This window comes from Shewanella sp. MBTL60-112-B2, assembly GCF_019655055.1.
Taxonomy (GTDB): domain Bacteria; phylum Pseudomonadota; class Gammaproteobacteria; order Enterobacterales; family Shewanellaceae; genus Shewanella.
On the sequence record NZ_BPFA01000011.1, the window covers coordinates 115343 to 161938 of the forward strand.

A 46596-nucleotide genomic window follows, 5' to 3' on the forward strand; every position below is an offset into this window, starting at 1 on the left:
ATGTGCAATTGTTGCATTAAACTTAAATTACCCACGCTGTATTGCTGACCATTCACTTGCCCAGTTATGCCCATGCCTTGATGATTAGTAAACTGCTCTGGTTCAACTAGCTGCAAACCGTCATTTTTAGCTTTGGCAATAATCGCGCTAGCAAGTGGATGTTCTGAGTGCTGCTCTAGAGAAGCTACATTTTTCAGTAACTCGTTTTTAAGTAATTCATTCTTAGCCGACTCATTGTTTAACATGAGTATATCGGTTAGCTCTGGCGCGCCTTGGGTCACGGTGCCGGTTTTATCCAGCACTACAGTAGTGACTTTACTGGCAGTTTGTAGCGCTTCGCCATTACGAACTAACACGCCCATCTGCGCTGCGCGGCCAACCGACACCATAATCGACATAGGCGTCGCTAAACCAAGCGCACAAGGGCATGCAATAATAAGGACACTGGTCAGTACTACTAAGGCATGAGAAAGCGCTGGCTGTGGGCCAAGGCTATACCAGATAAGTGCACTAATAATCGCAATAACGACCACAGCAGGAACAAAATAGGCTGAAATTTTATCGGTTAAACGGCCTATCGGCATCTTAGAAGTCTGAGCCTGTTGAACTAACTCTATGATCTTCGACAACTTAGTATCTTTAGCCGATGCTGTAACGCTATAGATAAGCGATCCATTACCATTGACCGTACCAGCACTAATGCTATCACCCACGACCTTATGGACAGGAATGGGCTCACCGGTCAACATCGACTCATTGATTAAAGTCTCCCCAGTTAAAACCTCACCATCGAGTGCGACCCTATCACCAGGTCTGAGTCGTAATCTGTCGCCCACTTGCAACAGGTTGATCTTAACCTCTTCATCACCATCGTCAGTCAGCCGTATCGCTGTCGTTACCTGTAAACCCAGAAGGCGCTGCACCGCTTCACTGGTCTTGCCTCGAGCGCGCAGCTCTAATGCGTGACCAAGGTTAATTAAACCTAAAATCATCACACTGGCCTCGAAATACACATGCCGCGTATCGGCTGGAAACCACTCGGGGGCAATCACCACCATCATTGAATAGATCCACGCCGCACTGGTACCTAACGCGATAAGGGTGTCCATGTTGGCGCTTTTAGCCTTAATGGCGCGCCACATGCCCTGATAGAAGTGCCGGCCGGTAAATAGCATCACCAAAAAAGTGATTACACCCACTCCCCCCCAAGCCTGTTGCTGCTGAACATTGCTCACCATCATTTCGCCACCGAGCAAGCCCCAAAGCATTAAAGGCACACCCAGACCCAAGCCAATTGAAGCCTGTATTAACCTAAGTCGATACTCTTTACGCTCATCGATGCCTTTTTGCTCTGCGGCTGTGCGTGCATCGATGATGGCTTCACTGTCATAGCCTACACTTGCGATTATCTGTATGGCATCTTCGGCTGAGATAGCTCCCGACACCTGTACCAGTTTATCGGCCAGATTCACCCTTGCGGCAATATCACCTTGGCCATTACGGCTGGCATTTGCAAAGGCTGTTTCAATCTTGGCTACGCAACTTGCGCAGCTCATCTTAGGTACATATAAACTTATGTTAGCCATCAGAACACTTCCTAATTTGTTTCTTTATAGAATGAAGCGTAATGTCTCCCATAAGGGGAGAGTCAAACATCTATGAAGATTAATTTTAGGAGATAAGATGAAAATAGGGGAAGTTGCAAAATTAACTGGGTTATCGGTCAAGAGTATCCGTTATTACCACGATATTGGACTGGTGCTTGGCCAACGAGGCGACAACGGTTACCGTGAGTACAACCAAGACTCGATTGAAGCGCTGCAATTTATTCAACATTGCCGTGCATTAGGCTTTGCCTTGGAAGATTGTAAGGCGCTGCTCGAACTCCAAAATAACCACAGTCGCAATGCTGCTGATGTGAAAGCCGTTGCGACTCACCACCTGCAAGATATTGAAAACCGAATAAGCCAACTGGGTATATTAAGAGATCAATTAGCCCAGCTCATTCACGACTGCCAAGGTGGTGAACAGCCTAACTGCGCCATACTCACAGGCTTAAAACAACCCTGTTCTGCTAAGTGAAAAAGCTAGCGACGGCGTAGGTTATCGATATTTTCGATGGCCAAAGCTGGAATGCTGCCCGCTGGAGTAAAACCAAAGATCTGACCATAGAAAGAGAGCTCGGCCTCTAAAGCCTGCTTCTTACTCTCAGGTGGTACTCGGTTAGCTGCATCGTCATTGAACTCTAGGTACACCACCGGAATGCCTTTACTCTTTACTGCCTCATACATAATCAATGATTGCTTGGCCGGTATAAGAGAGTCATTCACTCCCTGAATAAGTAATAACGGCTCATTCACCCCTTTAAGGTTATACATGGCAGAGCGCTGCTTATAATTATCTAAATCACCCAGTAAGCGCAATAAGTAACGCGATTCAAACTTATGTGCAGTGCGCTTAAACTCCTCCATATCACTGATCCCTGAGTAACTCACGCCCGCACCAAAAGTGCTGTAATAGGCTACAGCCGATAATGCGGTAAAACCACCAGCACGATTGCCACGTATGGCGAGTTTACGTCCATCGACATCACCACGATTTACCAAGAAACCTGCGGCTCGAACGGCATCCTCTACATCTGACTTCCCCCAATTGCCATATAAGCTATTACGGTAGTCTCGTCCAAAACCGGTACTGCCACGATAGTTGACATCAAAAACGGCAAAACCTCGGCTAGTCCAATACTGGATATCCCGCCTAAAGGCGCGGCTTGCCTTAGCAGTTGGCCCTTGATGCAACATCATCACTAGCGGCGGCTCGTGGTTTTGAGGCCCAGCAAAGTTAGGGTTTTTGGGGTGGTATAGGTAACCATGAGCGGACTGGCCACCACCGGTTTTGAAACTCAAACTCTCAGCCCTTGAGATAAAGTTGGGATCCATTACTGGTAGTTCTGGGGAATAAACTAGCTGCGCCGAGCGTCCCTGGATTTTGTAGATCCCCTTCTCTGGCGTCTCTTTTTCACCAACAAACAACACTTCATTGCCATTTTGGGTCACATAGGCGATTTCGGCAAAGTTAGCAGCTATGGTCTCAACGGCGCCACTAACGGTGTCTATGCGGATCAACTCGGCTTTACCGTCATGATTATAACTAGCCACGAGTCTATGCTCATTTTCAAAAGCGTAGCTATGCTTACCCACTTGCCAGTCGGCAACAGCAAATTCAGCTTGTTTCTCTAGCACAATTTCAGGCTCAAGTGCTTCATTTAGGCGGTAGATATTCCACCAATTATTAAAGTCGGCTACAAAGTAGAGCTGACCTGTGGGACTAAATAAGGGCTGTGTGATAGAGCCTTGTTGTTCGGTCTTTATCTGCCTTGGGTTTTGAATCGCACCTTTAGCGTCAAGATCGGCAATCCATAGTTGAGTCTCATCCCAGGGCATATTCGGATGTTGCCACGACACCCAAGCCAATTGAGTCTGGTCAGGAGAAAGCGTAGGAGCAGAGTAAAAATCGGCGCCTGAAATTAATGTTTCGCCCTCATCGGCATAACTTAAATTAATACCAACCAAGCTATTAACAGGCTCGCCTTTAACACGATGATCTTCACGGATACAGATCAGTCGTGATCCCTTAGGGTTAGAGATACACCCAGCATGGCGAGTGCCATTGGGAGTCAGTGGAAATGGCGCTTGATTAGGAGCAATGCGATATAAAATTTGGTCGGCAAATTTAGTAGCAAACAGGCTATTACCAATAGCAGCAAAAGGCGCGCCGCCGTATTCGTGCACTCGGCTGCGGATATCGAAGTTTGATGAAACTTGCTTAGTCACAGAGCCATCGGCCTCTATGCGATAGACAGCTTTCTTTCCGCCATTGTTCGCGTTAGATTGAACAAAATAAATGCCTTGGGATGTGGCGCGGACATCGCTAATATCGTCGGCAAGATCGTACACATCTTCTGGAGTAACAGGCGAGGCCCAGCTACCATATTGGGCAATGCTGACCCCTTCAATTGCAGATTGAGCCATAACGGCTTCGTTCCGTTTAGGATCACTATCACAACCTGTTAGCGTAAACAGACCCGCAAAGGCCAATAATGCTGTTTTAAGTGCTCTCATTTTATACCTAAAATTTGTGTCCCTAAAAACCATCTTAATTTTATCGGTAAAAATCGATTACCAATACAGGTAGATACAGATAGCTAAATTTGCAGCTGGTTACTTTCGAGTCCACTTGCGAACAAACCATCTAATCACCCCCAACTGCTTGCGCTGGTTTAAGCCAAAAAAGATACAAACCCAAGGCGACAGTAGGATATACCAAGGAATAGCCGCCGTACTTTTGCCAGTAAAAAGCAGATAGAAAAATCCCAAATAGATCACCAGAAGACCGACGCAACCTACAACTAACATCAACCACTTTGTCGCTCTTTCTAGCTTATCCATTCGGCTGCCATGCTCCTTTTGTTATTTCATTATTATGACCCATAGCTAAGTGATTGTTCAAATACCATATTCATTGCATAAAAAAACGGGCCTGGGCCCGTTTTTATCTTTTACATTAAACTGAGGTTACAGACGAATACCGCCGTCAATTTCAAATACTCGGCCGTTTACCCAGCCGTTATATCGTCATTTTCAATAATGAAACCTACTGTAGATGCAATCTCTTCAACTTGGCCTAAACGTCCTCATTGATTGACACCATTTTCTGCATTCGCTGTAGATTTACAGACGAATACCGCCGTCAATTTCAAATACACGGCCGTTTACATAATCATTTTCAATAATGAAACGTACTGTAGAAGCAATCTCTTCAGCTTGACCTAAACGTCCAACTGGAACCATTTTCTCTAAGCGTTCTAACGCTTCAGGCTTCATGGCTGCAGTCATCTCAGTTTCAATCACACCCGGTGCTACCGCAGCACTACGAATATTGTAACGAGCAAGCTCTTTAGCCCAACCCACGCTCATTGCCGCAACGCCTGCTTTTGATGCTGCGTAATTTGTTTGACCTACGTTACCCGCCTTAGCAAGGCTAGAGATGTTGATAATCACGCCTTCTTGCCCAGTCTCAATCATCGCTGCCGCTGCTTCACGGCCACATAGAAATGATCCAGTTAGGTTGACGTTAATCACCGACTGGAATTGGTCAAACGACATACGCTCAAATACTTGGCCTTCTTTGGCTTTAAGCAGTAAACCATCGCGTAAAATGCCGGCGTTATTAACCAACACATTTACTTGACCAAAGTCTTCTTTAATAAATTGGAACGTGGCAAACACATCTTCCTCATCGGTGATATCTACGGCGTAACCTTGAACTTCTGTGGTTGCCCCTATGTTTGCACAGGCTTTTTCCAACTTCTCTTGGTCAACGTCGATAAGTGCTAACTTAGCGCCTGCAGCCGCTAAATTCTCCGCCATCGCGTAACCTAGTCCGCCTGCACCACCAGTAATAACAACAACCTTATCTTTTAAATCCATTGGAACACCTTTTATTTTTTTATCTGTTTTGAATGAGCAAACTGCTCAAAAATACTCGAAAAATCGCGCTTACCGTTACCTTGCTTAGCATGGTTTACATACAGGCTACGCGCTAATGCGCCCATGGGCGTACTTGAATTTGATAACAGCGCCGCCTCTTGCGAAAGCCCTAAATCTTTCACCATCAAGTCAACCATAAAGCCGCCTTGATAATCGTTTGATGACGGCACTGACTCCATCACATCTGGACACGGATTATATTTATCTAATGTCCAATTGCCACCACTACTGACTTTCATAATATTGGAAAGCACTTTTGGATCTAGGCCATGATCTATCCCCATTTGCAGAGACTCAGATGTGGCAACCATTAATACCGACAGCAGCATATTATTACATATTTTAGCGACTTGCCCAGCACCTGGGCCACCAGCATGGAAGATATTCGCCCCCATGGCATTAAGTGCACTTTGTGCCTGTTCAAAAGCCTTATCACTGCCGCCACAAATAAAGGTTAATGTACCAGCTGCCGCTCCTGCAGTGCCGCCCGATACTGGCGCATCAATAAATTCTAAGCCTTTATCGGCTGCATGCTTTGCGACAAACCGCGCACTGTCGGCGTCAATCGTTGAGCAATCAATTAGCAAGGTGCCCGGTGCAACCACATCAATTAAGCCTTTGCTGGTTTCATCAGTGACATACAGGTCGCGCACATGCTTACCGGCAGGCAACATAGTCACCACAATGTCAGCCCCAGCCGCCGCGCCGCAAGCACTTGTTGCTGTAAGCGCGCCTAGCTCGGCCAGTGACTGCATTGCCGCAGGCACTAAATCAAATACTTTTACGGTAAAACCCGCTTTAATCAGGTTGACCGCCATCGGTCCGCCCATGTTTCCTAAACCAATAAATGCAACTGTACTCATGCTTCACTCCGGTTCTCGTTGGTGAGTGTTTGAACCCTATTCAGTTCTATAATCGCGGCCAATACCACTCACCGCAGCTTTTACTTTGGTGGTGAGCTTAAAAGCTCACCAGATAATCATTTAATGCAAATCCTTAAGTGGATGTACATCATCAGCCCAAGGCGATTGCATTAGCGATTGCGCAAAGCCTTCAGGAATGGACGCGACATCGCCAAATTGCCACTGAGGGTTGCGGTCTTTGTCGATAAGTAAGGCTCGCACGCCCTCGCTAAAGTCCGCTTTAGCGCAGCAGTTAACGCTTAGCCCCAGCTCTAACTTAAAGCACTCAGCTAAGCTCAGATCGCGGCTCAGCACTTCACTTAATCGTGATTGTAAATGTACCAAGTTCAAGCTAATTGGGCTGCCCGCGAGCATGCTCTTAACCGCTCTCGATAACCAAGGGTTGCCCTCTAACGTGCTCACATCAATTTGACTCACCTTAGTTAAGATTTCATCGATTGAGCCTGCCATCAGCTCATCGATCAATAACTGGTTTTGCTTAAGTACACTGTTAGCGATTGGCGCTTTATATGCCGCGCTCATAGCGCTTAGCGCATCATCCAACAACTGATGATTGAAAGCTGCGTTATCACCCCATGACAATGTCGCCAACTTATCCAGCAGCGCCGCCTTGTCATCACTATTTAAGTAGTGATTGCCAATTCCCACATATAAGGCATCGCTGCCATTCATGTTATAGGCAGTCATACCTAAAAATAGCCCGCTTTTACCCGGCATACGATTTAAGAAATAACTGCCGCCCACATCAGGATATAAACCGATAGTCACTTCAGGCATGGCGATACGCGAGCGCTCAGTGACTATCCGGTGGCTGGCACCAATCATTAGGCCTAAACCGCCGCCCATAACAATGCCATCGCCCCAGACCATAACGGGTTTACCGAAGGTATGTAGTAAATAATCTAACTGGTACTCTTGCTTAAAAAACTCGGTCGCAGCTTCGGTGATCTCACCCGGCGTTGTAATTGATGCCTGATAAATCGCGCGTACATCACCACCGGCACAAAAGGCTTTTTCACCTGCGCCATCGAGTATAATAGCGGCAATATTGCTATCACTTTGCCAAACAGTTAACTGCTCAGTTAATGCCTGCACCATATTAAGGTTTAGAGCATTAAGGGCTTTTTCAATATTCAGTGTCGCGACGCCAACTTGCATCCCTGAATCTGTGGTTAACGTGCTAAACAACACTTGTTCACTGCTTGTTTGCATATTTAGCTCACTCATTAGCCGTTCTTCCAATTCGCTTTGCGTTTGTTCAAAAAGGCATTAACCCCTTCGGCTTGATCTTCTGTATCAAACAGCTCAACAAACAATTGGCGCTCTAATGGCAACGCATCGGCTCTTGGCATGGTGCGACCAGCCTGCACTAATGTTTTACAAGCTTTAATGCTGCTTGGGCTTTGATTTGCTACTTTTTCGGCCAATGCCATTGCAGTATTAAAGGCATTGCCTTTTACAACAACTTCTTCAACTAGGCCTATCTTCTCAGCTTTTTCTGCGGTGATGCGCTCGCCGCATAAAATCATACGTTTCGCCCAGCCCTCGCCCACCAACGCAGTTAAGTTTTGCGTGCCGCCAGCACAAGGCAGCAAGCCCACAGTGGCTTCAGGCAATGCTAGCTGCGCCTGCTCCTCGCAAATGCGTAAATCACACGCAAGTGCTACTTCGAGACCGCCGCCCATGGCGTAACCATTGATTGCGGCAATCGACACGCCGCGAAAGGCACTTAATGCTTCAAAGGCTTCACCAAAATAACGCGCCATATCGGCTGCATTTTGCTTATCGCCATCGGCAAAGAGTTTGAGATCCGCGCCAGCAGAGAAGAACTTATCGCCCTCGCCGGTGATCACCAAAGCGTAAACATCTTTATTTTCATTCAGTGCTAATACTTTATGTTTTAGCTCTTGTAAGCTGTCGGCCGTCCAGGTATTGGCTGGCGGATTGTTCATGCTGATCACTGCGGTGTGGCCAACAATTTGTTCTTTCAATAGGCTGTTGTCTGTTGCTAACGTCATGAAAACTCCTTTTACTAAACTGAAATCAATTGAATCGGATACCAATAGCTCTATAAAATCGCGCCAGCGTTGTCGTCCAATAAGCGGCGAGAGATAATCAATCGCATGATTTCGTTGGTTCCTTCTAAAATTTGGTGTACTCGCACATCGCGTAAATGACGCTCTAGCGGGTACTCTCGAATGTAGCCATAGCCACCATGAATTTGCAGCGCGGCGTCACACACCTGAAAACCGATATCGGTAGCAAAACGCTTCGCCATGGCGCAATAAGCGGTAGCTTCAGGATCTTGTTCATCTAGCTTAAAGGCTGCCAGACGCACTAGTTGGCGTGCAGCAACAAGTTCAGTTGCCATATCAGCAAGCTTAAACTGCAGCGCCTGAAAGGCAGCTAAAGGCTTGCCAAATTGTTCGCGCTCATTCATATATTGAGTCGCACGTTCAAGCGCCGCTTGCGCGGTACCGATTGAACATGTGGCGATATTGATGCGGCCGCCATCTAGCCCCTTCATGGCAAACGTAAAGCCCTGACCTTCTTCACCTAATAGATAAGCTGCAGGAACACGTACATTTTCGAAGGTGATTTGACGCGTAGGCTGAGCATTCCAGCCCATCTTATCTTCCGCTTTACCGTAGATAACGCCTTCGGCATCAGCAGGAACTACAATCGCCGATATGCCTTTAGGGCCCGCTTCACCAGTACGGCACATAACCACTAATAACTCGGTCGCACCTGCGCCTGATATAAACACTTTAGAGCCTGAGATCACATACTCGTCACCTTCGCGCACCGCTTTAGTTTGCAGTGATGCTGCGTCGCTACCTGCACCCGGCTCAGTTAAGCAATAAGATGCCAGTTTTTCACCTGTGGTGAGTGATTCAGACCACTCCTGGCGCAGTGATTCAGAGCCAAAACTGGTGACCATCCACGTTGCCATATTATGAATGGTTAGCATTGCTGTAGTTGCTGTGCAGCCCATTGATAGCTGCTCAAAAATAATCGACGAATCTAAACGTGACAGTCCCATACCGCCCTCAGATTCTGGTGAATACAAAGAGCAAAAACCAAGCTCACCGGCTTTTTGAATCACATCTTTAGGGAAGTGGTGTTCTTCATCCCACTTAGCAGCGAAGGGAGCAAGCTCCTCTCTTGCAAATTGCTGCGCGAGATCGGCAAACTGGCGTTGGTCTTCATTGAGGTTAAAATCCATCTGAGTGCTCCTGTTGTACTGTCAATTGCCTATTAAATTCACCCGTCGGTGATTCAGGCTTTGGGTCTTTGCTAACGGCTGCTCTTGCGAGTGGCTTACGTTGCAGACCTCTATTCGTTATTATTGGTTTAGTCGATGTCGCTTGTTCTGTTCTATTAGCTAATACTCTAGTTAGCGTTATTTCATTTAAGGCTAAAACGAAAATCAGCTTCAGCCCCAAATAAATTTGCCATCGCTAATGGACGGCTGTAGACAGTATTACTTAAGCTCAATCGTCATATTTGGTGCCGATGCTACCGCGATATCAGACTCGAACCAGCGTGCGGTAATAGTTTTGGTTTCGGTATAGAATCGCACAGCTTGCTTACCGTAAGCATGCTGATCGCCATAGAAACTGCCTTTCCAACCGGTAAACGAGAAGAAAGGTAATGGCACAGGAATTGGCACATTAATGCCCACTTGGCCCACTTCAATCTCATGCTGGTATTTACGCGCTGCCGCGCCACTAGCAGTAAAGATCGAGGTACCGTTGCCGTATGGGCTGTCGTTTACAATCGCAATCGCCTCTTCTAAGGTTTCAGCATTCATGCAACAAAGCACAGGACCAAAAATTTCTTCCTTATAAATACTCATATCCGTTGTGACTTTGTCGAACATGGTTGGGCCAACCCAGTTGCCTGACTCATAACCAGCAACGGTAAAATCAGTGCCATCGAGTAAGCAATCAGCGCCTTCTTCAATGCCTTTCGCAATCAAGCTAACAACTCGCTGTTTAGCGGCAGGGCTAATCACCGGGCCATAAGCGGCGTCTTTATCGTCCCAGAGGCCTGGCTTAACATTGGCAATTGCTTCTTTAAGCTCTGGGATCCACTCTTTAGCCGCGCCAACAAATACCGCAACAGACAATGCCATACAGCGCTGACCCGCCGCGCCTACCGATGCGCCAACCAAGTTATTTATTACTTGCTGCTTGTTCGCATCAGGAATGATCACGCAGTGGTTTTTAGCGCCTGCAAAAGCTTGCACACGTTTTAAGTTATCGGTGCCGGTCTTGTAGATGTATTGGCCAACATTAACCGAACCGACAAATGAGATGGCTTTAATATCTGGATGGGTCAGTAAAATATCCACTGCGGTTTTATCACCATGAACCAACTGCACCACGCCTTTTGGCGCGCCCGCTTGTTCAAAAAGTTCAATTAGGCGCTGTGGCGTCATTGGATCTTGCTCTGATGGCTTAAGAACGAATGTGTTACCGCAAGCAATCGCCAAAGGGAACATCCACAGTGGGATCATCGCAGGGAAGTTAAATGGCGTGATACCAGCACATACGCCAAGTGGTTGGGTATAGCTGTAGGTGTCGATTGAGCGCGCTACGTTTTCAACGGTTTCACCCATCATCATAGAAGCGATATTACATGCGTGTTCAGCAACCTCAATACCGCGCCAAACATCACCTTTTGCATCATCAAATGTTTTACCCGTTTCTTGGGCAAGAATGGTGGCTATCTCGTCGTGATGCTCTTTTAACAGGTGCTGATACTTAAGCATGACACGCGCACGCTCTGAAACGGGTACTTCTTTCCAGCTTTGAAACGCCGTTTTAGCACTGGCGATGGCACTGAGTACTTCAGCATCGTTCGCTGCATTAACAACGGCAATGGTTTCGTTATTCGCTGGGTTGGTCACGGCTATTTGCTTTTCGCCTTGGCCTAATACCCATTCACCGTTGATGTAATGCTTTACTTGAGTTGTCATATCGCTTCCTACTTTGGCAATGTCATTGCTGACGTTTGCAAAATGATGAACCCGCTTGGCCTATTATTATGTGGCTATACTTGCCTTGGCTCTATACGGGTCCGGTCTTGTTGATTGTGTTGATTGAGGTCTTACTAACGCTCGCTTTAGCGCTATTTAAACCTCAATCGCCATTGCTGTTGCTTCGCCGCCACCAATACACAGTGATGCCACGCCGCGCTTAAGCCCACGTGCTTTCAGGGCGTAAATTAGCGTCACTAATAAACGCGCGCCCGAGCAGCCAATTGGATGACCTAAGGCACAAGCGCCGCCGTTAACATTGACCTTATTGGCGTCGAGTCCAAGCTCTGAAATCGCGAGCATTGTCACCATGGCAAAAGCTTCGTTGATCTCATATAGATCCACATCTTCTTTAGTCCAGCTCACTTTATCGAGAAGTTTGTTCATGGCACCGACTGGTGCTGTGGTAAACATTGATGGCTCTTGCGCGTGTGTGGTGTGACCTTTAATGGTTGCTAGTACTTCAATACCTAAATCGTTAGCCTGACCACGAGTCATTAGCATTAATGCGGCTGCGCCATCTGAAATTGAGCTTGAATTGGCTGCTGTAATTGTGCCGTCTTTAGCGAATGCAGGGCGCAGTGTTGGGATTTTATCGGGGCGAGCATTACCTGGCTGCTCGTCGGTATCAACCACAACGTCACCACGACGATTAGCCACTGTGACGGACGTGATTTCATCGCTAAATGCGCCGCTATTAATGGCGTTATTGGCTTTTTCTAATGAGCTTAATGCAAAGTTATCCATCTGCTCGCGAGTGAGGTTAAAGTCATCGGCGGTATTTTGCGCAAATGTACCCATTGCGCCGCCAGTGTAAGCATCTTCAAGGCCGTCGAGGAACATATGATCGAGCACTTTACCGTGACCCATACGCATGCCGCCACGCGCTTTATCGAGTAAATACGGTGCTTGGCTCATGCTTTCCATACCACCAGCAACAACAACGTTTGCGCTACCCGCTTTAATCAAGTCATGGGCTAACATGACGGTTTTCATGCCTGAACCACAGACCTTGTTAACTGTGGTGGCGCCAACAGATAGAGGTAGCTCTGCACCTAATGTCGCTTGACGTGCTGGCGCTTGACCAAGACCTGCAGGGAGCACGCAGCCCATCAATACTTCATCGACCTGCTCACCGGCTAGACCACTTTGCTGCATCAAGCCTTTAATTGCTGTCGCGGCAAGTTTCGGTGATGCAACACTTGATAGCCCACCTTGGAAACCGCCCATAGGTGTGCGCTTTGCTGCAACAATAACAATATCTTGATCTAACTGAACTGAACTCATAATGACTCCGCTAATACGCTAGTTAACCTTTATTTAAACTGCTTTAAAGCCTTATGTCCCGTAGAGTTCGGGGCTTTGGTTGTAAGCTGTTCTGAGGTTATTCTCTAGCTAATATAAATGTGATCTTGCTCAATATTTACCACTCTGACGTTTACGCGAACGTAAAGCAAGCGCTCATTGGTCAAATATCTACCAAAGTATGAGGCGGAGTTGTCACATAGAATTTACACAAGGATGAGCGTTATGGGATAAGCGGGCAGCTATCGCTACAGCAGTAAATAAAGCTAATAGCTACAGCTTGAATATTACCGTTGAAAATGAAAGAAATAACAAAAGTGACTGAAACTAAAAAGCCGATATGCTATTGCACTATCGGCTTATTAAACTAAATTAAGGCCTGCTAGTCCTTCGACTCCCACGGCGTTATGCCGCTCATGTCATCAAGATTATATGGCGTTAACTGGTAAACATAATAATTGAGCCAATTACTCACTAATAAACTGCCATGACTGTGCCAACGCGCAATTGGTGATTTTTCCGGATCGTTATCGGTAAAGTAATTTTGCGGAATATCCGGATTAAGCCCTTGGTCTAGATCTCGCAAGTACTCATCTTTTAGCGTCGACTTTTGATATTCAGGATGACCCATCACAAACAAATTACGGTTACTTTTACTTAGCACCATGTAGGCACCAGCAGTGTCTGATTCAGTAAGCACTTGAAGATCAGGGTGAGCTCGTAACAGTTCTACATCCATTTCGGCAAAACGTGAATGTGGTGCAAAAAACTCATCATCAAATCCACGCAGCAAGGGGTAATGTTCTGTGGTACGTTTATGATTAAATACGCCTGAACGCTTATTTGAAAGTAACTTGCGATTTAAACCATAAAGATGGAACAAAGCTGCGTGGGCAGCCCAACACAAGAAAAGCACCGAAGTAACATGCTGTTGTGACCAGTCTATAATCTCGCGAATATGATCCCAATAAGACACATCGTCGAACTCGACTTGGCCAAGAGGTGCGCCAGTGATAATCAAACCATCGTAATTTTTCTGCCGAACTTGCTCAAAATCACGATAGAAATTGTTCATATGGTCGATAGAGACATGCTTAGATTCTTTGTCGTGAATACGCAATAAATCAACATCGACCTGTAATGGCGTATTACCTAAAAGGCGCAGCAGCTGGGTTTCGGTTTCAATCTTATTCGGCATTAAATTAAGAATTAATACCTTCATTGGACGAATATCTTGATTTGCAGCCCGAGTCTCAGACATAACGAAGATATTCTCTGACTCCAAAATCTCTGCCGCGGGCAGATCATCGGGGATTTTAACCGGCATAGCGCGCCTCTTTTTTCTAATTTAAGTAACCAATCAGAAAGAGACGCGCCGGCTAAACTAACTCAATGCAAGTCTATTTAGCGTGCCACCTTCTGTACTAATACTGACATTGGCTCACTTGAATCCAGATCGATTCGGTAAGCCTGGGTATTAATAAACATCAACTTATCATTCAATGTGATACGCGCACCTACATTATAGGTGTGACCATCTTCAAATTGATCTCTATTAATTAAAAACTGAAATGGTACAGGGGTACTAACGTCATTGCGCTCAAACTCAGCTATCACCTCGGCAGGGGCATCCATTAAAGACACGTCCTGAACCTGCACGGTAATTACCGCATCTTCAGGCAACGCCATACGCTCCTTGTACCAAACCTCACCATGGATCTCCACCACAGCATTAGATGTTGCACAACCCGTCAACATACTTGCTGCTACCGCTAGAGGTAATAAAGGTTTAAACCACTGTTTCATATTTATGCTCCTAATAATACATTAAGACTTCTGGAAGTCTATATGTCCGAACTTGAATTTTATATCAGTTAATTTTTCAGCTAAGTAAGCTTATAGATTCAAATCTGATTTACTGCTCTATCTAGCCGCTCAAACAAGAGAACACATTCTCACTATCCGTATCACAGCAACAGACAATTAATCTTGTTCTAATACACTTATCTTTCTATGATAGGTTACCTATTCGAAGTCGAATACCCATATGACACAAGCAACTGCAATAATTGTGGGCGCTAGCTCATTACTTAGCCGTGAAATTGCAAAACAACTTGCAGATGAAGGCGTTGAACTGGCCCTATTAGCACAAGATCCACAGTCTCTTATCGAGTTTAGCCAATCCTTGCCCACTAAGGCGCAGGTATTTCCGCTGCAAATCGACGAGCCCGATGCCATTATTAGTACCATGAATGCCGTTTGGCAATCTCTTGGTGGCGCTCATCTGATTTTGGTCAATACTGGTCTCACCCATTATGATCCAGAACTGCCTTGGCAACCTGAGCAAGATATCATTACTGTTAATGTGCAAGGCTTCTCTGCCATTTGCAATACAGCATTTAGACTATTTCGCGACCAAGGCTATGGCCAATTAGCTGCAATTAACTCGATTGCGGGACTAAGAGGCGGTCCAAGTGTGGCTTATCACGCCTCTAAAGCTTATGCGCAAAATTATTTCGAAGGCTTAAGCATGCACGCCCAGCGCTTAAAGCTGCCTATCACTATTACCGATATTCAATTAGGTATGTTAGATAAGGCCGCTATGCAGCAAAACCGTCTTTGGCTATCGCCATTGCCTGTTGTTGCAAACCAAATCATCAAGGCGATGAAGAGCGGTAAGCGTAAAGCATATGTAACTAAACGCTGGCGCCTAGTTGCCTGGTTAACCAAAGGCTTACCTGAGTTTGTCTATAATACTCGCCATTGGAAAACCAAAGCGCAGAAAAAAGCTGAACGCGCTGCGAAGAAAGAATCGAAATAACGACTGCTATTGTGTATGAAACATAAAGGAGCCAATTGGCTCCTTTTTAATGGGTAAGACTTGCCTAAAATGCTTTAGAAAGTATAACCAACACTGATCATGTAAACCCAAGGGTCGATGTCTGTTTCAACTTTCTGGGCATCACCTAAGTAGTTAAACTTCACATCAGTACTGATCTGCGCATACCAAACTGACGCATTCACTAACCAGCTGTCATTGATTTGATAATCAAGGCCTACCTGAGCCGCTAAGCCCCATGAATTTGACATACTTAAATCGGTTAATGCACCACCTAAATCATTGGTAAATTCATTGTCAAAGAAGTTGGTGAAGTTAACACCAGCACCAATATATGGGCGTAACTTAGAGTTTGCATCACCAAAGTAATACTGAGCGACTAACGTTGGTGGTAAATGCTTAGTTTCTGCAATCTTACCAACACCGTCTAAAGATACATCGTGGCTAAATGGAGTAGCGGCTAACAACTCGATACCTATGTTGTCAGTCAACATGTAACCGAAGTTCAAACCTAGCTGAGTATTATCGCCAACACTAAACTCACCTAAGCCTAAAACATCTTGGCTAGACTCATTCGGGGCAACTACTGCAACACCGGCACGGACGATGATATCGCCAGCTTGGTGAGCTAATGCAGAAGAGGTAAAACCTGTGGTTAGTAGGGCGGTGGCTATCAAACTAGAAACGATTTTTTTATTCATCATACTACTCCATTAATACAACATATAGCGCTGTCTTTATTATCAATTTCCTTACATTTGTGTGCATCCTGCCAGATCAACATTGAGCAACTTTTGATCTAAATCAAAGTCGCTGCCGAATACCCACTTCGACATACCTCAAAAATGATCAAGATCACACTAACCAAACATATATTGAAGTCGCACCTTTGAATTTAGTGATGAGCGCACATATTGTTCACTAAATGATCCAGAGATCAAATTGCATAATTGACTGATACCAATTGCATTAAGAGTCTGTTTATTCAGTGGGAATTCAAAGCGCTGAAGGCAAGCTGGGAACTTGAAGCTAATAGTTATTCTATATCGAGAGTTTCAGGTGCAGCATGCAGTGCTTTGAAATCCACCCGAAGGAGTAACTGGGAAATGTGAAACTGAAGTGGGTGAAGACGTATAAATGGTCGGTAGATGTTCACTGGCGGTGCTGTAAACAGTAAAAAGCTGATGTCTTCAACCCCTTTTACTACAGCTTTAAGCGCGTACTTTTAAAATCAAAATGTTCTACTGTGCACAGTATGTAGTTCAACTTACTCTCATATCGCACGTTTCAGTTGCGCATCAATTTGAGTATTTGTGGGAGATGGGATCGGTAATAACAATCGTGTCGCCTCGGAGCATATAGTTTCCACCATGCAAGTCCATCACACCGTGGTCATCTACAAAGCTGAGCACATCAAATAGCGTTTTTAGTAGTTCTTCATGATCATCAATAATCTGATCGTCTATCACTACTGGCTTGCGCTCATCCGAGCTCATATAAAAATGGCTTCTTGGCTCCTGAATTTGTTCGACAAACTCATCGGCTGTTTGTACTTGGTCGTTAAAAGGCTTTTTTGGATCGGCAAATGGCAAGGTCATAGTGCGTAACGTTCCCCACAACTTACCAAAATCATAATCATGAAAATGGCTAGGACGGGTTGGTTCTGTGCCGTCATCGCTTATATCTTCAAGTCGCTCCATCACATAAAAGCGCACAATTCGTCCGCTACAGAGCTCAACAGTGTCCTCTCTATGAATGGTTGGAACATGGGGGTTATCTTGATTTTCAGGGCGCATGCACCAGCGTGCAAATAGGTAGTAGCCATCAATTTTGCTGTTGCACAGCTTAACGACTTTGTCTGGCTCTCCAGGCATTTCATATACTTCGGCGTAGATCCCGGTGGCGATCAAATCAAGCTCGGTAAACCGCTCCAGATATATAGATACATCATCAACCCGATGGATCTCCTCTGCGGTCGCCAACTCTTTAATTTCTTTTATCGCATCAAGATATGGATCCATCGATTAAACCACCATTTACAGCAAGAACAAATTGAGAAGTCCCCATGGCAAGCGATACAAACAGCCTCAATAGGAATGGGGCATCGTTTGCGTAATCAATACTAATGTATTAGTGATTCTTGCTCATAAGTTCATCACCGACCATTATCTCGCAGCTTAGGGTAGGTTTGCAACCACGCCTTTTGCCTCAGTCTCAGCTTAAATACCCTTCGTTTAACTTTGGGATTATGTTGCAATGACAAATCGAATAGGCAAGCTAAATCAAACGGACTGTGCAGGGTCAATTCAACAGGTTGTGATGAAGCAGATAATTCAAATGTTGATGAAGACGTTAATATTGAACTAGCGGTGAGCTGACTGCTCACTCCTATAGCGGTTTGCTTTTCCGGCCAATAACTCATGGCATCTAAGCTAGATGCATATTGATGATGCTGATTACGCAGATGCATTCTCGCTTGATTCTTAACAGACCATGGATACATAGGTGCAATTCGATTTAGCTCGGCTTCAATTTGGGCATCTCTATCAGCGGATATATCATTGGGATCAAAATAAATAAAATCGATATCGTTAAGTTCTGTCTGGATATTATGCAGTTTGTCCCACACTAAGTTTCTGATAAAACCTGCCGCTAACATCCAATCATCAAGCTTAAGTTGCTCAGCGATACGCAATGCATTGAGTCGATAATCATCTTCGAGTAACCACTGCTTTATTTGAGTTTCAAAGCCAAGCTCTGCGATTAAGTCGCCATCATTTTTTTGATTCATGCTTTTCCTAGCAAAATGAATTTTCCAGCAGGCTTAGCTTCTAACTGGATTGGTTCCAAAAGCCGACTTAATTCAGGCAATAAAAAAGGAGCTTAAGCTCCTTTTACGATAATGATGATTTAAGGGGCTGCTACAGCCTTCATCAATACCTCTGTGGTGTATTTATTATTGTTGATCACAGGGAAGCGATCGTAGGTCTGAAATATTACTCGCCCTTGATATTGGATCATCGCCACCACCCCGTAATTGATACTGTTATCTATGCTATCTGCGGGGAGCAGAAACTTAAATGGCACTGGCGCTCTAACAATATTAAAGTTCTTCTGCGCCACAATCACGCCCGGCGTATCGAGATCAATAATCGCAATCGTTATGGCACTACCTTGAGGAAGAGGTAACTTTTCTAAGTAACCCGCGGCACCATTAACAATCACTGGCGGTTCTTCTTTGACGGTCACACACGCCGTCAATACCAAGGCACATAAGAGTACGATGCTTTTCTTCATTAATGAGATCATGATTCTAATCCTGAATATCAAATATAAACTTTAGTCGCTGCTATGACTGCTTTGTCATACGGATGAGGCCTTCCTGGGTTGCAGACGCCACCAACTCACCTTGTTGATTAAAGAACTGGCCTCTTACAAAGCCTCTGCCACCGCTAGCATTAGGGCTGTCGATGCTATACAAAAGCCACTGACTGAAGTCGAACGGACGGTGGAACCACATCGCGTGATCGATCGTAGCCATTCGCATTCCAGGAGTCAAAAATGACACTCCATGTGGCTGTGCAGCCGTCACCAAAAAGTTAAAGTCTGATGCGTAGGCGAGCAAGTAATCATGCACACAAAAATTATCAGGTAACTTGCCATTGGCGCGGATCCACACATGACGAATAGGCTCGCTGGCTTTAGGTGCGATAGGATCACTTGGGTTGACTAAACGCATCTCAATCGGCGTATCAGCCATAAACTTCTCAAGTACTTTCGACGGCACCTTGTCTCTCAGTGTCATCGCTAACTCTTGTTGGTTAAGCAGTCCTTCAGGCCCTTGCACATCAGGCATTATCGCTTGATGTTCATAACCTGCTTCCGCGGTTTGAAAAGAGCAGGTCATATAAAATATAGGCCGGCCTTTCTGGATGGCTTTAACTCTTCGCGCGCTAAAACTGCCGCCATCGCGCATGATTTCAACATCATAAACGATTGGCAGCTTTTCATCACCCGCACGTAAAAAATAGGAGTGTAAAGAGTGAACCTTGCGATCAGAACTCACTGTACGCTTCGCTGCGCTTAGGGCTTGCCCCATCACTTGACCACCAAACACATGCCCAAAACCAAGGTCCTGGCTCTGGCCACGAAACAGTCCCTCTTCGATCTGTTCTAAAGAAAGTAACGCTAAAAGATCATCTAGTACTTGGCTCATTACAACCCAAAAAATCAGCTAATTATGGGCGTAAGCTTAACTCAAGATCCCCTAAGCTCGCCAGTTTTACTCTATATCTATGTGTCGCTGATTGGCCGATGCCTTTGCCCAAGCAAGTACCTGAGCCTCGCCACTTCGATGTATGGTAACGGGTTTTGCATGATAGAGCTCATGCCAGCGTTCGGTTATGATCTCAGGTGTACAGTCCTCAGCATTAAACCTTCCAGGCGCAAACTCAACTAAAGCAGCGTGACTTATTCCACCAGCAGCGGCGAGTAGATGCTCCCCAGAAGGGCTTTTGGAGCTACAAAGGTACAACATGGTTGCGGTAACGGTTGTTTTTGAAAAGAGTGGTTTCACCGTAGACGCTAAATGCGATGCCGTCATCGACGTTACGGCATGTGGAATGATGCTATTGACCTTAATACCGTGTTCGGCCCCTTCAAGGTGTAGGCTGTTAACCAGTCCCATCACTGCCATCTTACTGGCGCTAAAACTGGTTTCATACATGTCGCCATAGACAGAGCTCGCGCTACTCATTACTACTCGGCCATAGCCTTGGCGCTTCATCAAAGGCCAGACGGCCTGGGTCATATAGAAGGTGCCATTAAGATCGACGTCTAACTGATGCTTCCAGTTCGATGCACTCATCTGCTCGAATGCACAGGGGTTATGAATGCCTGCATTATTAATTAATATATCAACTCGGCCCCAGCACTGCAGCACATCATCGAGCATCGTATTGATGTCAGCAGAGTTAGTGACATCCACAGCAAAAGACTTAAATTCTCCACCGAGATCGGTTATCGCCTTTCCACAGGATTTCAAACCTGAATGAAACTCTAAGTTTAACCTTGTACTTGGGGCAACATCCTTTGTTTGAGTCGTTTCGTTATCCACTAAAACGACTCTTGCTCCTCGCTCAGCTAAGGCAATCGCATAGGCTCTTCCTAATCCCGATGCAGCTCCTGTAACTATTGCGACCTGTCCCTCAAAACGCATAGCTTCGACCCCTAAGCAAATCTGCTAATTACAAATGTAGTCGTTGGCAACAATGACAGCTGCCACCTATATCTCAAGCGAGAATGACAGCGCACATTCTTAATGCTCACTTTAAAGATGTAATATTGCATACACCCCTGCCTAACAGGTGTGCGCTAGTTCAAAAATATGCAATGAATCAATCCGAAAAATGATAATGCTCAGCAAAGTGTTAAGCCGACCACTTTTGCAGTTATAAAATCCACTTTTTAGAAGTTGTTAAATTTGCTATGCTTGCGCCAATTAATTTTAATCTTTATGTCATCCTGCTTTGATGTAAACCTCTGTAAGTAAATATAAACCATGAATCCTTGGATACTTGCCATCCGCCCTCGCACTTTGCCTGCGGCGATTGGACCACTGCTGGTTGGTAACATGCTCGCACTGCAACTTGAGCAATTCAGCTTATTCATTGCTGTCACCTCAATGCTTTGCGCCCTGCTACTGCAAATTGCAGTTAACTTAGCCAATGACTATTTCGACTTTAAGAGCGGTGTTGATACTGCAGAGCGCTTAGGGCCTGTTCGCGTGACCCAGAGCGGCATGCTGACTCCAACAGCCGTGCGTAATGCGATGATCTTGTGCCTGGTATTAGCATTGCTCGTTGGTTCTTTTCTTATCTACCATGGTGGCTTACCGATTGCCTTCTTAGCGGCAGCGGCCGTTCTTGGCGCCTTAGGTTATAGCGGTGGTCCTTACCCGTTAGCTTCCCATGGCTTAGGTGAAGTCGCAGCATTTGTGTTTTTTGGCCTTGTGGCAGTAGTCGGCAGTTACTTTTTACAAGCCGGTGAAACGACAACTAGCGCTTGGTTACTTGGTAGCGCTATCGGCTTTTTAAACGCGGCGATTATGTTAGTTAATAACACCCGCGATATGGAAACCGACATTAAAGCCGGTAAAAAAACCTTAGCGGTTCGTATGGGACTTGAGCAATCTCGTATTTTCTACCAAAGCTTTGTGTTCTTGCCGTTTGCTATCATTATCGCAGGCTTCTTTATGGGCGCACTACCAGGCCTGCCAGTACTATTGGCAGGGCTTGCCTTTATCATGGCAAGGACCTTAAGCCGTGACTTTAATGAAGTGAAAGGCGCTGCACTTAATCCCTTACTTGGACGTACGGCAAAACTGACCATGATATTTAGTGCACTATTTAGTGCCGGTTTGCTGCTTGATATCTTCATTGGCTAGCCAATGGAACAGAGCTAAAATCAAAAAAGCCTATCATCTGATAGGCTTTTTTATGCGAGTAACCTGTCTATAAACGATTAAATCTTATGAAGACTACGATCACTGCTCCAATTTAAGTGATACTTTTCACCAGCGGGCTTGTCAGTTCGCTCGAAAGTGTGAGCGCCAAAATAGTCACGCTGTCCTTGAAGTAAACTCGCAGGCAAAGTTTCGCAGCGATAACCATCATAATAAGCCAGAGCTGAGCTGATACAAGGTGCCGGAATACCACTGAGTACCGCATTCGATACTGTCACTCGCCAAGCTTGCTGCTTTGCCGACAAAGCTGAAGAAAAGGTTTCTGCCATCAACAAGTTTTCGAGCTTACTATCTTGCTGATAAGCCTGAGTAATCGACTGTAAGAATGTGGCACGAATTATACAGCCTGCTCGCCAAATCTTAGCTATCTCAGCAAAATCTAACTGCCAGCCCTGCTCTTTCGCTTGCATTGCCATTAGCTGAAAACCTTGGGCATAACAAGATACTTTGGCACAATACAATGCATTTTCAAGTTGGTCGATAAAGGCGTGTTTATCGATATTCTCTAGCGATTTACTTGGCCCCGACAATTGCTGGCTTAGCTGCTGGCGTTGAGTTTTTTGAGTACTCAGGGCGCGAGCATATACAGCCTCGGCGATTGTCGGCGCTGGGCAACCTATTTGCAGGCTGCTTACTGCCGTCCACAACCCTGTACCTTTTTGGCCGGCCTTATCTAGAATCATTTCAACCAGTGGTGCGCCCGTTAATGGATCGGCCTGTTTGAGTACATCTGCACTTATCTCCATCAAATAGCTATTTAAGCTACCTTGATTCCAGCGCTCGAATACGCCGCCCACTTCAGCTGCGCTTAATCCTAAACCTTGGCTCAACAATTGATATGCTTCGCAAATAAGCTGCATATCGGCATACTCAATGCCGTTATGCACCATCTTCACATAATGACCAGAACCTGCAGGGCCGATATAAGTGGTGCAAGGCTCGCCATCAATCACAGGGTTGCCAGGCTCAAAACGTTCAATCGGTAGGCCTGTTTTAGCATCGACTTTAGCGGCAATCGCTTGCCATATTGGCTCAATTCGACTCCAAGCGATTAAGCTGCCACTTGGCATTAAAGACGGGCCAAAACGCGCACCAACTTCACCGCCTGAAACCGCGCAGCTAAAGAAGGAAAAATCTTTGCTATAACGCTGCTCACGCTCAATGGTGTCAGTCCACAAACTGTTACCTGTATCAATAACGATATCATCGCTTTCAATACCCGCTTCTATCAGAGACTTACAGACACCATCGACAGGCGCCCCAGCAGGAACAGACAGCAACAGTACTCGTGGCTTTTCTAATTTAGATAACATTTCAGAAAGATTGTTACAGCCTAAGATCCGCGGTTCTGTTATCTGCTTTAGGTATTGTTTACGCTCACGTTCTTCTTGCTGCACAGTGTCTTGCACTTTATGTTCATCAAGATCGAACGCAGCCACTTTATACTGGTTATCGGCTATATTAAGCGCAAGGTTCTTGCCCATTACACCTAAGCCAATTACACCGATATCATAAAGCTGATTTTGGTTATTCATGTAGATTAGTTCCGTAGGTCACAGAGAGTTACCCATCTATTATTTTGTAAAAGCAACAATAAAGATATTCACTTAATGAGATGATGGGTTTAATTTTGTTAGCGATTATACAGACTTTGGTAACTTAATTACCAGACAAAGCAAAATGAGTTAACAATTAAGTATTAATAATAGGCATTAATTATGAACAATAAATTTAGTTCAAAAACAAGAAAGCTGAAACCTAAGTTTCAGCTTTCTTGTTTACTTTTACAGGTTAAGACTAACCCATCAATACGCAGCGTTCTGTAGTAACGCTGTCACGTTCACTAGGCCGCAGGCCGTTCGCCGCTTCTTGCTCAGCTTGTACCCTCTCAGCCTTCCCTAGGACCTAGAACCTGCTGGAGCTAAAACCTGCTCTTCCTAGCACCGTCTTTGCTTAAACATGGGCATCAGCATAACCCATGCGGGTTAAGGTGTTACGCACAATATCTAATGTGGCGGGATCTTCGATAGTTGCTGGTACCTTGTAGTTTTGGTTATCGGCAATATTACGCATGGTGCCGCGTAAAATCTTACCACTGCGAGTCTTAGGCAACTTTTGCACCGCGCTCACTAACCTAAATGAAGCTACCGGACCTATCTCTTGACGCACTAAACTCCTTAGTTGTCGGTTAAGTTCATCCTCATCCAGCGTAACTCCTTTCTTCAATACCACCAGCCCTAACGGTACTTGGCCCTTTAGTACATCTTTTACGCCAATGACTGCGGCCTCAGCAACAGCTTCATGCTGGCAGAGCACCTCTTCAAAACGCCCGGTAGATAATCTGTGACCGGCCACATTAATGATGTCATCGATTCGGCTCATAATATACAGATAGCCATCTTCATCTTTATAACCCGCATCGCCAGTTAAATAGTAACCCGGATACATTGACAGATAGCTATCTTGATAGCGCTGCTCGTTTTGCCAGAGCGTGGTCAGTGTACCGGGTGGTAATGGCAATTTAATCACCACATTGCCTGATTCATTAGCGCTAACTTCATCGCCCATTACATCGACAACATCAATTTGATAACCGGGCACCGCTAATGCAGGCGAACCCGCCTTGACCTTGACTGGTGCATAGCCCATCAAGTTAGCCGCTACTGGCCAACCAGTTTCAGTCTGCCACCAGTGGTCAATCACAGGTTTTCTTAATCTATCTTCTGTCCAATGCAAGGTATCGGGATCGCAGCGCTCACCGGCGAGAAACACCGTCTTTAAGCAACTTAAATCGACATCCTTAAGAAAGTCGCCATAAGGATCATCTCGCTTAATCGCGCGAATAGCCGTTGGTGCGGTAAAGAAGCTCTTCACCTTATACTGAGCAATCGTTCGCCAAAATGCCCCAGGATCAGGCGTACCAATAGGTTTGCCTTCATACATAATGCTGGTCGCGCCGACTAATAACGGCCCATAAACAATATAGGAATGACCGACAACCCAGCCCACATCCGATGCAGCCCAAAACGTATCGCCGCAGTCGATGTCATAAATATGCTTCATCGACCAAGCAAGTGCCACTGCATGGCCGCCATTATCGCGCACTACACCTTTAGGCTGACCCGTAGTGCCTGAGGTATACAGAATATACAGTGGGTCGTTTGCATCAAGAGGCTGGCAATCGATATCAGGCGCAATAGCAACGGCGCTTTGCCAGTCTTGATCTCGCTCAGGTAAAAGCGTGGCCTCTAGCTGACTTCTATTTAATATCAGGCAAGAATCGACTTGATGGGAAGCTTGAGCTAGCGCGGCATCCAGCAGAGGCTTATAGGCGATTACACCTGAAGGCTCAATGCCGCAGGAAGCCGACAGTATAAGCTTAGGTTTAGCATCATTAATACGGGTTGCCAGTTCATTTGCAGCAAAGCCACCAAATACCACAGAGTGAATCGCGCCAATACGGGCACAGGCTAGCATGGCGAAAGCTGTTTCTGGCACCATGGGCATATAGATCACCACTCTGTCGCCTTTCTTAACGCCGATGGAGTCCATATAACCCGCGAGTCGACTCACCTGCGCCTGCAGTTCTCGATAAGAGATCCCATATTCACAGTCGGTAACCGGGCTAACATACTGCAAGGCTATTTGCTCGCCTCGCCCAGCTTCTACATGTCTGTCGACGGCGTTGTAGCAGGTATTCATCTTGCCACCTTTAAACCAATGATAAAAAGGCGCCTCGCTTTTATCTAAGACTTTATCCCATGATGAAAACCAATCAACCTTGCTTGCTGCCTCAGCCCAGAATGATTCTGGTACGGAGATGGATTTGGCATGTAGCTGCTTATTTTTATCTATCACAATGCTGACTCCACTTGCTAACACTCAGCTAAATAAGGCTCTACCGCAATAGATAGCGAGCAATTTATGTTCATTTATGCTTAAGCGCATTATGCTCCTGCGTTCAAAAAATCCCCATTAGACCTTAGAATAGGTAGTAACAAGCCATATCCGCATTCAGTCTTACATTGCAAACCACATACTAACTATTTGTTTTAAAACTACAAACTAACCTCACCCCGTCATTCGGCAGTGTGATTATTCATATGTTCTCAAGCTTTGTGGCAAGTGCAATTGACATGAAAATCACTTTCATCACTCGAGGCAAACTTTACCTTTACGTAAACTTCATATATCGTGCAATTAATGTAAACAAATATGGTGTTTTTTGATGGTAGAGAATCAACTCTCACAAACGACATACTCAATTAGTGAACTATCTAAAGAGTTTGATATCACTACCCGTAGTATTCGTTTCTATGAAGATCAGGGCCTATTAAAGCCTAAACGCCGTGGTCAGACACGGATCTACAACCTTAAAGATAGGGTAAGACTCAAGCTTATTTTACGGGGTAAGCGTTTAGGTTTTTCATTGGCAGAAACCAGACGTTTATTCGAACTTTACGATGCAGATAAGAATAGCAGTAGCCAACTACACACCATGCTTGAGCTAGTAGAAGAAAAGAAAGTCTCATTGCAGCAGCAAATGGACGATATCAAAGTGGTGTTAATGGAGCTCAATTCTGCCGAGCAACAATGCCGCGATGCATTAGCCAACAATGCTCAATAAAGGGCAAGCGCTAATATCAAGTCATTATATAAAGCATAATTTAACCATCTAATAAATAAGATGGATTTAGCAAGTATCACGGCAAAGATCAGTGAGCTTAAAACCAGACACATTGACAGGACACAAGCAAATGACTCAACTCTACACATCTCTAAACTTCGGCCTTGGTGAAGACGTCGATATGCTGCGTGATGCAGTACAAAGTTTTGCCGCAAATGAGATCGCTCCTTTAGCAGAAAAAACTGACCGAGATAACGCCTTTCCCAATGAGCTGTGGCCGGTGTTAGGAGATATGGGTCTATTGGGCGTAACCGTATCTGAAGAATATGGCGGCGCAGAGATGGGCTACCTAGCCCACGTGGTAGCCATGGAAGAGATCTCGCGTGCTTCAGCATCAATTGGCCTAAGTTACGGCGCCCATTCAAACCTTTGCGTTAATCAAATCAACCGTAATGGTAATAGTGAGCAAAAAGCCAAATACTTGCCAAAGCTGATCACCGGAGAGCATATCGGCGCACTCGCCATGAGTGAGCCTAATGCGGGTTCAGATGTAGTTTCGATGAAGCTACACGCGCGCAAAGAGGGTGACAGATACATACTCAATGGCAACAAGATGTGGATCACCAACGGTCCAGATGCGCACACCTATGTGATCTATGCCAAAACTGATTTAGATAAAGGGCCTCATGGCATTACTGCATTTATTGTAGAACGTGGCTTTAAAGGCTTTAGCACTGCACAAAAGCTCGACAAGTTAGGTATGCGTGGCTCAAACACCTGTGAGCTGGTATTTGAAGACTGTGAGGTTCCAGAAGAGAACATTCTTGGCGGCCTAAACAACGGCGTAAAAGTACTGATGAGCGGCCTTGATTATGAGCGTGTTGTCTTATCTGGTGGCCCACTTGGCATTATGACCGCCTGTATGGATATCGTAGTGCCATACATTCACGAGCGTGAGCAGTTCGGTAAATCAATCGGCGAGTTCCAGCTAGTTCAAGGCAAGCTTGCCGATATGTACACGGGTATGAACGCTGCAAAATCTTATATCTACAACGTGGCAAAATCTTGCGATCGCGGTGAAACTACCCGTAAAGATGCCGCCGGTGCCATTCTTTACTCAGCAGAGCTTGCCACCAAAATGGCATTAGATGCGATTCAGCTTCTAGGCGGTAATGGCTACGTCAACGAATACGCCACAGGCCGTTTACTGCGTGATGCCAAGCTATATGAAATTGGCGCAGGCACCTCAGAAATTCGCCGTATGCTAATCGGCCGCGAGCTATTTAACGAATCAAAATAGCCATTAGCAGATATGTCAGTAATTAAGACTAATAAACAAGACATGTAAATAGCTAAGCATCAAGGCGGCTTGCTCTACGCCGCCTCACTCTGACAGCTTCAAAAGGATTGAAATTGTGACGCAACTAAGCAGCCGTATTAATGCACGTAGCGATGAATTCAAAGCCAAGTTTGATGACATGGCAACCGTGGTTCAAGACTTAAAACTTAAACTCCAGCAAATTGAACAGGGCGGCGGTGAAGTCGCGCGTAACCGTCATCTATCAAGAGGCAAACTCTTGCCCCGTCAGCGGGTTGAAAAACTGCTAGATCCCGGCTCACCTTTTCTAGAGATCTCTCAATTTGCGGCCTACGAGTTATATGAAGATGTGGTGCCAGCAGCTGGCGTTATCGCCGGAATAGGCCGAGTTAGCGGCGTTGAGTGCATGATTATTGCCAACGATGCCACTGTAAAAGGCGGCACTTACTATCCAGTCACCGTGAAAAAGCATCTTCGCGCACAAGATATTGCCAGTCGTTGTCACCTGCCATGTATCTACCTTGTTGATTCAGGCGGTGCTAACCTGCCCCGCCAAGATGAAGTGTTCCCAGATAGAGACCATTTCGGCCGCATCTTCTATAACCAGGCGCAAATGTCTGCCAAAGGTATTCCGCAAATCGCCGTAGTAATGGGACTCTGTACCGCAGGTGGTGCATACGTACCAGCAATGGCTGATGAATCGATTATCGTTAAAGAGCAAGGCACGATATTTTTAGCGGGGCCACCGTTAGTAAAAGCTGCAACCGGTGAAGAAGTGACTGCTGAAGAGCTTGGCGGCGCTGAAGTGCATACCAAAATATCAGGTGTTGCCGACCATATGGCGCAAAACGATGAGCACGCTCTAGAGCTTGCACGCAAAGCCGTGACTCGTCTTAATCATCAAAAACAAATTAGCGCCCAGCTAAGCCCTGTTAAACCACCAAAATTTGATATCAACGAGCTTTACGGCATCGTGGGCACCGATCTTAAAAAGCCCTTCGATGTAAAAGAAGTGATTGCGCGTTTAGTGGATGAATCCGATTTTGATGAGTTTAAAGCTAACTACGGCAATACCTTAGTTTGTGGTTTTGCTCGCATTCACGGCTACCCTGTGGGCATTGTCGCCAACAACGGCATCTTGTTCTCAGAGTCGGCACAAAAAGGCGCGCACTTTATTGAGCTATGTTGTCAGCGCAAAATTCCACTGCTGTTCCTGCAAAACATCACCGGCTTTATGGTGGGTAAAAAATACGAACATGAAGGCATAGCCAAACACGGCGCTAAGATGGTGACCGCGGTATCTTGTGCCAATGTGCCTAAATTTACTGTGATTATTGGCGGCAGTTATGGCGCGGGGAACTACGGTATGTGCGGCCGCGCATTCGAACCTACCATGATGTGGATGTGGCCTAATGCCCGTATCTCTGTTATGGGCGGTGAACAAGCCGCTGGCGTATTAGCAACGGTCAAACGTGACGGCCTCGCCCGTAAAGGCGTTGAGTGGTCTGAGTCTGATGAGCAAAATTTCCGTAAACCGATTGTCGAGCAGTATGACAAAGAGGGTCATCCGTACCATGCCAGCGCGCGCTTGTGGGATGATGGCATTATCGACCCAGCGCAAACCCGTGATGTTGTTGGTTTAGCCTTGTCTGCGGCGTTAAACGCGCCGATTGAAGACACTAAGTTTGGTGTGTTCCGTATGTAATGGCTAAGCGCTATTTCAAATAGAACATCTACTTAGCTAACACCATGATTCGATAATACTATTGTTGATAAAAAAAGTGGGCCGATAACAATGAATAACCTAGCCACTACCCAAACAGAACAACTCGCTGAGCGATTACAATTTGTAAACTGCTCCCTCGATAACGGCGTAGCGCAAATGGTGCTTGATCGCAGCGATAAACATAATGCCTTCGATGAAGTGATGATAAGCGAAATGATCCAAGTGCTGGAGCATTTTGCTATTAATCCAGAGTGCCAAGTATTAGTGCTTAAAGCCAACGGTAAAAACTTCAGCGCTGGCGCCGATCTTAACTGGATGCGCAAGCAAGCCAAGATGGATTTTGCGCAAAATCTTAACGATGCCAATGAGCTTGCTAAGCTCATGTCTGTGCTCGATAAGTTCCCAAAACCTACTATTGCCTTAGTTCAAGGCGCCGCCTTTGGTGGCGCATTAGGGCTTATTTGTTGCAGCGATATCGCCATTGCCAATGAGCGTGCTAGCTTTTGCTTAAGCGAAGTCAAATTGGGTCTTATCCCTGCAGTGATAAGCCCTTATGTCACCCGTGCTATGGGACAGCGGGCAGCGCGCCGTTACATGTTAACCGCCGAGCGATTTGATGTGCAAAAGGCGCTTGAGCTACAAATTATCCATGAAGTGAATAACGATCTCGACGCCGCGGCGCAGCCAATTATTGCCTCATTACTTAGTAACAGTCCACAAGGTATGGCGTGGGCAAAAGCACTGCTGTCTACCTTAGAAAGTGGTGAGATAAATCAACAGACATTAGATCACACCAGCGAACGTATCGCCCGTATCCGAGTATCTAATGAAGGCCAAGAAGGCCTCAATGCCTTTTTTGAAAAGCGCCCGCCACAATGGCCAACAACGACCGACTTTAACGCGGCAACAAAAAATAATAACCAAACCGCCAGCGGGCAAGGAGCCAAATAATATGTTTACTAAACTGCTAATTGCCAATCGCGGCGAAATTGCTTGCCGAATAATCGATACCGCCAAAGCGATGGGCGTGCGCACCGTGGCGCTATATTCAGATGCCGATATCAATGCTCGCCATGTTGCCATGGCAGATGAAGCCTTTTACTTGGGCGGCAGCGCTCCGGCAGACTCATATCTAAAAGGCGATCTTATTATCGACATCGCCAAAAAATCTGGCGCTCAAGCGATTCACCCAGGTTATGGTTTTTTATCAGAAAATGCCGAGTTCGCACTAAAATGCGAGAAAGCTAATATCGCCTTTGTCGGCCCAAGTGCAGCAGCCATTGACTCTATGGGCAGCAAAAGTGCCGCTAAAGAGATTATGGGCGCCGCCAATGTACCGTTAGTTCCGGGGTATCACGGCGACGCGCAAGATGATGACTTACTGGTTTCAGAGGCCAATAAAATGGGCTTTCCTTTACTGATAAAAGCGGCCTTTGGCGGCGGTGGTAAAGGTATGCGCATTGTTGAAAGTAGCAATGAAGTACTAGCAGCAATTAATTCAGCCAGACGTGAAGCCATTAGCTCTTTTGGTAACGATAAACTTTTGATGGAACGCTATCTGCGTCAACCTCGCCACGTTGAAGTACAAGTCTTTGCCGACAGCCAAGGTAACTGTATTTACCTGTCAGATCGTGACTGCTCGATTCAACGCCGTCATCAAAAAGTCGTTGAAGAAGCGCCAGCTCCTGGTTTAAGCGATGCTCTAAGAGTAAAAATGGGTGAAGCAGCGGTTGCTGCAGCCAAAGCCATTAATTATGAAGGCGCGGGTACGGTAGAGTTTTTATTAGATACCGATGACAGCTTCTATTTTATGGAGATGAATACCCGTCTGCAGGTAGAGCACCCAGTCACCGAGCTGGTAACAGGCCAAGACCTGGTTAAATGGCAGCTAATGGTTGCCAGCGGTAGCGAGTTGCCGCTTAAACAAGCTGAAGTAAAGATCACAGGTCATGCCTTTGAAGCTCGTATTTACGCAGAAGATCCGCAAAATGACTTTTTACCCGCCAGCGGCAAGCTCGACTTCTTACGTGAGCCTGCACAAAGTGAGTTTGTGAGAATTGACTCTGGTGTACGTGAAAATGATGTGATCAGTAATTTTTACGACCCAATGATCTCCAAGCTTATCACTTGGGATGAATCACGTCCTCGCGCGCTGCAGCGCTTAGTACACGCTTTAGATGACTATCAGATCAGTGGTCTTAAACACAATATTGAATTCTTAGCCAATATTGCAAAACACACAGCGTTTAAGGATGCCAACTTTAGCACCGACTTTATTGAACGTTATGGCGACTTACTGTTAACGCCGGCAACAGATGCGGCTGACGATACCAATACAGCGTTAAGTTTAGCAGCGCTTTATCAGCTATGCGCCCGTAAAAAACAAGCACAATTAGATGCAAGCATTAGCCATGATCCCTACTCACCTTGGCATCAAAATAGTGGCTTTAGGCTAAATAGTGCCAGCCAGCATCAGGTGGCGCTGTTAGATGACAATCATCAGATTAATCACCTTGATTTAATCGAAACTCAAATCGCAGGTCAGTCTCTATATCAACTACAGCTTGATGATAGCTTAATCACGCTTTCGGGTGAATTAGTTGCTGAGATGCTGCACGCAGAGATAAGCGTACAAAAGGTTGATGCAGCCCAAACAGAGCAAATTAATAAAGCTAATGGTCATAAGCTCAAGCTTCCAGTTAGCCAAGTAGGCGATGACTTTACCCTATTTATCGACTCGAAAAGCTATCACTACCGCGCACTGCAATCAGAAGTGATTGAAGAGCAAGACAATTTAGAAGATAAGCTCAAAGCACCAATGAATGGCACTATTGTGACGCAACTTGTCGCAGTAGGTGATAGTGTCAAAGCTGGCCAAGGCATAATGGTGATGGAAGCCATGAAGATGGAATACACAATTGAGGCTCCATTTGACGGCATCGTCAGCGCATTTTTCTTCGAAGCTGGTGAGCTCGTTAGCGACGGTATGTTGCTAGCCGAAGTTGAGGCTGCAGAAGCTGAATCAGCTAAAACTGAGGAAAGTGCATAGATGGCTACTTACCCAAACAAGGTTAGCATCTTTGAAGTTGGTGCTCGTGATGGCTTACAAAATGAAAAACCAGTCACCACTCAAGATAAGATTGGATTGATTGAAGACTTAGCCGCTGCCGGTATCAAGCGCATTGAAGCTGCTAGCTTTGTATCACCTAAATGGGTGCCGCAAATGGCAGACTCTGCAGATGTACTTGCTGGTATTACCCGTAAAACGGGTATTACTTATAGTGCACTGACACCTAATTTAAAAGGCTTGGAACTTGCGCTTGACGCTGGTGCCGATGAAGTTGCCATTTTTGGTGCAGCCTCAGAAAGTTTTAGCCAAAAGAATATTAACTGCTCAATTGAAGAGTCAATACAGCGCTTTATCCCAGTGATGGAACTGGCTAAAGCCAGAAACATCCCTGTACGTGGTTATGTTTCTTGCGTGTTAGGTTGCCCTTATGAAGGCGAAATCGCGGTTAGTGAAGTTGCTCGAGTGTCTGAATTACTTTACAAAATGGGCTGCTATGAGATTTCACTTGGCGACACCATAGGCGTTGGCACACCGGCTAATGCCCGTAGAATGGTTGAGACTGTTGCCGAAGTCGTACCAATAGAGAAGCTTGCACTGCATTTTCATGACACCTACGGCCAAGCACTGGCTAACATTCTGGCGTGTTTAGAAACAGGTGTTAGCGTAATTGATTCATCGGTTGCTGGACTTGGTGGCTGCCCCTACGCAAAAGGCGCATCAGGCAATTTAGCCACTGAAGACTTAGTGTATATGCTGCATGGGCTTGGAATAGAAACTGGTATCGATTTAAACAAGCTGGTGAATGCGGGCAATAAGATCAGCCAAGCACTGGGCCGTCAGTCTGGCTCAAAAGTGGCTAGAGCCATCAGCGAATAGATAGCCATCAGCGAATAAAGAGCACGAAGATCCTAGGACCTAGGTACTAGGTACTAGGTACTAGGTACTAGGTACTAGGTACTAGCATTGACAGAATATGGAGAGAACAATAATGGCAGGACTAAATAAAGAGCTTAATCAAGGGCTTAATAAAGTAGTCAGTAGTTATGAAGAAGCACTCGCAGGCTTAAGTAACGACATGACCGTTATGGTCGGTGGTTTTGGCTTGTGCGGTATACCTGAAGGCTTAATCGCACAAATGGTCAAAACCGGAGTTACCGGACTTACCGCAATTTCAAATAATGCTGGCATTGATGACTTTGGTTTAGGTCTGTTATTAAAAAGCCGTCAAATCGATACCATGATCGCCTCATACGTGGGCGAAAACGCTACCTTTGAACAGCAAATGTTATCAGGCGAGCTTAACGTTATCTTGACTCCCCAAGGCACTTTAGCTGAAAAAATTCGTGCAGGTGGCGCTGGTATTCCAGCATTCTTTACCGCTACAGGTTACGGAACCCCCGTTGCCGAAGGTAAAGAAACCCGTGAAATCGACGGGCGTCACTACGTATTAGAGCCAGCACTAAAAGCCGACTTTGCGCTAGTACGTGCATGGAAGGCTGACACTATGGGTAACTTAGTATTCCGTAAAACCGCGGCTAACTTTAACCCTATGATGGCAACGGCCGGCAAAATCACCGTGGTAGAGGCTGAGCATATTGTGCAGCCCGGCGAGCTAGATCCTGACCATATTCATACCCCGGGCATTTACGTGAACCGCATTATTCAAGGCACGTTTGAAAAACGTATCGAGCAGCGCACGGTAAAACCAACCACAGCAACAGACAAGGCTTAAGGAGGCTGCACTATGGCATTATCAAGAGAACAACTGGCACAGCGTGTAGCACAAGAGCTGCAAGATGGCTTTTACGTCAACTTAGGTATTGGCATTCCAACTTTAGTAGCCAACTACATCCCTCAAGGCATTGATGTAATGCTGCAATCGGAAAATGGTTTACTTGGTATGGGCGAGTTCCCAACTGAAGAAACTATTGATGCTGACTTAATCAATGCTGGTAAGCAAACCGTTACTGCGGTTGATGGCGCATCTTTTTTCTCATCCGCAGAAAGCTTTGCCATGATCCGTGGCGGCCATGTAGATTTAACCGTGCTTGGAGCATTTGAAGTCGATGAGCAAGGCTCAATCGCCTCTTGGATGATCCCTGGCAAACTCATTAAAGGCATGGGCGGCGCGATGGACTTAGTGGCTGGCGCCGACAATATTATTGTCACCATGATGCACGCCGACAAAAAAGGTAACTCTAAGCTGCTACCAAAATGTGAACTGCCTTTAACGGGCTTTGGTTGTATCAAACGAGTACTAACCGACCTAGCCTTTATGGAAATTAAAGATGGCGCGTTTCATCTTCTAGAACGTGCACCAGGCGTATCCGTTGAAGAAATCGTCTCAAAAACCGCTGGTAAACTTGTTGTGCCTGAGCATGTGCCAGAGATGAGTTTTAGCTAATTAAAAAGCGTGTGAATGGAATACCAATAAATAACGCAGCCAATTAGCTGCGTTTTTTATTACCAAATTAAAGCTATTTAGCCGCAGCCTCAACAGGCATTTTTACAGCAGTGCTAACAGAGTCAGTAGTAGAGTATATAGTAGACTCTACTGCTGGGACTTCACAGTCATAAGCATTAGCAATCATGGTCACTGAACCTGTAAAACCCAGCGGCTTATACAAATAAATAGTATCTGCACCCAATTTGGCAGCCTTAATACGCATTTCATTAAGTGTGCCCCACACCATATCTTTATCGGCATGCAGCCAATAGTCATAAAAGTGGCCTTGTGAACCGATCACAGTGCCCTTATGAGCGCAACCTAGCAAGGCATCTGTATCATCCCAAAGTACTTTTACAGTGTTAGATTCATCTGTTGGAAAGGTGATACAAGCGGTAAGGCTCGAGCACATCAGGGCGATGGCAGCCAGTTTTACAAATTTCATGGTTTACAGTCAAAATTAAACGGCAGGCGATAATATAGGCTTTCAGACTTTAAAGGAATCTATCTCGCTCACAAATTCAATCACCCCCTATATAAAATGATGGTAGCAAGCCAAAGTTTACGGCATTCATTAAATACGGCTCTACATATGGCTAAAGACTGTATAAGCGAACATCAATAATCACTTTTAATGGATGACTTTTCAGTTGTCTAATTAAGGCCAAATTCACACCTAATTATTAGCTAGCACACCAATACTCATCACATTTTCCCCCTCTTAAATCAATCTGTAAGTAAAATTTAAAAATATCAGCGTATTGGTTTTGACAACATGCCGCTAGCGACTACATTTTACATATAACCAAAACCTTATTTAAAGGATGAAATAACAATGAACGCACACAAAATCCCCCTATTAATAGGAGCTTGCATAGGTTTGATGAGCCTAAATGCCACTGCAAACTCCAATCCTGCTGATAATTCCCAATATGAAAAGCGCTTCCCTAAACAATACCAAAGCTGGCAAAAGACAGCAGAAAGTAAAGAAGTCACAGACGCATTAGCAGACGACCCTAACTTAGTGATTTTGTGGGCCGGTTATGGTTTTTCTAAAGACTACAATGCACCGCGTGGTCACCAGTATGTGATTACCGATCTAAGAAATACCCTACGTACCGGTGCACCAATGACAGAAGATGAAGGCCCTATGCCTATGGCATGTTGGAGCTGTAAGAGCCCTGATGTGCCACGAGTTATTGAGGAACAAGGTGAAGCGGAGTACTTCAAAGGTAAGTGGGCTAAAGGCGGCCCTGAGATCGTTCACGTACTAGGTTGTGCGGATTGCCATAAGCCAGGCACACCAAAACTGAGAATTGCTAGACCCTTCGCTGAACGCGCCTTTGCTTCGTTAGGCACACCATTTGATAAAGCAGATAAAAGCCAAAAACAGAACATGGTCTGTGGTCAGTGCCACGTTGAATACTATTTTGAGAAAAATGAAGAGCATCCAAATTGGGTTAAATTCCCATGGGATGGCGGCACGTCAGTAGAAGCAATGGAAGCCTACTATGACAAGCTGAAGTTTAAAGATTGGACTCATCAATTATCTAAAGCGCCAATGCTAAAAGCGCAGCACCCAGGTTACGAAACCACAGCCAAAGGCTTGCACGGAGATATGGGGGTATCTTGTACCGATTGCCATATGCCACGAGTCACTAATGCAGAAGGCAAAGAGTACACTGACCATAACGTAGGCAGCCCATTTGATCAGTTTGAATTTACCTGTGCAAACTGCCATGACCAAACTAAAGAGCAAATGCAGGCACTTGTTCAAACTAACAAAGACAAGGTAAACACGCTAAAACTTCAAGCCGAAGAGGAATTAGTAAAAGCCCACTTTGAAGCTGCAGCGGCTTGGAAAGCGGGTGCTAACGAAGAGAAAATGACGGCGGCTCTGACTGATATTCGTCATGCGCAATGGCGCTGGGATTTTGCTATTGCCTCACACGGTATCGCGGCTCACGCGCCAGAAGAAGGTATTCGCATCCTTAAAACATCACTTGCAAAATCTGCTGCCGCCCGTGAAAAGCTCAGTGAAATTCTCAATTCACAAGGTGTCGTATCCACGGTGGCGATTCCAGATATCTCTACTAAGGCTAAAGCTCAAGCGGTATTAGGCATGGACATGGATAAGATGCGTGCCGATAAAGCCATCTTTATCGAGAAAGTGGTACCAAAATGGGAAGCTGAATATAAAGCCAACAATGGTGCTAACTAGCTAATAAGGAGCACAGCAAAAGCTAGATAAACAATACTTTGAAACCGGGGAACCTCCCCGGTTTTTTTATACCCTTTTAAAGTACCAGCTAATAATACCAATATACGGGTTGAATATTCATTTTGACTATAAGCCCATGTTTACAAAACTGACTGCAAGAGCATCTTCTCATTGCCAGTAATCACAAGAATATTGTGTCATGGCCCCATAACATTCGGAGAAATTTTCATCGAAAATAATGCGCTTAACGCACTATTGTCTAAAATTATTTTAGGCAAACCAACAAGGCGCCAACTTTGAAAATAGCAATCTCAGGTGAGCAAACCATTTCAATATTTCAGCTAACCGCAGTATTCAGTATGTTATTTGCCTTGGTGGGATTTAGTTACAACGTTTGGCGAATGGAGATCACCGAGTACAACAGTAATGCACGTTCGGCGAGTTTTGAATTGTTACTGCAGCTGTCTGAACTTGAATCCATCGTCTATGCCGCTTATTACGATAAAGATGTCATTCTAGGCAATCCACGTAAAGGCTGGGTAAAGGTCAATTTGATTGCCGACTTGAGCATGATAACTGAGCCTGAACTCAGTGTAGCCGCAGAGAAGTTAAAACTAAGCTGGCAATCAAATTGGGAGCAGCTGGCCGATGACGAAACCAGCGCTCAGGCGGTTGTGACCCAAATAGATGAGACGCGAGCGAAAGTGCGTCAACTGCTTAAACAGCTGGATTGAATCACTATCAAACTGAACCAACATCTCTATGCCCATCATCTGATATCAGTGACTTAAGTCGTTAGTCTTACTTAACTGCTGCGACAAAGGCTATTTCAAGTAAATAGCTAGGGTCTGCCAATTCAACTTTCAAACAAGCACGACTCGGTGCACAACCTTCTGGTAACCATGCCTGCCATGCTTGATTAAATACCGCGACGTTGGCAAAGTCAGTCACGTAAATAGTCACTGATAGCAAACGCGACTTGTCGCTACCCACACTGGCTAAAGTCGCTTCGGCTTGAGCAAAAACCTGCTCAGTTTGGCTGAGCATATTGCCTTCAACATCGGCGGCAATTTCAACAAAATGTACCATGTTATTGAACACAGTAGCATCGGACCAATTTGCACATGGGTTAACGCGTTGAATATCCATTTTAAACCTTCAAAAAACTCATCGAAATAGAGCTAAGATTTTAGCAGAATTACATTATTTACCTAGATAAATTGAGCGGATAACTCCAATATGTTGCTCCGCGCACATAGCGCGATAAGCTTTGATGCTAACATGCCTTATCGGTGTTAATTCAGCTTTTGATAATTAAACAATATGACCCTAAGACGCTCTTTAGGCCAGCAGTGGAGTAAATCCATTCTTGCTCATCGCCTCGCTTTAACGTTGAGGAACTGTGAAAAAGTTCAGCAGCTCTTTAGCGGCGCAACCTCATTACCAACAGTTACCAACACCATTTCAGCATTGGTATTTGCTGAGGGTGAACCTGTGTGGCTACCGCCTATGGATAGCAGCGAACAGACACCACTAGAGCAAGATCTCGCTCTGCACTGCTTATTTGCCGCCAGCCGTTTGCTGTTTGTCAAAGAGATTGAGCAAGGGGAATTAGGTCAGTCGGAACATTTAGTATTAACGATTGCCTATCAATGGAGTCAGTCATTGGTCAATAACGAACAAAGCACGGCTTCGGTTAATGATATGGCAACTCACAGCTCGGTAAAGGGGCAACTCAGCGCCGATGCACTGCAGCTTTGTCAGCTGCTACAAACCATCAACACTCAGCTAGAAAAGGTGCGCAGCGAAAAGCGCCAATCTAGCCGTAATATGGGCGGCAACTATTAGTGTTTACATAAAGGCTCCAACGCGGATTAAAGCCTTTAACTGAGTTTCAGCCGATAAAAAAGCCCGCTAATTGCGGGCTTTTTATTAAGAATGTTTGATTAACGAAACAGTCGTTTATCAAGCGCTAACACTTGAAAATCTTGCTGCAGTTGCAGTAAGAAGTCCGTGGTTAATAAGGCAACACCACGATAAAAATCGGTGTTAGCATGTTCAACGGCTAACTCACAACAACGCATTGCCCAAGGCAACAAGTGTTGCTGCAATAGCACTTGGGTAAAGCGGATCAAAGCTTGGTTATCAGCTTCGCTCTGCAAGCGACCAAATGTTTGGTCAAGTACTGCGAAAAACAAACCTATATGGTCGATGGGCTGCTTGTAATCAAGCTGCAACTCAACGCCATGAGCCCGATAAAAGTCCATCAGTTCAACTGTGGTTCTATCGTTAATTAACTGCTCTTCACACTGGTAAACTGAGCCTTGCGGCACAGCTGTCGGTTCACCTGGTCCAAAGAAAAGTTGGCCGTAATCCAGCTTTAAGGTGATTAATGCCTTCTCCGAGTCCGCAGCATCAATGTCATAAGACCATTGCTGCAAAAAATCACCCAGCAATTTGCGACCAGTGCTATTTTCTGCGCGATGGCTAAACTCTGGCCAGCTGCCAGCCACATCGTACTCTTTTAAGCCGTTGATAAAGTCGGCTTCAGGATAGCGAATAAGGCTATGGTGCAGTATTCGCGCTAACCCTTGGTACTCGGCAAAGTCCACTGCTGCAATAGATGAATGACTTAACGACTCAGATTTTGAAGACATAATTTACCTTACAAGCTAAGCGGGCTATCGAGCCCGCTGCTGTTGTACTATTTAAAGACCTTAATACTTAACCTTTAGCTGAAGTTAAACTTCAGTTGGGTTAAGAATATCGCCGCCTTGCCCACCATTCACGTTAGCCTTAATGATAAGGTTTGGTGAAGTGATTGACTCTGGTGGTAATGGTGCAATGTGACCATCGCCGTTACCATATTTAGCGCGTAGGTTATCCATAGTGTCAAAGTCTAGTGCACGTAGCGGGCAAGACTCAACACATACTGGCTTACGGCCATCAGCGATACGCTCAAAACAACCATCACACTTGGTCATGACTTTACGTTCACGGTCAATTTGTGGTGCATCGTAAGGACATGCACGAGCACAGCTCTCACAACCGATACATAGATCTTGTGCAACGTGTACTAGACCATCTTCACGGCGTTTATGCATTGCGCCCGTTGGACAAGCTTTAACACACACTGGCTCAGAACAGTGGTTACAACCAATAGACATATAGTAAGCAAATACACTTTGCTCAAAACAGCCATTTTGACCTTCAGTCCATTGTCCGCCACCGTATTCGTACACACGGCGCCAAGTCACACCATTTAGCGCAGGTACGCCATTTTGTTCAGGGTTGGTATTGTTACGGATCTCGTTACCTTGACGGTCTTTACAAGATACATGACACGCTTTACAGCCAGTACACTTAGTGCTGTCGACGTAAAAACCGTATTGAGTTGCTTCAGTCATAATTAACTACTCTCTTAAATCTTTTTAATGGCAACACGAATAGTGTGCTGTGGGTTACCTTTAGCGACAGGGCTAGGCTGGTAGCGAGTTAACGAGTTGATTGCGCCGCCTTCGTCAACGATATGACCAGTGCTGCCTCGCTTGTTGCCTGGGTTGTACCAAGCACCTTGTCCTAGGGCAAATACACCTGGAGCAACACGTGGTGTGATACGTACAGTTACTTCAATTGAACCACGCTCGTTGTACATCTCAACCTTGTCGCCTGAGCTTAAACCGTGCTTAGCACCGTCCATTGGGTTAACCCAAACAGCGTCTTCTACCGCTTCACGTAACCAAGGTACGTTGTGGTAGCTTGAGTGAGTACGGCCCTTAGTGTGGTAACCCGCTAACTGAATTGGGTAATCTTCTTTAGTGCCTTCATCTTCATAACCGTCCCACGTTACTGTGTACTGTGGAATAGCTGTGATGGTGTCACCCTTAACCTTTGTCTCAGACTCTTGATCCCAGTTAGCCGCGCGCCATGCAAGTTCAGCAGAGTAGATTTCAATCTTGCCACTTGGTGTTGAAAGCGCTTTGCCTTCTTTAACGAAGCTTTGCAGTGCAACGTGGTTGTCGTTCATATTCTTACGGAAGAAACCAATTTCTTGTGCTTCTTTGTAAGTGGCCGGGAACGCAGGAGAAACACCAATGTTATTGCTGTTAGCTTTAGTGCTTTGGTAAAGCTCTTCTAACCATTCATCTTCGTTCTTGCCATCTCTAAAGCCTGCACCAACGCCCATCTTGTCTGCGATCATCGCTGCCGCTTCGTACATAGACTTACAATCCCACATAGTCTCAACAGAAGAAGACATTGCAGTTAGGTAGCCTAATGAACCAGAAGCATATGAATCGTTAACTAAGTCGTTTGATTCTAACCAGCTAGTGTCAGGTAGGATGATGTCAGCAAACTTAGCGCCTGGCGTCATCCAGCAATCACAAGATACGATGAATAAGTCTTCAGCATTACGGAAGATATCAGCCGTGTTGTTGATTTCAGCGTGCTGGTTCAGTAGCGAGCTATCAGATGCAGACAGAATAAACTTGATGTTAGCGCCAAGTGGCGTGTCCAGACCATCAGTACCACGAACGCCATGACTACGTGCAGTCATAGTTTCACCGTGGTTAATCGCTTCAGACCAAGTGAAGAAAGAAATGCTTTCTGTAACTTTATTTGTACCTGTTGGAATGCCTGCACGAGACATGCTGCTCATGTATGGCAATTCACCGTTTGATGCACCGCGAGTACCTAGCTTACCGGTTAGCACTGATAGCATGTATAGAGAACGCATGCTTTGCTCGCCGTTTGCTTGACGGTTAACGCCAGCGCCCACAACAATGTAAGGTGCTTTAGCTGTCATTAGCTTGCCAGCGATGTAGCGGATTTTCTCTGCAGAAATACCACAGATTTTTTCAGCCCACTCAGGTGTTTTAGCGTCAGTGTAAATACCTTGACCTAGAATGTAATCTTGGTAGTTTTCATCTGAATTCATCACCTTAGCGTATTCTTGATCAGTAGCATCGCTGCTCGCTGCAAAAATCGCTTTTTGATCTTCAATTGACTTCTTGTTGAAACCAACAGAATGCTCAAGTACAAACGGTAGCGATTGACCCGCAAAGTTAGCATGGTTGATCATCACATAAGCAACGGCTTCAGCAAACGCCGCGTCAGTACCTGGACGAATTGGTAACCAGCTTGATTCTTTACCTAACATAGAGTCAGTGTAACGAGGATCAATCATCACCACTTCTAGGCCGTTGTTTCTTTGTAGCGCCTGTAGGTAATCGTAACCTTCACCCGAACCCGACTGACGGATTTCGCTTGGGTTGTAAGCAACACCTAGGAAGAAGTCACTGTCTTCGATAGTAATCGTTGACGAACCGCTAGTACTACCCGTACCGAAGGTGTGCTTAGCCGCTTCCATCTGCTGCGCCCAAGAGTAGTTACCGTAAGCATTTAGGCAGCCACCATTTAGGTTAAATAGACGGTTGAAACACGCATTTGATGCAAAACCGTAGTAAGCACCAGAACCGTAGCTACGGAATACTGACTTAGCACCATTTTCTTGTGCGTAAACAGCAGCAAGTTTTTCAGCAATAATGCTGGTTGCTTCGTCCCAGCTAATTGGTACGAATTCTGCTTTACCACGCTCGCCAACACGCTTCATTGGTGTCTTTAGACGGTCAACAGCATAGTTTCTTTGACGTAGTGAACGACCACGAGCACAAGCACGTACTTGGTGTAGACCGTATTCATCTTCTACTTCATGATCAGTTTCAACACGGGTCACGATACCGTCTTTAGTGAAGACTTTAATTGGACAGTTTGAACCACAGTTAACTAGGCAAGATGACCAGTTCACCACTTCGTCTGTAACAGGCGGTTGTGGCGGGATCACATTGGCATCATCAGAGCTAGAATTACAGCCGGTAACTGTTGCTGCGCAGCCCAGCGCGGCACTCATTTTTAAGAAACTTCTACGTTCCATAATCTTGTTTTCCTCAAACTTAATAGTGACTGACTCGACTTATTTCAGCTTGTAGCTGAAGGTCAACATCAGTTGATGGGCGTTGTAATTGTGGTTCAGGTCACCCAAAGTGATTAAACCTGGAATGCTATCGGAAGTGACCGTAGCACTGTCGGTATCAAAATAACGTTCAAACTGGTAAGCCAGTTTTACAGCCATCTGCTCAGAGATCAGGTATTGGCCGTATAAACTCACACTGTGGTTGTACGAGTAATAGCTGCCATAACTGTTTGGATTTGAGTTGCCATAGTTGTAACCATTGACACCTGTATTGCTCGATGAGTTAGCAAATAGATAATCACTACCTAAAATTAATCTGCCATCCATCAAACCAGAGTAAGTTGCACCCAAACCTAGGTTAATGAACTCGTCATTCACTTCAGTGTGCCAAACTGACGCTTGGTCACCGTTTTGGTCTGAATCAATCCACTGCTGACCCGCAAATGCATATACTGACAACGGCTCAGCAACTTGAATATGAACATTCATGTCGTAACCGTAATCTTTAGCCTGAGTCAGGCCGATTTCAGTGGCGTCATAATCATCATTAGCGTAGTAAGTGCTAACATCGAAGGTTAGCCACTCAAGCGGCGCATAGCTTGCTCTTGCGTTAACTTCTGTGCGCTTGCGATCGGCAAGATTGTACTTACGCATTAACGACTCGGTTTCGTCGCTGGTAAGCTCGTTTGCTTGGTAGTCACTGCCGCCGCGCTCGCCATAGCTGACACCAAAATCTAGGGTTAGCTTGTCGATTGCGCGGATGTTTAGCTTGCTCCAAAACTCATTATCACGAGTCTCTTCACGCTCACCGTAGCTGCGCTCAACTTGTTTATAGTCGTAACCAGCTTGTAAGCGGTAACCACTGGCAATACGGTAGCTCGCGTTGGTTTTAAAGGTTTGACGTTCAATATCCATAGGCACGTTTTGTTTAAACGCACCTGACATTGAATTAAACTCGTATTGAGCAAAGTCAAATACCGATGAGCGATTATCACGCTTGCTGTAGTCATAGCTTGCACCTAGACGTAAGCGACTGCTTACTCGCGTGCTTGCCGCTAGGTTTGAACTTAAAGTATCAACCTGACCGTCCCAGTTTTGGATTGGGTTGCCGCTCATCTGGATAAGGTCTTGATCTTGGATCATACGACCCGTCACCACACGACCACTAAATACGCTAGAAGCTAGACGGTACTGACCAGACAAAGACACTTGGTGTGCTTGGTTGTCTGGCGTTGCGCTATAAACGTCATAGGCATATGGCAGACTTAAGTCGCTCATATTGTTGTCGTATCGTGAACCGTTGTAGCTCAACTCTGACAACCAGTTAGCACCGTCAAGTACCACACCGGCACTGAATTTATCTGTAGTTTCATCAACTGCTTCAGCAAAGTTAGTTGGCGTTGGGCTAGTTAGGCTTGCACTGCGGTGACCCGTTTTATCTTCGCGGTCATAGCGTGCATAGCTGCTTAAGCCAAGGCCTAATACTTCTGAAAAGTCATACTCGAAACCGATACCACTACGCTGTCTTTGTAAGGCTAAATCCAATACGCGAGTTTGATCGCTTGGCGTAAGCATGCCATTGTTTTGCCAAAGATTGGTCGAAGCATTGCTGCCTTGGTTAGTGGTAATCGTCTGAAAATCAACATCAAGCTTATAGTGACCGCTCTTACCTGCTTCCATAGTCACAAACCCATTATCCATACCCAACTGGTGAGCTTGAACTTTTGCTTTGTAGCCACTCTGCTGATAAGCAAGGTCGGCATTCACGCCAGCGATAGCGCCGTCTTCTCCGGTGCCAAACTGGTTGATAGCATGGTTGTCATCGGCATCAACCGCGCCAACACTCACGCCAACACTGCCAGTGTAGCCTTGGGTTTCAACGCAACGCTTACACTGATAGTTAGCGGTTTTGCCTTCAGCGATATTGGCATTTTGCACACCAAAATCAGCCGCGAACGCACTTGTCCCTGCCCCTAGCAGCGCTAAGGTGATCAGGTTTAATGAAAAAGGTTTAATTAAACGCATATTTGTCACTCCTAGACTTAACGGGCAAAGTTGCTGCCAGCAGGATGGTTAGAACCATGGATCTTGCTGTGGCAATTTAAACAACTCTTACCCGCACTGAATGCATCTAAACCTGCCTGGCTTGTCATGCGACTTGCATGGCCATCGTCTGCGTGACATTGCTGACATAACTGTGGAGTACGCGACTTAAGTAAGTTGTCGTTAACACTACCGTGCGGTGTATGACAGCTTGAGCAGTCTTCCATTACCGGCGCGTGTTCCCATAGGAATGGGCCACGTTTGTCGGCATGACACTCGGCGCAGGTCTCATTTAGGCTTGGCTTAATTAGTGCACTTTCAGTCATCGAGCCATGTGGATTATGACAATCGATACACGTCATCTGGTCCCACTTCATTGGGTGCGATGAACGCTTGTTCATGTCGGCTTTAGCGCGGGTATGACAAGAAGTACAAGTGTCGTTAACCGTTAAACGGTCAAGTGCAGGATCTTTTGCCGCGTGAACGTTATGACAATCACTACACGCCACTTCTTCTAGATTGTGAGTACTGTTATGCCATGCCATCTGCTTAGGATCATTGTGACAACCTTGGCAAACACTGTTTTGTGTTTCAGCCGGCAGTTTGCTGTCAGGGCTGAAGCTAATCATTGGCTCTTTACCACCACGATTATGCTTACCCAGTGGGCCATGACAGGCTTCACATTGGATGCCAGCCATAGGTGATTTGCTATTGCTCATATCACCGTGAACACCGTCAAAAATCTCCATGACTTTGGCATTTTTCTTATGACACATCAGGCAAGAGTCAGCCCCTTTCGGAGAGTATTTACCCTCGCTAAATTTCTCTGTTAATTTTTGTTCGAGTTGCGTTGAGTCAAGCTTATCCCATGGGGTCGCTTGAGCAGGCAGAACACTGATAAGAATCGTGAGTAAACTGGTAGCCATTAATTTGGCCATAAAATTCACTGACTTCATGGTTTTTATTGTGGACATTAACTACAGGCCGGTTG

At 45.6% G+C, this 46596-nt stretch carries 41 protein-coding genes and 1 pseudogene (1 of these 42 running past the window's edge); 14 read left to right on the forward strand and 28 right to left on the reverse strand.

Annotated elements, in window-relative coordinates:
* On the reverse strand, positions 1-1586 hold the 5' portion of the coding sequence (locus K5Q73_RS09325; RefSeq protein ID WP_220760310.1) for a heavy metal translocating P-type ATPase. Its footprint begins 664 nt before the window's first position; the window shows 1586 of its 2250 coding nt (coding positions 1-1586); it begins with the start codon at positions 1584-1586; its stop codon lies off the left edge, out of view.
* Between the two features lie 97 nt (positions 1587-1683).
* On the opposite strand from K5Q73_RS09325, the gene cueR reads away from it, so the two are divergent.
* Positions 1684-2082, forward strand: coding sequence for a Cu(I)-responsive transcriptional regulator (gene cueR / locus K5Q73_RS09330; protein ID WP_220760308.1), 399 nt, complete (start codon positions 1684-1686; stop codon positions 2080-2082).
* Between the two features lie 5 nt (positions 2083-2087).
* Here the strand turns inward: cueR and K5Q73_RS09335 are convergent, their stop codons facing one another.
* The 12 genes and pseudogenes from K5Q73_RS09335 to K5Q73_RS09390 form a co-directional block, all read right to left on the reverse strand.
* Positions 2088-4121 carry a prolyl oligopeptidase family serine peptidase gene (locus tag K5Q73_RS09335; protein ID WP_220760306.1) on the reverse strand — a complete coding sequence of 678 codons (2034 nt, stop codon included), beginning with the start codon at positions 4119-4121 and terminating at the stop codon, positions 2088-2090.
* 99 nt (positions 4122-4220) lie between these two features.
* On the reverse strand, positions 4221-4448 hold the full coding sequence (locus K5Q73_RS09340; RefSeq protein ID WP_220760304.1) for a hypothetical protein: 228 nt from the start codon (positions 4446-4448) through the stop codon (positions 4221-4223).
* Positions 4449-4574: 126 nt separating this feature from the next.
* Positions 4575-4675 (reverse strand): annotated as a pseudogene (locus K5Q73_RS09345) (short-chain dehydrogenase); the annotation flags it as partial.
* Positions 4676-4730: 55 nt separating this feature from the next.
* The gene (locus tag K5Q73_RS09350) at positions 4731-5489 is read right to left on the reverse strand and encodes an SDR family oxidoreductase (RefSeq protein ID WP_220760302.1); all 759 of its coding nucleotides are present in this window, start codon (positions 5487-5489) and stop codon (positions 4731-4733) included.
* Between the two features lie 11 nt (positions 5490-5500).
* A complete protein-coding gene (mmsB, locus tag K5Q73_RS09355) occupies positions 5501-6412 on the reverse strand; it encodes a 3-hydroxyisobutyrate dehydrogenase (protein WP_220760300.1) in 912 nt (303 codons plus the stop codon).
* Positions 6413-6532: 120 nt separating this feature from the next.
* Entirely contained in the window at positions 6533-7699 is a 1167-nt protein-coding gene (locus tag K5Q73_RS09360) for an enoyl-CoA hydratase/isomerase family protein (protein ID WP_220760298.1), read from the reverse strand.
* Entirely contained in the window at positions 7699-8490 is a 792-nt protein-coding gene (locus K5Q73_RS09365; RefSeq protein WP_220760296.1) for an enoyl-CoA hydratase, read from the reverse strand. Before K5Q73_RS09365 ends, K5Q73_RS09360 begins: the two co-directional genes overlap by 1 nt.
* A 50-nt stretch (positions 8491-8540) precedes the next feature.
* Positions 8541-9698, reverse strand: coding sequence for an acyl-CoA dehydrogenase family protein (locus tag K5Q73_RS09370; RefSeq protein WP_220760294.1), 1158 nt, complete (start codon positions 9696-9698; stop codon positions 8541-8543).
* A gap of 258 nt (positions 9699-9956) precedes the next feature.
* A complete protein-coding gene (locus K5Q73_RS09375; RefSeq protein WP_220760292.1) occupies positions 9957-11456 on the reverse strand; it encodes a CoA-acylating methylmalonate-semialdehyde dehydrogenase in 1500 nt (499 codons plus the stop codon).
* Positions 11457-11612: 156 nt separating this feature from the next.
* Positions 11613-12803, reverse strand: coding sequence for an acetyl-CoA C-acyltransferase (locus K5Q73_RS09380; RefSeq protein WP_220760290.1), 1191 nt, complete (start codon positions 12801-12803; stop codon positions 11613-11615).
* Between the two features lie 400 nt (positions 12804-13203).
* Positions 13204-14148 (reverse strand): homoserine O-succinyltransferase, encoded by a 945-nt coding sequence (metA, locus tag K5Q73_RS09385; protein WP_220760288.1) that lies wholly within the window; start codon positions 14146-14148, stop codon positions 13204-13206.
* A gap of 77 nt (positions 14149-14225) precedes the next feature.
* A complete protein-coding gene (locus tag K5Q73_RS09390; protein WP_220760286.1) occupies positions 14226-14627 on the reverse strand; it encodes a YbaY family lipoprotein in 402 nt (133 codons plus the stop codon).
* A gap of 241 nt (positions 14628-14868) precedes the next feature.
* Here K5Q73_RS09390 and K5Q73_RS09395 point away from each other — a divergent pair, with 241 nt between their 5' ends.
* On the forward strand, positions 14869-15642 hold the full coding sequence (locus K5Q73_RS09395) for an SDR family oxidoreductase (protein WP_220760284.1): 774 nt from the start codon (positions 14869-14871) through the stop codon (positions 15640-15642).
* A gap of 74 nt (positions 15643-15716) precedes the next feature.
* Here the strand turns inward: K5Q73_RS09395 and ompW are convergent, their stop codons facing one another.
* The 6 genes from ompW to K5Q73_RS09425 all read right to left on the reverse strand — a co-directional run bounded on the left by ompW (position 15717) and on the right by K5Q73_RS09425 (position 20878).
* Positions 15717-16364, reverse strand: coding sequence for an outer membrane protein OmpW (ompW, locus tag K5Q73_RS09400; RefSeq protein WP_220760282.1), 648 nt, complete (start codon positions 16362-16364; stop codon positions 15717-15719).
* A gap of 594 nt (positions 16365-16958) precedes the next feature.
* Positions 16959-17681, reverse strand: a complete 723-nt coding sequence (locus K5Q73_RS09405) for a hypothetical protein (RefSeq protein WP_220760280.1) — start codon at positions 17679-17681, stop codon at positions 16959-16961.
* A gap of 134 nt (positions 17682-17815) precedes the next feature.
* Complete coding sequence (locus K5Q73_RS09410; protein ID WP_220760278.1) at positions 17816-18451, reverse strand: nucleotidyltransferase family protein; 636 nt, start codon at positions 18449-18451, stop codon at positions 17816-17818.
* Positions 18452-18570: 119 nt separating this feature from the next.
* On the reverse strand, positions 18571-18969 hold the full coding sequence (locus tag K5Q73_RS09415) for a YbaY family lipoprotein (RefSeq protein WP_220760276.1): 399 nt from the start codon (positions 18967-18969) through the stop codon (positions 18571-18573).
* 40 nt (positions 18970-19009) lie between these two features.
* Positions 19010-19876, reverse strand: coding sequence for an acyl-CoA thioesterase II (gene tesB / locus K5Q73_RS09420; protein ID WP_220760274.1), 867 nt, complete (start codon positions 19874-19876; stop codon positions 19010-19012).
* A gap of 66 nt (positions 19877-19942) precedes the next feature.
* The gene (locus K5Q73_RS09425) at positions 19943-20878 is read right to left on the reverse strand and encodes an SDR family NAD(P)-dependent oxidoreductase (protein WP_220760272.1); all 936 of its coding nucleotides are present in this window, start codon (positions 20876-20878) and stop codon (positions 19943-19945) included.
* Positions 20879-21220: 342 nt separating this feature from the next.
* Here K5Q73_RS09425 and K5Q73_RS09430 point away from each other — a divergent pair, with 342 nt between their 5' ends.
* Entirely contained in the window at positions 21221-22105 is an 885-nt protein-coding gene (locus tag K5Q73_RS09430; RefSeq protein ID WP_220760270.1) for a 1,4-dihydroxy-2-naphthoate polyprenyltransferase, read from the forward strand.
* A gap of 77 nt (positions 22106-22182) precedes the next feature.
* On the opposite strand, the gene gndA is transcribed toward K5Q73_RS09430, so the two are convergent.
* Positions 22183-23718, reverse strand: coding sequence for an NADP-dependent phosphogluconate dehydrogenase (gene gndA, locus K5Q73_RS09435; protein WP_220760268.1), 1536 nt, complete (start codon positions 23716-23718; stop codon positions 22183-22185).
* 418 nt (positions 23719-24136) lie between these two features.
* On the reverse strand, positions 24137-26041 hold the full coding sequence (locus K5Q73_RS09440) for a propionyl-CoA synthetase (protein WP_220760266.1): 1905 nt from the start codon (positions 26039-26041) through the stop codon (positions 24137-24139).
* A gap of 370 nt (positions 26042-26411) precedes the next feature.
* Between K5Q73_RS09440 and K5Q73_RS09445 the strand changes: the two genes are divergently transcribed.
* From K5Q73_RS09445 to K5Q73_RS09480, 8 genes are all read left to right on the forward strand, one after another.
* Positions 26412-26810, forward strand: a complete 399-nt coding sequence (locus K5Q73_RS09445; RefSeq protein ID WP_220760264.1) for a MerR family DNA-binding transcriptional regulator — start codon at positions 26412-26414, stop codon at positions 26808-26810.
* 130 nt (positions 26811-26940) lie between these two features.
* Positions 26941-28110, forward strand: coding sequence for an isovaleryl-CoA dehydrogenase (locus K5Q73_RS09450; protein ID WP_220760262.1), 1170 nt, complete (start codon positions 26941-26943; stop codon positions 28108-28110).
* Positions 28111-28225: 115 nt separating this feature from the next.
* Complete coding sequence (locus tag K5Q73_RS09455; RefSeq protein ID WP_220760260.1) at positions 28226-29833, forward strand: carboxyl transferase domain-containing protein; 1608 nt, start codon at positions 28226-28228, stop codon at positions 29831-29833.
* Positions 29834-29923: 90 nt separating this feature from the next.
* Positions 29924-30805 carry an enoyl-CoA hydratase-related protein gene (locus K5Q73_RS09460; RefSeq protein WP_220760258.1) on the forward strand — a complete coding sequence of 294 codons (882 nt, stop codon included), beginning with the start codon at positions 29924-29926 and terminating at the stop codon, positions 30803-30805.
* A 1-nt stretch (position 30806) separates the two neighbouring features.
* On the forward strand, positions 30807-32903 hold the full coding sequence (locus K5Q73_RS09465; protein ID WP_220760256.1) for a biotin carboxylase N-terminal domain-containing protein: 2097 nt from the start codon (positions 30807-30809) through the stop codon (positions 32901-32903).
* Positions 32904-33800, forward strand: a complete 897-nt coding sequence (locus K5Q73_RS09470) for a hydroxymethylglutaryl-CoA lyase (RefSeq protein WP_220760254.1) — start codon at positions 32904-32906, stop codon at positions 33798-33800.
* A gap of 112 nt (positions 33801-33912) precedes the next feature.
* A complete protein-coding gene (locus tag K5Q73_RS09475) occupies positions 33913-34656 on the forward strand; it encodes a CoA transferase subunit A (protein WP_220760252.1) in 744 nt (247 codons plus the stop codon).
* A gap of 12 nt (positions 34657-34668) precedes the next feature.
* The gene (locus tag K5Q73_RS09480) at positions 34669-35328 is read left to right on the forward strand and encodes a 3-oxoacid CoA-transferase subunit B (RefSeq protein ID WP_220760250.1); all 660 of its coding nucleotides are present in this window, start codon (positions 34669-34671) and stop codon (positions 35326-35328) included.
* A gap of 73 nt (positions 35329-35401) precedes the next feature.
* On the opposite strand, the gene K5Q73_RS09485 is transcribed toward K5Q73_RS09480, so the two are convergent.
* Positions 35402-35815 (reverse strand): DUF4156 domain-containing protein, encoded by a 414-nt coding sequence (locus tag K5Q73_RS09485; protein ID WP_259650728.1) that lies wholly within the window; start codon positions 35813-35815, stop codon positions 35402-35404.
* Positions 35816-36205: 390 nt separating this feature from the next.
* Here K5Q73_RS09485 and nrfA point away from each other — a divergent pair, with 390 nt between their 5' ends.
* Together nrfA and K5Q73_RS09495 are read left to right on the forward strand one after the other, a co-directional pair.
* A complete protein-coding gene (gene nrfA / locus K5Q73_RS09490) occupies positions 36206-37591 on the forward strand; it encodes an ammonia-forming cytochrome c nitrite reductase (RefSeq protein WP_220760248.1) in 1386 nt (461 codons plus the stop codon).
* 296 nt (positions 37592-37887) lie between these two features.
* The gene (locus tag K5Q73_RS09495; protein WP_220760246.1) at positions 37888-38325 is read left to right on the forward strand and encodes a hypothetical protein; all 438 of its coding nucleotides are present in this window, start codon (positions 37888-37890) and stop codon (positions 38323-38325) included.
* 67 nt (positions 38326-38392) lie between these two features.
* On the opposite strand, the gene K5Q73_RS09500 is transcribed toward K5Q73_RS09495, so the two are convergent.
* Positions 38393-38740 carry a RidA family protein gene (locus K5Q73_RS09500; protein WP_220760244.1) on the reverse strand — a complete coding sequence of 116 codons (348 nt, stop codon included), beginning with the start codon at positions 38738-38740 and terminating at the stop codon, positions 38393-38395.
* Positions 38741-38914: 174 nt separating this feature from the next.
* Here K5Q73_RS09500 and K5Q73_RS09505 point away from each other — a divergent pair, with 174 nt between their 5' ends.
* A complete protein-coding gene (locus tag K5Q73_RS09505; RefSeq protein WP_220760242.1) occupies positions 38915-39439 on the forward strand; it encodes a hypothetical protein in 525 nt (174 codons plus the stop codon).
* A gap of 98 nt (positions 39440-39537) precedes the next feature.
* Here the strand turns inward: K5Q73_RS09505 and K5Q73_RS09510 are convergent, their stop codons facing one another.
* The 5 genes from K5Q73_RS09510 to K5Q73_RS09530 form a co-directional block, all read right to left on the reverse strand.
* Positions 39538-40248, reverse strand: a complete 711-nt coding sequence (locus K5Q73_RS09510; protein WP_220760240.1) for a molecular chaperone — start codon at positions 40246-40248, stop codon at positions 39538-39540.
* Positions 40249-40332: 84 nt separating this feature from the next.
* Positions 40333-40998 carry a DMSO/selenate family reductase complex B subunit gene (locus tag K5Q73_RS09515; protein WP_012156042.1) on the reverse strand — a complete coding sequence of 222 codons (666 nt, stop codon included), beginning with the start codon at positions 40996-40998 and terminating at the stop codon, positions 40333-40335.
* Between the two features lie 14 nt (positions 40999-41012).
* Positions 41013-43523 carry a DMSO/selenate family reductase complex A subunit gene (locus tag K5Q73_RS09520; protein WP_220760238.1) on the reverse strand — a complete coding sequence of 837 codons (2511 nt, stop codon included), beginning with the start codon at positions 43521-43523 and terminating at the stop codon, positions 41013-41015.
* Between the two features lie 39 nt (positions 43524-43562).
* The gene (locus tag K5Q73_RS09525) at positions 43563-45587 is read right to left on the reverse strand and encodes an MtrB/PioB family decaheme-associated outer membrane protein (RefSeq protein WP_220760236.1); all 2025 of its coding nucleotides are present in this window, start codon (positions 45585-45587) and stop codon (positions 43563-43565) included.
* A gap of 17 nt (positions 45588-45604) precedes the next feature.
* Positions 45605-46543 (reverse strand): DmsE family decaheme c-type cytochrome, encoded by a 939-nt coding sequence (locus K5Q73_RS09530; protein WP_259650727.1) that lies wholly within the window; start codon positions 46541-46543, stop codon positions 45605-45607.
* Between the last annotated feature and the right edge of the window lie 53 nt (positions 46544-46596).

Bases quoted from the DNA above. Each gene is read 5' to 3' on its own strand.
- cueR (WP_220760308.1), top strand. From the start codon at position 1,684: ATGAAAATAGGGGAAGTTGCAAAATTAACTGGGTTATCGGTCAAGAGT.
- K5Q73_RS09335 (WP_220760306.1), bottom strand. From the start codon at position 4,121: ATGAGAGCACTTAAAACAGCATTATTGGCCTTTGCGGGTCTGTTTACG.
- K5Q73_RS09340 (WP_220760304.1), bottom strand. From the start codon at position 4,448: ATGGATAAGCTAGAAAGAGCGACAAAGTGGTTGATGTTAGTTGTAGGT.
- K5Q73_RS09350 (WP_220760302.1), bottom strand. From the start codon at position 5,489: ATGGATTTAAAAGATAAGGTTGTTGTTATTACTGGTGGTGCAGGCGGA.
- mmsB (WP_220760300.1), bottom strand. From the start codon at position 6,412: ATGAGTACAGTTGCATTTATTGGTTTAGGAAACATGGGCGGACCGATG.
- K5Q73_RS09360 (WP_220760298.1), bottom strand. From the start codon at position 7,699: ATGAGTGAGCTAAATATGCAAACAAGCAGTGAACAAGTGTTGTTTAGC.
- K5Q73_RS09365 (WP_220760296.1), bottom strand. From the start codon at position 8,490: ATGACGTTAGCAACAGACAACAGCCTATTGAAAGAACAAATTGTTGGC.
- K5Q73_RS09370 (WP_220760294.1), bottom strand. From the start codon at position 9,698: ATGGATTTTAACCTCAATGAAGACCAACGCCAGTTTGCCGATCTCGCG.
- K5Q73_RS09375 (WP_220760292.1), bottom strand. From the start codon at position 11,456: ATGACAACTCAAGTAAAGCATTACATCAACGGTGAATGGGTATTAGGC.
- K5Q73_RS09380 (WP_220760290.1), bottom strand. From the start codon at position 12,803: ATGAGTTCAGTTCAGTTAGATCAAGATATTGTTATTGTTGCAGCAAAG.
- metA (WP_220760288.1), bottom strand. From the start codon at position 14,148: ATGCCGGTTAAAATCCCCGATGATCTGCCCGCGGCAGAGATTTTGGAG.
- K5Q73_RS09390 (WP_220760286.1), bottom strand. From the start codon at position 14,627: ATGAAACAGTGGTTTAAACCTTTATTACCTCTAGCGGTAGCAGCAAGT.
- K5Q73_RS09395 (WP_220760284.1), top strand. From the start codon at position 14,869: ATGACACAAGCAACTGCAATAATTGTGGGCGCTAGCTCATTACTTAGC.
- ompW (WP_220760282.1), bottom strand. From the start codon at position 16,364: ATGATGAATAAAAAAATCGTTTCTAGTTTGATAGCCACCGCCCTACTA.
- K5Q73_RS09405 (WP_220760280.1), bottom strand. From the start codon at position 17,681: ATGGATCCATATCTTGATGCGATAAAAGAAATTAAAGAGTTGGCGACC.
- K5Q73_RS09410 (WP_220760278.1), bottom strand. From the start codon at position 18,451: ATGAATCAAAAAAATGATGGCGACTTAATCGCAGAGCTTGGCTTTGAA.
- K5Q73_RS09415 (WP_220760276.1), bottom strand. From the start codon at position 18,969: ATGATCTCATTAATGAAGAAAAGCATCGTACTCTTATGTGCCTTGGTA.
- tesB (WP_220760274.1), bottom strand. From the start codon at position 19,876: ATGAGCCAAGTACTAGATGATCTTTTAGCGTTACTTTCTTTAGAACAG.
- K5Q73_RS09425 (WP_220760272.1), bottom strand. From the start codon at position 20,878: ATGCGTTTTGAGGGACAGGTCGCAATAGTTACAGGAGCTGCATCGGGA.
- K5Q73_RS09430 (WP_220760270.1), top strand. From the start codon at position 21,221: ATGAATCCTTGGATACTTGCCATCCGCCCTCGCACTTTGCCTGCGGCG.
- gndA (WP_220760268.1), bottom strand. From the start codon at position 23,718: ATGAATAACCAAAATCAGCTTTATGATATCGGTGTAATTGGCTTAGGT.
- K5Q73_RS09445 (WP_220760264.1), top strand. From the start codon at position 26,412: ATGGTAGAGAATCAACTCTCACAAACGACATACTCAATTAGTGAACTA.
- K5Q73_RS09450 (WP_220760262.1), top strand. From the start codon at position 26,941: ATGACTCAACTCTACACATCTCTAAACTTCGGCCTTGGTGAAGACGTC.
- K5Q73_RS09460 (WP_220760258.1), top strand. From the start codon at position 29,924: ATGAATAACCTAGCCACTACCCAAACAGAACAACTCGCTGAGCGATTA.
- K5Q73_RS09465 (WP_220760256.1), top strand. From the start codon at position 30,807: ATGTTTACTAAACTGCTAATTGCCAATCGCGGCGAAATTGCTTGCCGA.
- K5Q73_RS09470 (WP_220760254.1), top strand. From the start codon at position 32,904: ATGGCTACTTACCCAAACAAGGTTAGCATCTTTGAAGTTGGTGCTCGT.
- K5Q73_RS09475 (WP_220760252.1), top strand. From the start codon at position 33,913: ATGGCAGGACTAAATAAAGAGCTTAATCAAGGGCTTAATAAAGTAGTC.
- K5Q73_RS09480 (WP_220760250.1), top strand. From the start codon at position 34,669: ATGGCATTATCAAGAGAACAACTGGCACAGCGTGTAGCACAAGAGCTG.
- K5Q73_RS09485 (WP_259650728.1), bottom strand. From the start codon at position 35,815: ATGAAATTTGTAAAACTGGCTGCCATCGCCCTGATGTGCTCGAGCCTT.
- nrfA (WP_220760248.1), top strand. From the start codon at position 36,206: ATGAACGCACACAAAATCCCCCTATTAATAGGAGCTTGCATAGGTTTG.
- K5Q73_RS09500 (WP_220760244.1), bottom strand. From the start codon at position 38,740: ATGGATATTCAACGCGTTAACCCATGTGCAAATTGGTCCGATGCTACT.
- K5Q73_RS09505 (WP_220760242.1), top strand. From the start codon at position 38,915: ATGACCCTAAGACGCTCTTTAGGCCAGCAGTGGAGTAAATCCATTCTT.
- K5Q73_RS09510 (WP_220760240.1), bottom strand. From the start codon at position 40,248: ATGTCTTCAAAATCTGAGTCGTTAAGTCATTCATCTATTGCAGCAGTG.
- K5Q73_RS09515 (WP_012156042.1), bottom strand. From the start codon at position 40,998: ATGACTGAAGCAACTCAATACGGTTTTTACGTCGACAGCACTAAGTGT.
- K5Q73_RS09520 (WP_220760238.1), bottom strand. From the start codon at position 43,523: ATGGAACGTAGAAGTTTCTTAAAAATGAGTGCCGCGCTGGGCTGCGCA.
- K5Q73_RS09525 (WP_220760236.1), bottom strand. From the start codon at position 45,587: ATGCGTTTAATTAAACCTTTTTCATTAAACCTGATCACCTTAGCGCTG.
- K5Q73_RS09530 (WP_259650727.1), bottom strand. From the start codon at position 46,543: ATGGCCAAATTAATGGCTACCAGTTTACTCACGATTCTTATCAGTGTT.